The organism is Phyllobacterium sp. TAF24 (assembly GCF_052113785.1).
Classification (GTDB): domain Bacteria; phylum Pseudomonadota; class Alphaproteobacteria; order Rhizobiales; family Rhizobiaceae; genus Phyllobacterium.
On sequence record NZ_JBFRDN010000014.1, the window covers coordinates 55,671 to 112,247 of the forward strand.

The 56,577-nt window shown below is 55.5% G+C and carries 59 protein-coding genes (2 of these 59 running past the window's edge); 24 read left to right on the plus strand and 35 right to left on the minus strand.

The annotated features are described in order from the left end of the window. Positions 1-1,038, plus strand: the 3' portion of a protein-coding gene (locus AB4Y96_RS13770) for an RNA polymerase sigma factor (protein WP_441918067.1). 195 nt of this gene lie to the left of the window's left edge; the window shows 1,038 of its 1,233 coding nt (coding positions 196-1,233); its start codon lies off the left edge, out of view; the stop codon is at positions 1,036-1,038. Positions 1,039-1,155: 117 nt separating this feature from the next. Beyond that, the gene (locus tag AB4Y96_RS13775; protein WP_441918069.1) at positions 1,156-1,632 is read left to right on the plus strand and encodes a GFA family protein; all 477 of its coding nucleotides are present in this window, start codon (positions 1,156-1,158) and stop codon (positions 1,630-1,632) included. Positions 1,633-1,688: 56 nt separating this feature from the next. Here the strand turns inward: AB4Y96_RS13775 and AB4Y96_RS13780 are convergent, their stop codons facing one another. Then, complete coding sequence (locus AB4Y96_RS13780; RefSeq protein WP_139210414.1) at positions 1,689-2,471, minus strand: sulfotransferase; 783 nt, start codon at positions 2,469-2,471, stop codon at positions 1,689-1,691. 287 nt (positions 2,472-2,758) lie between these two features. Between AB4Y96_RS13780 and AB4Y96_RS13785 the strand changes: the two genes are divergently transcribed. From AB4Y96_RS13785 to AB4Y96_RS13805, 5 genes are all read left to right on the plus strand, one after another. Beyond that, a complete protein-coding gene (locus AB4Y96_RS13785) occupies positions 2,759-3,538 on the plus strand; it encodes an SDR family NAD(P)-dependent oxidoreductase (RefSeq protein WP_091879030.1) in 780 nt (259 codons plus the stop codon). A gap of 125 nt (positions 3,539-3,663) precedes the next feature. After that, complete coding sequence (locus tag AB4Y96_RS13790) at positions 3,664-4,104, plus strand: hypothetical protein (RefSeq protein ID WP_091879032.1); 441 nt, start codon at positions 3,664-3,666, stop codon at positions 4,102-4,104. After that, positions 4,082-5,014: a sterol desaturase family protein gene (locus AB4Y96_RS13795; protein WP_441918071.1), complete on the plus strand. Its 933-nt coding sequence runs from the start codon at positions 4,082-4,084 to the stop codon at positions 5,012-5,014. Before AB4Y96_RS13790 ends, AB4Y96_RS13795 begins: the two co-directional genes overlap by 23 nt. 28 nt (positions 5,015-5,042) lie before the next feature. After that, a complete protein-coding gene (locus AB4Y96_RS13800; protein WP_441918072.1) occupies positions 5,043-5,717 on the plus strand; it encodes a lysoplasmalogenase in 675 nt (224 codons plus the stop codon). 103 nt (positions 5,718-5,820) lie between these two features. Beyond that, positions 5,821-6,228, plus strand: coding sequence for an AprI/Inh family metalloprotease inhibitor (locus AB4Y96_RS13805; RefSeq protein ID WP_441918073.1), 408 nt, complete (start codon positions 5,821-5,823; stop codon positions 6,226-6,228). Positions 6,229-6,240: 12 nt separating this feature from the next. On the opposite strand, the gene AB4Y96_RS13810 is transcribed toward AB4Y96_RS13805, so the two are convergent. Beyond that, positions 6,241-6,660: a DUF4864 domain-containing protein gene (locus AB4Y96_RS13810; RefSeq protein ID WP_441918074.1), complete on the minus strand. Its 420-nt coding sequence runs from the start codon at positions 6,658-6,660 to the stop codon at positions 6,241-6,243. Positions 6,661-6,922: 262 nt separating this feature from the next. Between AB4Y96_RS13810 and AB4Y96_RS13815 the strand changes: the two genes are divergently transcribed. Next, entirely contained in the window at positions 6,923-8,191 is a 1,269-nt protein-coding gene (locus tag AB4Y96_RS13815) for a multidrug efflux MFS transporter (RefSeq protein WP_441918076.1), read from the plus strand. A gap of 9 nt (positions 8,192-8,200) precedes the next feature. On the opposite strand, the gene AB4Y96_RS13820 is transcribed toward AB4Y96_RS13815, so the two are convergent. From AB4Y96_RS13820 to argH, 5 genes are all read right to left on the minus strand, one after another. Beyond that, entirely contained in the window at positions 8,201-8,677 is a 477-nt protein-coding gene (locus AB4Y96_RS13820) for a GNAT family N-acetyltransferase (RefSeq protein WP_441918078.1), read from the minus strand. 77 nt (positions 8,678-8,754) lie between these two features. Next, positions 8,755-9,585 carry a transporter substrate-binding domain-containing protein gene (locus AB4Y96_RS13825; protein WP_441918079.1) on the minus strand — a complete coding sequence of 277 codons (831 nt, stop codon included), beginning with the start codon at positions 9,583-9,585 and terminating at the stop codon, positions 8,755-8,757. A 64-nt stretch (positions 9,586-9,649) separates the two neighbouring features. Next, a complete protein-coding gene (locus AB4Y96_RS13830) occupies positions 9,650-10,414 on the minus strand; it encodes an amino acid ABC transporter ATP-binding protein (RefSeq protein ID WP_091879044.1) in 765 nt (254 codons plus the stop codon). Between the two features lie 2 nt (positions 10,415-10,416). After that, the gene (locus tag AB4Y96_RS13835) at positions 10,417-11,316 is read right to left on the minus strand and encodes an amino acid ABC transporter permease (protein ID WP_091879045.1); all 900 of its coding nucleotides are present in this window, start codon (positions 11,314-11,316) and stop codon (positions 10,417-10,419) included. A 5-nt stretch (positions 11,317-11,321) separates the two neighbouring features. Further along, on the minus strand, positions 11,322-12,761 hold the full coding sequence (gene argH, locus AB4Y96_RS13840; RefSeq protein ID WP_441918082.1) for an argininosuccinate lyase: 1,440 nt from the start codon (positions 12,759-12,761) through the stop codon (positions 11,322-11,324). 130 nt (positions 12,762-12,891) lie between these two features. Here argH and AB4Y96_RS13845 point away from each other — a divergent pair, with 130 nt between their 5' ends. Then, a complete protein-coding gene (locus AB4Y96_RS13845; protein WP_441918083.1) occupies positions 12,892-13,800 on the plus strand; it encodes a LysR substrate-binding domain-containing protein in 909 nt (302 codons plus the stop codon). A gap of 157 nt (positions 13,801-13,957) precedes the next feature. Then, the gene (locus tag AB4Y96_RS13850; RefSeq protein ID WP_091879048.1) at positions 13,958-14,215 is read left to right on the plus strand and encodes a DUF982 domain-containing protein; all 258 of its coding nucleotides are present in this window, start codon (positions 13,958-13,960) and stop codon (positions 14,213-14,215) included. A gap of 55 nt (positions 14,216-14,270) precedes the next feature. Here AB4Y96_RS13850 and AB4Y96_RS13855 read toward each other — a convergent pair whose 3' ends face one another. The 12 genes from AB4Y96_RS13855 to AB4Y96_RS13910 form a co-directional block, all read right to left on the minus strand. Then, positions 14,271-15,950, minus strand: a complete 1,680-nt coding sequence (locus AB4Y96_RS13855) for a GMC family oxidoreductase (RefSeq protein ID WP_441918085.1) — start codon at positions 15,948-15,950, stop codon at positions 14,271-14,273. A 223-nt stretch (positions 15,951-16,173) separates the two neighbouring features. Beyond that, positions 16,174-16,953, minus strand: coding sequence for a 3-ketoacyl-ACP reductase (locus AB4Y96_RS13860; RefSeq protein WP_441918087.1), 780 nt, complete (start codon positions 16,951-16,953; stop codon positions 16,174-16,176). Further along, a complete protein-coding gene (locus AB4Y96_RS13865) occupies positions 16,953-18,476 on the minus strand; it encodes a GMC oxidoreductase (protein WP_441918089.1) in 1,524 nt (507 codons plus the stop codon). Before AB4Y96_RS13865 ends, AB4Y96_RS13860 begins: the two co-directional genes overlap by 1 nt. A gap of 13 nt (positions 18,477-18,489) precedes the next feature. After that, positions 18,490-19,608: an ABC transporter ATP-binding protein gene (locus tag AB4Y96_RS13870; protein ID WP_441918091.1), complete on the minus strand. Its 1,119-nt coding sequence runs from the start codon at positions 19,606-19,608 to the stop codon at positions 18,490-18,492. A 4-nt stretch (positions 19,609-19,612) separates the two neighbouring features. Continuing rightward, positions 19,613-20,494: a carbohydrate ABC transporter permease gene (locus tag AB4Y96_RS13875; protein WP_441918093.1), complete on the minus strand. Its 882-nt coding sequence runs from the start codon at positions 20,492-20,494 to the stop codon at positions 19,613-19,615. Beyond that, a complete protein-coding gene (locus tag AB4Y96_RS13880) occupies positions 20,491-21,369 on the minus strand; it encodes a carbohydrate ABC transporter permease (protein ID WP_441918095.1) in 879 nt (292 codons plus the stop codon). The genes AB4Y96_RS13875 and AB4Y96_RS13880 overlap by 4 nt, the downstream gene beginning before the upstream one ends. 97 nt (positions 21,370-21,466) lie before the next feature. Then, a complete protein-coding gene (locus AB4Y96_RS13885; protein ID WP_091879059.1) occupies positions 21,467-22,714 on the minus strand; it encodes an ABC transporter substrate-binding protein in 1,248 nt (415 codons plus the stop codon). Positions 22,715-22,821: 107 nt separating this feature from the next. After that, entirely contained in the window at positions 22,822-24,330 is a 1,509-nt protein-coding gene (locus AB4Y96_RS13890; RefSeq protein WP_441918097.1) for an aldehyde dehydrogenase family protein, read from the minus strand. Next, positions 24,330-25,109: an enoyl-CoA hydratase/isomerase family protein gene (locus AB4Y96_RS13895; protein WP_441918098.1), complete on the minus strand. Its 780-nt coding sequence runs from the start codon at positions 25,107-25,109 to the stop codon at positions 24,330-24,332. Before AB4Y96_RS13895 ends, AB4Y96_RS13890 begins: the two co-directional genes overlap by 1 nt. Beyond that, a complete protein-coding gene (locus AB4Y96_RS13900; RefSeq protein WP_441918099.1) occupies positions 25,102-26,703 on the minus strand; it encodes an acyl CoA:acetate/3-ketoacid CoA transferase in 1,602 nt (533 codons plus the stop codon). The genes AB4Y96_RS13895 and AB4Y96_RS13900 overlap by 8 nt, the downstream gene beginning before the upstream one ends. Positions 26,704-26,720: 17 nt before the next feature. Next, positions 26,721-27,722: a Gfo/Idh/MocA family protein gene (locus AB4Y96_RS13905; RefSeq protein ID WP_441918101.1), complete on the minus strand. Its 1,002-nt coding sequence runs from the start codon at positions 27,720-27,722 to the stop codon at positions 26,721-26,723. Then, the gene (locus AB4Y96_RS13910; RefSeq protein WP_441918103.1) at positions 27,719-28,762 is read right to left on the minus strand and encodes a LacI family DNA-binding transcriptional regulator; all 1,044 of its coding nucleotides are present in this window, start codon (positions 28,760-28,762) and stop codon (positions 27,719-27,721) included. Before AB4Y96_RS13910 ends, AB4Y96_RS13905 begins: the two co-directional genes overlap by 4 nt. Before the next feature lie 245 nt (positions 28,763-29,007). On the opposite strand from AB4Y96_RS13910, the gene AB4Y96_RS13915 reads away from it, so the two are divergent. Together AB4Y96_RS13915 and AB4Y96_RS13920 are read left to right on the plus strand one after the other, a co-directional pair. After that, the gene (locus AB4Y96_RS13915) at positions 29,008-30,171 is read left to right on the plus strand and encodes a dihydrodipicolinate synthase family protein (protein ID WP_441918149.1); all 1,164 of its coding nucleotides are present in this window, start codon (positions 29,008-29,010) and stop codon (positions 30,169-30,171) included. A 76-nt stretch (positions 30,172-30,247) separates the two neighbouring features. Continuing rightward, a complete protein-coding gene (locus AB4Y96_RS13920) occupies positions 30,248-30,865 on the plus strand; it encodes a glutathione S-transferase family protein (protein WP_441918105.1) in 618 nt (205 codons plus the stop codon). 11 nt (positions 30,866-30,876) lie between these two features. On the opposite strand, the gene AB4Y96_RS13925 is transcribed toward AB4Y96_RS13920, so the two are convergent. From AB4Y96_RS13925 to AB4Y96_RS13975, 11 genes are all read right to left on the minus strand, one after another. Further along, the gene (locus tag AB4Y96_RS13925; RefSeq protein ID WP_091879069.1) at positions 30,877-31,347 is read right to left on the minus strand and encodes an SRPBCC domain-containing protein; all 471 of its coding nucleotides are present in this window, start codon (positions 31,345-31,347) and stop codon (positions 30,877-30,879) included. Between the two features lie 116 nt (positions 31,348-31,463). Continuing rightward, positions 31,464-33,188, minus strand: coding sequence for an ABC transporter substrate-binding protein (locus tag AB4Y96_RS13930; RefSeq protein WP_441918107.1), 1,725 nt, complete (start codon positions 33,186-33,188; stop codon positions 31,464-31,466). Between the two features lie 112 nt (positions 33,189-33,300). Further along, positions 33,301-33,582 carry a DUF2160 domain-containing protein gene (locus AB4Y96_RS13935; protein WP_441918108.1) on the minus strand — a complete coding sequence of 94 codons (282 nt, stop codon included), beginning with the start codon at positions 33,580-33,582 and terminating at the stop codon, positions 33,301-33,303. Between the two features lie 271 nt (positions 33,583-33,853). Further along, positions 33,854-34,186: a hypothetical protein gene (locus tag AB4Y96_RS13940; RefSeq protein WP_441918109.1), complete on the minus strand. Its 333-nt coding sequence runs from the start codon at positions 34,184-34,186 to the stop codon at positions 33,854-33,856. 112 nt (positions 34,187-34,298) lie between these two features. Further along, the gene (locus AB4Y96_RS13945) at positions 34,299-34,640 is read right to left on the minus strand and encodes a hypothetical protein (RefSeq protein WP_441918110.1); all 342 of its coding nucleotides are present in this window, start codon (positions 34,638-34,640) and stop codon (positions 34,299-34,301) included. After that, a complete protein-coding gene (locus AB4Y96_RS13950) occupies positions 34,640-35,542 on the minus strand; it encodes a carbohydrate ABC transporter permease (RefSeq protein ID WP_441918112.1) in 903 nt (300 codons plus the stop codon). The genes AB4Y96_RS13945 and AB4Y96_RS13950 overlap by 1 nt, the downstream gene beginning before the upstream one ends. 1 nt (position 35,543) lies before the next feature. Further along, complete coding sequence (locus AB4Y96_RS13955) at positions 35,544-36,410, minus strand: carbohydrate ABC transporter permease (protein WP_441918114.1); 867 nt, start codon at positions 36,408-36,410, stop codon at positions 35,544-35,546. A 3-nt stretch (positions 36,411-36,413) separates the two neighbouring features. Further along, the gene (locus AB4Y96_RS13960) at positions 36,414-37,481 is read right to left on the minus strand and encodes an ABC transporter ATP-binding protein (RefSeq protein ID WP_091879079.1); all 1,068 of its coding nucleotides are present in this window, start codon (positions 37,479-37,481) and stop codon (positions 36,414-36,416) included. A gap of 8 nt (positions 37,482-37,489) precedes the next feature. Continuing rightward, complete coding sequence (locus AB4Y96_RS13965) at positions 37,490-38,572, minus strand: ABC transporter ATP-binding protein (RefSeq protein ID WP_091879080.1); 1,083 nt, start codon at positions 38,570-38,572, stop codon at positions 37,490-37,492. 86 nt (positions 38,573-38,658) lie between these two features. Beyond that, positions 38,659-40,188: a glycerol-3-phosphate dehydrogenase gene (glpD, locus tag AB4Y96_RS13970; protein WP_441918116.1), complete on the minus strand. Its 1,530-nt coding sequence runs from the start codon at positions 40,186-40,188 to the stop codon at positions 38,659-38,661. A gap of 128 nt (positions 40,189-40,316) precedes the next feature. Beyond that, positions 40,317-41,081: a DeoR/GlpR family DNA-binding transcription regulator gene (locus tag AB4Y96_RS13975; protein WP_091879083.1), complete on the minus strand. Its 765-nt coding sequence runs from the start codon at positions 41,079-41,081 to the stop codon at positions 40,317-40,319. Positions 41,082-41,360: 279 nt separating this feature from the next. On the opposite strand from AB4Y96_RS13975, the gene AB4Y96_RS13980 reads away from it, so the two are divergent. Then, on the plus strand, positions 41,361-41,783 hold the full coding sequence (locus AB4Y96_RS13980; protein WP_441918118.1) for a DoxX family protein: 423 nt from the start codon (positions 41,361-41,363) through the stop codon (positions 41,781-41,783). 49 nt (positions 41,784-41,832) lie between these two features. On the opposite strand, the gene AB4Y96_RS13985 is transcribed toward AB4Y96_RS13980, so the two are convergent. Then, positions 41,833-42,345 (minus strand): DUF992 domain-containing protein, encoded by a 513-nt coding sequence (locus tag AB4Y96_RS13985; RefSeq protein WP_441918120.1) that lies wholly within the window; start codon positions 42,343-42,345, stop codon positions 41,833-41,835. 91 nt (positions 42,346-42,436) lie between these two features. Continuing rightward, complete coding sequence (locus tag AB4Y96_RS13990) at positions 42,437-43,336, minus strand: LysR family transcriptional regulator (RefSeq protein WP_441918122.1); 900 nt, start codon at positions 43,334-43,336, stop codon at positions 42,437-42,439. A gap of 104 nt (positions 43,337-43,440) precedes the next feature. On the opposite strand from AB4Y96_RS13990, the gene AB4Y96_RS13995 reads away from it, so the two are divergent. Continuing rightward, positions 43,441-44,178: an SDR family oxidoreductase gene (locus tag AB4Y96_RS13995; protein WP_441918124.1), complete on the plus strand. Its 738-nt coding sequence runs from the start codon at positions 43,441-43,443 to the stop codon at positions 44,176-44,178. Between the two features lie 75 nt (positions 44,179-44,253). On the opposite strand, the gene AB4Y96_RS14000 is transcribed toward AB4Y96_RS13995, so the two are convergent. Continuing rightward, positions 44,254-45,324, minus strand: a complete 1,071-nt coding sequence (locus AB4Y96_RS14000) for an NAD(P)/FAD-dependent oxidoreductase (RefSeq protein WP_441918125.1) — start codon at positions 45,322-45,324, stop codon at positions 44,254-44,256. 130 nt (positions 45,325-45,454) lie between these two features. Here AB4Y96_RS14000 and AB4Y96_RS14005 point away from each other — a divergent pair, with 130 nt between their 5' ends. Beyond that, positions 45,455-46,267 carry an AraC family transcriptional regulator gene (locus AB4Y96_RS14005; RefSeq protein ID WP_441918126.1) on the plus strand — a complete coding sequence of 271 codons (813 nt, stop codon included), beginning with the start codon at positions 45,455-45,457 and terminating at the stop codon, positions 46,265-46,267. A gap of 86 nt (positions 46,268-46,353) precedes the next feature. After that, the gene (locus tag AB4Y96_RS14010; RefSeq protein WP_441918127.1) at positions 46,354-47,244 is read left to right on the plus strand and encodes a DMT family transporter; all 891 of its coding nucleotides are present in this window, start codon (positions 46,354-46,356) and stop codon (positions 47,242-47,244) included. On the opposite strand, the gene otnC is transcribed toward AB4Y96_RS14010, so the two are convergent. After that, positions 47,231-47,872, minus strand: a complete 642-nt coding sequence (otnC, locus tag AB4Y96_RS14015) for a 3-oxo-tetronate 4-phosphate decarboxylase (RefSeq protein ID WP_441918128.1) — start codon at positions 47,870-47,872, stop codon at positions 47,231-47,233. The two genes, AB4Y96_RS14010 and otnC, sit on opposite strands and share 14 nt — an antisense overlap. Beyond that, entirely contained in the window at positions 47,869-48,894 is a 1,026-nt protein-coding gene (locus AB4Y96_RS14020; protein WP_441918129.1) for a LacI family DNA-binding transcriptional regulator, read from the minus strand. Before AB4Y96_RS14020 ends, otnC begins: the two co-directional genes overlap by 4 nt. Before the next feature lie 147 nt (positions 48,895-49,041). On the opposite strand from AB4Y96_RS14020, the gene ltnD reads away from it, so the two are divergent. The 8 genes from ltnD to AB4Y96_RS14060 form a co-directional block, all read left to right on the plus strand. Next, a complete protein-coding gene (gene ltnD / locus AB4Y96_RS14025) occupies positions 49,042-49,974 on the plus strand; it encodes an L-threonate dehydrogenase (RefSeq protein ID WP_441918130.1) in 933 nt (310 codons plus the stop codon). Positions 49,975-50,017: 43 nt separating this feature from the next. After that, positions 50,018-51,001 carry a D-erythronate dehydrogenase gene (gene denD / locus AB4Y96_RS14030; RefSeq protein ID WP_091879099.1) on the plus strand — a complete coding sequence of 328 codons (984 nt, stop codon included), beginning with the start codon at positions 50,018-50,020 and terminating at the stop codon, positions 50,999-51,001. Continuing rightward, the gene (locus AB4Y96_RS14035) at positions 50,998-51,774 is read left to right on the plus strand and encodes an SDR family oxidoreductase (RefSeq protein WP_441918131.1); all 777 of its coding nucleotides are present in this window, start codon (positions 50,998-51,000) and stop codon (positions 51,772-51,774) included. The genes denD and AB4Y96_RS14035 overlap by 4 nt, the downstream gene beginning before the upstream one ends. A gap of 60 nt (positions 51,775-51,834) precedes the next feature. After that, positions 51,835-52,899: an ABC transporter ATP-binding protein gene (locus AB4Y96_RS14040; protein WP_091879102.1), complete on the plus strand. Its 1,065-nt coding sequence runs from the start codon at positions 51,835-51,837 to the stop codon at positions 52,897-52,899. A 120-nt stretch (positions 52,900-53,019) separates the two neighbouring features. Then, a complete protein-coding gene (locus AB4Y96_RS14045) occupies positions 53,020-54,333 on the plus strand; it encodes an ABC transporter substrate-binding protein (protein WP_441918132.1) in 1,314 nt (437 codons plus the stop codon). 227 nt (positions 54,334-54,560) lie between these two features. Next, complete coding sequence (locus AB4Y96_RS14050; RefSeq protein ID WP_441918133.1) at positions 54,561-55,487, plus strand: carbohydrate ABC transporter permease; 927 nt, start codon at positions 54,561-54,563, stop codon at positions 55,485-55,487. A gap of 16 nt (positions 55,488-55,503) precedes the next feature. Next, on the plus strand, positions 55,504-56,403 hold the full coding sequence (locus AB4Y96_RS14055; RefSeq protein WP_441918134.1) for a carbohydrate ABC transporter permease: 900 nt from the start codon (positions 55,504-55,506) through the stop codon (positions 56,401-56,403). 30 nt (positions 56,404-56,433) lie between these two features. Continuing rightward, on the plus strand, positions 56,434-56,577 hold the start of the coding sequence (locus AB4Y96_RS14060; protein WP_441918135.1) for an IlvD/Edd family dehydratase. It continues 1,659 nt past the right edge of the window; only the first 144 of its 1,803 coding nucleotides appear in the window; it begins with the start codon at positions 56,434-56,436; the stop codon falls past the right edge of the window.

Genomic DNA, 56,577 nt, shown 5'->3' on the forward strand with positions numbered 1-56,577 from the left:
GCGATAGATAAACTACGAAGACGCGCAAGGTTCGATGCCTCTTTGTCAGAACTTGCCCTGCGAACTGAATTGGATGAGAGCGAATGGCCTGATGATCATCAGGAAATAGAAGATGACAGGCTACGCCTGATTTTCATCAGCTGCCATCCTGTCCTGACGCCGGACATGCAGCTGGCACTGACACTGCGTGAGGTGTGCGGCCTTACAACGGAAGAAATCGCGCGGGCATTTCTGACTTCAGCACCAACGGTGGCGCAGCGTATTGTGCGGGCCAAAACCAGAATAAGAGAAGCAGGCATTCCTTATGAAATACCTGCGGTCGCTGATCTGCAGGACCGGACGGAGGTTGTGCTTCATGTTATCTATCTTATCTTCAACGAAGGCTATTCTTTCACTCCGGATTCCTTGTCCGAACGGCAGAATCTATGTGAAGAGGCCATCCGATTGGGACGCTTGCTGAATTTGCTGCTGCCTGATCCGGAGGCGGCAGGGCTTTTGGCATTGATGCTTTTGCAAAATTCCAGACGGGACGCCTATAGATCAACGGACAATGAAATCATTCTCCTTGATGAGCAGGATCGATCACTCTGGCGCGCGCAGGATATTGATGAGGGAACCGAACTGGTCAACAGGGTGATGGCCTCTGGTGTCATCGGGTTTTACACATTACAGGCGGCTATCGCAGCCGTTCACGCGAACGCACCAAGCACGACGAAAACGAATTGGAGCAGAATAATTGCTCTCTACGATCTCTTGCTGCAGACCGATCCCTCACCTGTGATCGAACTCAACCGGGCGGCAGCCGTCGCCATGCGAGATGGGCCGGATGCCGGGCTATCTCTGATTAAAGCTATTCTGGATCGCGGGGACCTTCGCAACTATTATCTGGCCCATGCGGCACGTGCTGACATGCTATGGCGATTGGGCAAATTTGCTGAAGCCAGGACAGCTTATGAGCGGGCATTCCAGTTAACAGTACCAAGCCCGGACCGGCGCTTCATCGAGCGAAAATTGGCCGAACTGAAAACGAAGCTTTAATTTCACCATCCAGAACATTCCCACCTTTTCAAAATGAACTCCGCATGTCGAAAAGCGGCACCTCCAATCGACTAGCATTGTTAGTCAAAGCGCAAGGGCGCATATGTGGAGAGTTCAATGAGCCACCCAGTTTCCGAACGCCTGCAAGGCGGATGTGCATGTGGTCACATACGATATCGGTTGGAGAGAAATCCGATCGTTGTACATTGTTGCCATTGCCATACCTGCCAGAGAATGAGCGGCTCGGCATTCAGTATCAACGCGATGATCGAAACCGATCAGGTCACATTGATCGGCGACGGTGTACCGACAACCTCCACTGATAATCCAATGATGCATCGATGCCCGAAATGCCTACTGCCTTTATGGGGCAATCACCCCATGTTCGGGAAAGATATGGCCTTTGTGCGCGTAGGAAACCTTGATAAGGCCGATCAACTGGCACCGGAGGTGCATTATTTTACCGCCAGTAAGCATCCCTGGGTCGCCATACCGCCGCATGTGCCAGCCTTCGAACAAGGTAATGAGGGAGATTCCGTATTGGGCAAAGAAGCCCAATCACGCTTGAATATTGTTCTGGAACACAAGCAATGATCGCCGATCGTCTTTATGTGTGAAATCAGTTTCTTGCGCTGCGGCCACTCCAGAACTCAGGCATACCCCAGCGAGGTCAACAGGCTTCTCGCGTGGGGTGGCACATCTTCATCGGAAAACAGTGAGCCATAAGAGCGCGTATGGGCGAATGGATCTTCGGATACATAGTCGTCATTCGACACTTCATCTGCACCGAGCAGCACATAGCGGGCATGCTCGGCACTCATCAGACGAATGCCGCAATATCGCGCAATGTAAGCTGAAACCTCGGCAGGATATCGCAACAGGTCTTCCTGTTTGACGGCAAGATGATCAACATCCTTTTCCCAGGACTTCCACGCCTCTATGGCGTTAACCCACTGTTCAAAGCCGTGATTCAGATTATCCGCCATCCCCTTTCGCAACATGCTCGCTACAACGTCACGTCCGTCCCTGTAAATGTAGATGATTTTGGCATTGGGAAAGTGCTCCTTGATTTCCTTCACATGGAACACGTAGTCGGGCCATTTATCGCCCCACTTCCAGCGTGGCTTATTGCCATAAATAGAGTGAAGTGCCGCAGGGAAACCGCGCTCGGCTTCGTTTCCCTTCAAGTTCATTCTATAATTCCAATGCTGCAGCCAGTCGTTGGTCTCAACTTCCACATGCTTGTTGTGAAGCCAATCAGACAAGGAATACTCGTGTTGCCACGCGCTCCATGCAAACAAAGCCCACTCATTTGAAATAGTGATACCGTTTTCGTTCAGTATTCGAACGAGCGCCGTTGTGCCGCTCCTCTTACAACCACAGATTATAATTGGACTAAATTTCGAATCGTCTCCCATATCATCCTGCTTCATCGACCCCGAATGAAAATATATTCTTTTATTTTGTTCTTTACTGTCAAGACAGATCGCGCAGCGCAAAGTAGAAAATACAAAATTCTCCGCTTACTTTCCCCGAAAGAAAATAATATTTTGGAGAAAATGGGTAATGCCAACGGATTTCTGATCATTTTCATATGGAAGAACCGGCACTCCAGGGGTAGGCTCTGCCTCGAGATTACCGTTCACTCCGCCGTTCAGGCCCATCAAAGACATCCACTCATCATTCAATCATTTGACGTTTCGCTGTCATGGAGAACCATATGTCCACACCATCCGTTACGATTTCCGACCTTGCCGGCAAAGCCGTGCTGATCACCGGCGCATCAACGGGCATTGGCGCGGCACTTGCCCGGGCCTTTGCTGCACAGGGCGCATCTGTTGGCCTGCACTACAACTCCAGTGTCGATGCAGCCGAACGACTGGCCGGAGACATCAGCGATTCGGGCGGCAAGGTAGCGCTGGTGAAGGGTGATGCGTCGCGCTCAGGCGAGATGGCCCGCGTGGTGGAAGAAACCGCTGCGGCCTTTGGCCAGTTGAATGGCCTCATCAACAATGCGGGCGGCATGGTTGCGCGGCTTGCCTATCAGGAAATGACCGACAATCACTATGATGCAGTGATGGACCTCAACGCGCGCTCGGTACTTTCGGCCTCTACAGCGGCCATACCACATCTGAAAGCGCAGGGTGGTTTCATCATCAACACCACATCCATCGCCGCGCGAAATGGTGCAGGCAATGGTGCCGGGCTCTATGGCTCATCCAAGGCATTCGTCTCCAACGTGACCCGCGGCATGGCCAAGGAGCTGATCCCGTTCGGCATTCGTGTCAATGCAGTCGCACCGGGAGTGATCGATACGCCGTTCCACGAACGTTACTCAACGCAAGCGCAACTCGATGCCATGCTGGCAACAATTCCTCAGGGCCGTTTGGGTACCGCTGAGGATTGCGTTGGCGCCTATCTCTTTCTCGCCTCAGCCGCCCTCTCCGGCTATCTGATCGGGCAGACCATTGAAGTGAATGGCGGGCAGCTTATGCCGTAGGCAAGTCGCCGCTGGTGTGATTGAGAATTGCACCACTCTGTGGAAAGGTGCCGCCGGGAGAACTAGAGAACCTGTCGATTCGGCGTATTCGCCCACCGGCAAGTCAAGGTTGAGGGAGGCGCGCATTGCTTGGTTTGCCAGCATTGATCGGCATGATCGTTGTCGGGATTTCCGTGGGCGTGTTTGCCGTGCATCTGGCTGGCGGCAGCAAACGCCCGGCGCTTGCGGATGACCAGCAAGCCCAATCCATCTTTCTTCTCGATTACCCCGAAAGCCGGATCGGAACGATTATTTACACCCAAAGCCGCCGCACGGCTTTCCTTGAGCTTCCCGCCCATCGCACCGGCATTGTTCACGGCATGGGCAACAAGTTTCTGACGCGGAATATTTCTCTCGATGATGTGCATTCCGCTGAACCCGCAGGGGTTCTGGACCTGAAACTGCGGCTTCATGACATGACATGGCCCCGCCAGACATTTTCCTTTGCCAACGAAACGGATAGAAATACTGTTCGGCGCTGGCTTTCCGCGGGAGGAATTACCAATGAACGCACCCATGTTCTTTGACGTCACAAAACTGGCGGTTCCTTTCTACATCATCGCCATCCTGATTGAACTGGTGGCCATCCGCTACTGGCAGCGCAAAGGTGATTTTGAAACCCGCGATACATTGACCAGTCTGCTGATGGGAACGGGAAATGTTGCCGCCGGTCTGCTGCTGGGCTTTGTGTCGCTAACCGCGTTGATGTGGGTCTGGCAGTTCCGCTTCTTCGATCTGGGACTGCATTGGTGGGTTTTTATTGTTGCCTTTGTCTTCGATGATTTGCGCTATTACTGCTACCATCGCATCGCGCACCGGGTGCGCTGGGTCTGGGCTGAACATGTCAACCACCACTCCAGTCAGCACTATAATTTGTCCACTGCCCTGCGCCAGTCATGGACGGGTCAGATAACCGGCATGTTCATTCTTCAGGTGCCGATGGTCCTGCTCGGCTTCCACCCGGCTGTTATCGCTTTTGTCTACGGTTTCAACCTTGTTTACCAGTTCTGGATTCACACGGAAGCGATTGGCAAGATGTGGCGGCCATTCGAATTCATCTTCAACACGCCGTCGCATCACCGGGTGCATCACGCAACCAATCCCCGTTATCTCGATGCCAATTATGCCGGCACGCTGATCATCTGGGACCGCATGTTCGGGACATTCGTGGCAGAGCTGGATGAGGATGTCCCGCGTTATGGCATCGTCAAGAATATTGGTACATTCAATCCCATACGTGTGGCCTTTCATGAATGGATGGGCATGTTGAAAGATACATTCTCGCCGGGCCTGACACTGCGCCATCGCCTGCTCTATCTGGTGGCGCCGCCGGGTTGGAGCCATGACGGCAGCCGGAAAACTTCGGCAGACCTGAAAGCCGATTACGTCAGGCTTCATCCTGATGAAGCTGGTAAAGCCGGACTGCCCAAGGCGTAATATTGTCCTGAAATTTAGTGGGGTCATCATGACAGACGGAGCAGGATCCAATATCCGCTCGGCATACAATGTGCTCTTTGCCATAGCCGCAATCGCGGCCATAGCCAGCGCATTGTTGGGTGAGAATGCGCGTTGGCTGCATTACATCAGCAAACCGCTTGCAACCGCATTGCTTCTGTTCATCGTTGTGCAAACCGTCACACCGGTTTCAAAGCGCTATCAATGGGCGGTCGCGGTTGGTCTCGTCTTTTCGCTGTGCGGCGACATTTTTCTGATGCTGCCACAGGATATGTTCGTCGCCGGGCTGATCTGTTTCCTGATCACCCATTGCGCCTATATCATCGCGCTTACCAGCAATGTCCGCCTCGCTGCGATACCGGCCACTTTTGTAGCCTGCACCCTATTGGCTGTCGCGATTGTCTGGGGCCTCTGGTCAAGCCTGCCTGCAGAACTCACGCTGCCCGTAACCGTCTATGCTCTGGTTCTGGCGCTGATGGGCGCACAGGCCATCAGCCGGGCACAGCACCTTGCAACACATTCTGCAAAGCTGGCCGCAATTGGCGGCGCGCTTTTTCTTGCCAGTGATACGCTGCTTGCCTATGGGAAATTCCGCTTCACCATACCGTTTGGCCCACTCTGGGTGCTTGGAACCTATTACGCCGCCCAATGGTTTATTGCCCGGTCCGTGGCCCAATCTAAATAGCAAGCCGCGACCATTTCACCCTCTCGTGCATTAGGCGTTTGCGGGGTGGAGAATTACAGGTAGATTTCCTGACTCACCGGGAGCTGTGACAGGTCTGATCAATATGCGGAATATGATAGCCTCACTCGTTCTTATCGCCGTCTTGCCGGTCACTGCTGCATTTGCCGATGAACTCAAGCCGATGGATCTGAATTCCGTCGACCCTGATCTGCTCGAAAGCTTTTTTGGCCCATGGCAAATCCGCGATGAGGGTGGCGACAGGGTGTGCAAGGTAACACTGAAGCGGGAAGAGACGATCGGTGGTTCGCAGATCGATATTGATCCCGAATGCGTCAAAGCCTTTCCCGTCATGGGGGACATTACCGCATGGCGCTTGAAAGAAAACTGGACCATTGAGCTTGTGGATGGGCTTCGCCACACGCGCGTGACCTTCGAAACGCCTGACGACAACTACGTCGCGGAACCACAAACCGATGGCATTTACACCATCGAACAACTTGCGGGCGATTGACGGGTAGCCGCTTCAGATTTCGGGACCGGGCGCCGCCTGCATCACCCGCACAGCGTTGATCTTCCAGCTACCATCGGGCTGTTTTGTCAGTTGGTACAGGGCAGTCCAGTCCTTGCCGTCAGGACCACTGATCACCACTTCCTGCATGATCTCGCTGTCCGATACTTTATTGCGGCCAAAGGCAAAATTGCCCGGCCGGTAAACCGGCTGATAGGCTCGCTTCACCATATCGAAGAACACATCCTTATTGATAAACTTGCCCTGAATGCCAGGGGACGCAAAGGAATAGGCGGTCGTTGCATCATCGCTCAGAAATGCGGTGATCTGCTTTTTAATGATCGATTGTCCCGTGTCGAGCGGTTCATCGGCCGCCGCTGGAGCGGCAACCAGCAGCAGACTGACAATAACAGCAATTGGAAATGCTCTCGCCATGCCGTCTCCTTCCTTTACCCAGCGGAAAACCGGCCAGTGGGATAGACCTCTTGCCGGTGAGGTCCATCGCCGGATTGTCTCTTGTAGATACGCAGTGCCCGTCTCATTGGATCACTTTGCTGCGAGGCCGCCCGGGAATTGCGACTCGTTGCCACTACAGAGTGGTTGAGCGATTGCTATTGAACGGGTCTGGTGAAACAGTGAGGACAGTTGATACCTGCAAGTGGCACGGCAAATTCCCCTGCCGCGGAAATATGTTCCCATGAATATAACTGATAAACATGATGGCACGGACGATACATCCGTGACCGATGCTCCGGTTATCGCAGCAGAACCCGCAATTGAATCCCGCTATTGGCGCCAAAATCTTGTTGTCTGCCTTCTCGGTTCCTTCACCACGATTGTGGCCATGACGCTGCTTCTGCCCTTCCTGCCGCTTTATGTCGAACAGCTGGGCGTGAAGGACCATGCGGCAATCGTGCAATGGTCAGGCGTTGCCTATGGCGCAACCTTTTTCACCGCCGCACTGGTCGCGCCACTCTGGGGACGTCTTGCCGATCTCTATGGCCGCAAGCTGATGCTGATCCGTGCCAGTCTTGGGATGGCTGTCGCCATGTCATTGATCGGCATGGCAACCGATGTCTGGCAATTGGTGGCCCTGCGCCTTGTCGCGGGGCTGCTCGGCGGCTATGCCTCCGGCTCGACCGTATTGGTGGCAACCCAAACGCCGAAAGCCCGCACCGGCTGGGCGCTCGGCACGCTTTCATCGGGAATCATGGCGGGCAACCTTGTTGGTCCGCTGATCGGTGGCGGCTTGCCACCCCTCATCGGTATTCGCCAGACATTCTGGCTGGCTGGAGGCGTGATCTTTCTCACCTTTATTGCCACAAGCCTGTTCATCAAGGAAGAAAAGCGACCGCCGAAAAACAAAACCGCGAAAGCAAGCGGCGGATGGTCAGCCATTCCAGACAAGCGCCCGATCATTGCCATGCTGGCAACGGGCATGCTGCTGATGCTCGCCAATATGTCGATTGAACCGATTATCACAGTCTATGTGGCGCAGTTGGTCAACGACGTGAGCAAAGTTACCATCGTCTCCGGTATTGTCATGTCGGCAGCTGCACTCGGCAGCATCCTTTCCGCATCAAGGCTCGGCAAACTCGCTGATCGCATTGGCCATTGGAACGTAATTATCGCCGCCTTGGCCATATCATCGCTGCTGCTGATACCGCAGGCATTTGTCACGCAGGGCTGGCAGTTGATCGGGTTGCGATTCCTGATGGGGCTGTCGCTTGGCGGGCTCTTACCCTGCATTACCAGCGTCATCCGGCACAATGTTCCCGATCATATCGCGGGCGGCATTCTTGGCTATTCGACATCCTCGCAATATGCCGGACAGGTGGTGGGGCCATTGGCGGGCGGGTTCATTGGCGGGCATTTCGGCATGCGCGCCGTGTTTCTGGCAACCTGCGTGCTTATGGCCTGCGGCGCAGCCTATTGCTGGCTTGTGCGGCCACAGCGGTTTCTATGACCCCAGACTTTAAGAGTTGCCGGCTTTCGCAGCCGCCGCGGCTAGCGCTTCGCCGTCCATACGATAGAAAAGCTTGTCGGGTATGGGCGACGCATTGAAGCCGTCATAAAAGGCCAGAACTTTCGGATTGTTGCGATCAGCTGTCCAGTCAACGCGCTTGTATCCACGTTCAAGGGCCAGCTTGGCAAGTGCCTGCATCAAGCTGGTTCCCGCTCCGCTGCTGCGATAAGCCTTTGACACAAAAAGCTCCTTGAGAAACAGGCCAGACTGCAAGCCGGGTCCGGGATAGACGGAGGAAAACGCTGCAAACCCAACCAGTTCATCGGTACCAGCGACGAGAATTTCTGTCCCGTCAGGCATATCGCGTAATCCCCGCAATATCTCCTCGCGAGGTGGGCAAAGTACCTCGTAATGCGCCTGCATCTCTTCAAACAGAGCCGCAAGCTGCAGATAATCCGACGGATTGGACAAACTGACCTTGATCAATCCCGCATTCCTTTCCATGCAAAGGCGGCTCTGATGCGCACCAGAACCGCCTCCCTTTGTCTCTCCAGCCTTACGCTTTATTCGCCTGCATTGATGGTTACCGGCGTCAGCTTGTTGGCCTTCAGACCGTATTTTTCCAAAAGCGCATCATAGGTACCATTCGCCTGCAGTTTTTCAAGCGCCACTTTGACCGCATCACGCAGTTGAGTCTCGCTTTTCAGGACAGGAATACCCGCCAGAGACTGGCTGAATGCCTCGCCCAGCGTAACGTAAGTGTCAGGTTCAAGTTTCTGGTTGTAGGGCAAGGTTTCATTGCCTTGCGCGGCGGCCTGCAGACGTTGGCTCTTGATCTGCGTGCGGGCATCAGCCGATCCCTCTGTGCCCATGACGGTGATCGCCGGCTTGCCCTTGGCGACACAGTTGGCCTCGCTCCAGGCGGTGATCTGCGCTGGCCAATCGGTTGAACGGCTGGCGCCTACCGACTTACCACAGAGATCTTCGACCGACTTGATTTCACCGGCCATGGTTTTGGACGTGTAAAACTGCGCGCCGGATTTCATGTAATCGACGAAATCAGCGGTTTCCTGACGGGCCTTCTTGTCACTCATACCGGCCATGGCAAGATCAACACGACCTGTTTGCAGGGACGGAAGCATCTGGGCAAAGGCAATTTCCTGCCACTCAACCTTTACACCGAGTTCCTTGCCGATGGCTTCGCCAAGCTCGATGTCAAAACCTTGCAACTCATTGGTGGCGGGGTCCTTGTAAGTAATCGGCGGATAGTTCGGCATGGTCGCGATAACCAGTTTCCCAGCATCTTTGATGCGGGCTGGAAGTTCCTGCGCGGTGGCGGAAAAGCTGAAAGCAAGCGCGCCGCCGAGAATTGCAAGCCGGGTTATGGTTTTCATTGTCTGGTTCCTCATATCTGTTCCCCTTTGGCCGGTTCTCCCGGCCTGTTCATCTGATCTTTGATCAGGACAAGACCGCTGCGATAAAGTCCTGAGTACGTTTTTCTTTCGGGCTCGTCAGCACTTCATGCGGTGTTCCCGTTTCGACAATACGGCCGCGATCCATGAACACGACCCGGTGTGCGACCTCACGGGCAAAACCAAGTTCGTGGGTGACAACGATCATGGTCATGCCGCTGGTGGCAAGATCACGCATGACGCTCAGCACTTCGCTGACCAGTTCGGGATCCAGCGCCGATGTCGGTTCGTCGAACAGCATCAGTTTGGGCTTCATGGCGAGCGCGCGTGCAATGGCAATCCGCTGTTGCTGACCGCCGGAAAGTTCACTCGGATAGGCGTCTTTCTTATCGGCAAGGCCAACGCGCTCAAGCAATATCATTGCTTCCGGGATGACGCTGCTTTTCGCGCGTTTCTGGACGATAACCGGCCCTTCGATGATATTCTCCAGAACGGTCATGTGAGCAAAGAGGTTGAACCTCTGGAACACCATGCCGCTTGCCAGACGCTGGCGCGAAATCTCAGCATCGGTCAATTCATAGAGCTTGTTGCCGTCCTGACGAAAACCGATGAGTTCATCATCAATCCAGATGGCGCCGGAATCAATCCGCTCCAGTTGATTGATGCAACGCAGGAGCGTGCTTTTGCCGGAACCGGAAGGACCGATAATGCACAGGACTTCACCGTGATTGATTTCAAGCGAGACCTTCTGCAACGCCTGAAATGGCCCAAAATACTTATTGACGTCTACCGCTGCGACCATGACTGACATGTTCAGGCTCCTTCCACTGCGGCGGGTTCGGTGCGTTTGCCGGTCCGGCGTCCGAGGCTCTTCGAATAATGCTTCTCAAGCAGATGCTGACCAATGGAGAGAACAGTAACAACGACGAGATACCAGATGGCCGAGACGATCAGCAATTCCATGACCCGGTTGTTGGCGTAATAAACAGCTTGGGCATTGCGCAGGATTTCCGCATATTGGATGACGCTGGCAACCGAAGTCAGCTTGACCATGCTGATAACTTCATTGCCCACAGGCGGGATGATTACACGCATGGCTTGCGGCAGCACGATGCGGCGCAGCATGGTAAGCCGCGTCATACCGATGACCTTTGCTGCTTCAATCTGACCATTATCGACGGAAAGGATACCGCCCCGCACGACCTCTGCCGTATAGGCGCCCTGATTGATACCGAGGCCCAAAAGCGTGGCCATGAACGGCGTCATGAAATCGACAGTGCGCATTTCGAAGAGGCCCGGAATGCCGAGCGTTGGGAAGATCAGAGCAAGGTTGAACCAGAGCAGCAATTGCAAGAGCAGCGGCGTGCCCCGGAAAAACCAGATGTAGAAAACAGCCACATATTTCAGCACCGGATTGGGTGACATGATCATGATGGCGAAGATAACGCCCAGCGCCAATCCGAGTGCCATCGCGCAGATTGTCATCAGGATGGTGTTCCAGAGACCCGCAAGGATAGCTGGCGCGGTGAAGAACTGGCCGACAACAGGCCAGGCTATCTGGCCTTGCGCAAAGGCTTTGACGATCAGCGCCAATGCCAGAATGATCAAGGCAGCGGCGAGCCAGCGGCCATAGTGGCGGCGCGGCTGATGCTTCAGATGCGCGATGGAATATTTGGCGGGCGGGATGGAAATCGTGTTTTCGATATTTGCCATTGTCCTCATCCTTTCAAGGCCGCTACAGGGCCCGAATAGGAGGATAGCCACTCCGTTTGCGATTCCAACACAGTTTTGAGCCGGGCAATCTGTTCACGCACGCGGTCAGGCGCCGTTCCGCCATAGCCCTTGCGGGCTTCCACCGCCGCTTGCGGCGACAGGCTTGATTTGATCGATGGCAGCAATCTGGCATCGACTGCGGCAAGATCATCATCACCCAAATCCTCAAGGCCGATATTCTTGTCCTCACAATAGCGCACCAAAGCGCCGGTGATTTCATGCGCCTCGGAAAATGGAACCCCGGTCTTTGCCAGCCAGTCGGCAACTTCGGTGGCCAAAGTAAAACCGTCAACCGACTGCTTACGCATGACATCGACATTGACCCGCATGGTGCGGATCAGCCCGGCCATGGCGGGTACAACCAGCGTCAGGGCGTCGATCGTATCGAAGGCAGCATGTTTGTCCTCGGCAAGATCGCGGTTATAGGCAAAGGGCAATCCTTTGAGCGCTACAAGCATGGTCGTCAGGCTGCCGATCAGCCGTGAAGCACGACCGCGCGTCAGTTCGGCAATATCGCAATTCTTCTTCTGCGGCATGATCGAGGAACCGGTGGCATAGCTGTCATCCATCTCGATCCAACGAAACTGCCGCGACGACCAGAGGAACAGTTCCTCGGCCAAGCGTGACAGATGCACGCCAAACATGGCGGTGACAAAAAGAAACTCGGCGACATGATCACGGCTGCCCACCGCATCGATGGAATTTTCGCAGGGCGCGTCATAGCCAAGTTCACGCGCTGAAAGCTCCGGTTGTACGGCGATGCTTGAGCCCGCCATGGCCGCTGCTCCCAGCGGCGAGCGCGCTGCGCGCTTGTCCCAGTCACGCAACCGATCCAGATCGCGGGTAAAGGTCTGCGCATGAGCAAGCAGTTGATGGGCAAAGCTAATGGGCTGCGCGGGCTGCAAATGAGTGAAGCCTGATGTGAGCGTTGCCACATGAGCCTCCGCTTGACCCACAAGTGCCTGCTGCAGGAGAAGAATATCCGAACCGATACCCCGCGCCATATCGCGCAGATAGAGCTTCAGATCATTGGCCGCCTGATCATTGCGCGAACGCCCGGCCCGCAGCTTTCCACCCAGAACCCCGATACGTTCACCGAGAACCCGTTCCAGAAATGTATGAATGTCTTCATCATCCGGCGTTGGCTCGATCTTGCCAGCGGCATAATCAGCGCCAATCCCCTTGATGGCAGCGAAAACCTTTTCGGCTTCGGCTTCCCTCAGAATCCCGGCACGCACCAATTCGCGTGCATGGGACAGCGAAGATGTCAGATCATACGGGACAAGGCGGAAATAGCTGCTCTCCGAACGGGAAAGCGCTGTCAGCTCGGGCGATGGACTCGTCCTGAAACGAGCCCCCCACAGACGGACGGACTGCTCGGTCATTTCTTTCATTCCCCTTTTTCTTGTTATCTGAAGCTTATGGTTGCGTTTTGGAGAGGACAAACGAAATGAATTCCCATATCTATTCCAAAATGGAATACCCTCTGTTGTAAAAACCGGTGAGGCAAAAACGATGGTATCCGGCCGGATATACCCATCTACACGTGGATTGCAGGTCATTGCGGCAATTGCCGAACATGGCAGCACCACGGCATGTGCCAAGGCGCTGAACATGACGCAGAGCGCCGTGAGTAAGCAATTGCTTGCATTGGAGGCACTGGCTGGCGTTCCACTTTTTGTCCGCACGCCGTACGGGCTTTCAACCACAGAGGCAGGCAGGATTTATGTGGCCGAAGCGCGGATTGCGCTGGGTGCCATGGAGAATGCGGCGCTACGGGTTGCGGCGCTGGGATCAGCGCCCAATGCGATCAAGCTACATATTCTGCCCATCATGGGCGACCGTTGGCTGATCCCGCGCTTTGCCAGCTTTGCTGAAGCGCGCCCCGACATTGATGTGGAACTGTCCACCTTCGCCAACAATGATCTGATCAATCAGGCGGATGCGGCCTTCCGGTTTGGAGAGGGCGATTGGCCTGATCAAGACAACCACTACCTGTTCGGCCGGGAAGTTGCGCTGGTGGGCGCCCCGCAGTTTGTCGCACGGCTCGGCGGTGTGACAAGACCCGGTGATATCAGCAAATTTCCGCTGCTCGACCACAAGTTCACACCGCTGCGCTGGGAAGAGTTTGCCGAGGCACATCACATTGCCGATTTCGCTCCGGAACGCATCACGCATTTTGGCTTTTATGCGCTGGTAATCCGCGCGGCGATTGCCGGACAGGGCCTTGCTTTGGTACCACGCGGTTTGATCGCCGATGAACTTGCCAGCGGCAAACTTGTCAATCCGCACGGCTTTGGTTTTGTCAGTCGCCATGCCTATTGGCTGACGTGCCCGCAGGACCGTCCGCAACGTCCTGCCATGCGCATATTCCTTGACTGGCTGCTCGAGGAAGTCAGCTCCATGCCCGCGAATATGCGTTGATCCAACCGTTCAAACCTTCGTGTTTTCGGGGCCTATTTCGTTCAAAAATATTTATTCAATTTGTCATGGAACCATACGGACTCCCGACGCATTTTTCCCGTTAGTCTGGCAATGCCCAACAGCATGCCATGCTCATCAGATACTCATGGAGGAAGTGATGAACGACAAGCGTTTTCCCATACCGGTTATGGTCAAACTGGGAGCTGCAGGTCAGTTGGCCATCAGCAGCGTCTGGGAAGCGATGGAATGCCTGCAGCGCTATTGGCCATCAAAAACAGGCCGAAGTTACCGCCGCGCGTTGCAAGCCTGTCTTGATGTTCTGGATGGTTGGAAACCTGCCCATAAGGCACGCCACGCCTTTGTCAGCGCTGCGCGTGATGCGGGGATCTTTCTTGACACAAGACTGCATCAGTAATCAGAAGCGAGCGGCGCTGAGACAATATATATCTCGCGCCGCTCGCATTTTATCATCAGCGAATATCCGCCCGCGCCCGCGGGCGTTTTTCATTCATTTCATGGCTGAAGACGGTAGGCGGCAGCGGAGCCAGCTTGCGAATGATATCCGCTCCCTTTTCCCCCATCATGATTGTCGGCGCATTGGTGTTGCACGAGGGAACGCGCGGCATCACGGAACTGTCGCAGACGCGTAAGCCGTCCAGCCCATGTACCTTCAAATCCAGACCAACAACCGCCATAGAGCCGGTTCCCATCTTGCAAGTGCCAACCGGGTGATGATCGGTCTTGGCATTGGCGCAACCATACGCGAACAATTCCTCGTCGGAGTTGTATTTCGGCCCCGGCAATCGTTCCGCCATGACGAATGGTTTCAGCGCTGCCTGACTCATGATCTCGCGGGCAAGCTTCAATCCTTCGATCGACATTTTCCGGTCGTGCGGATCGCTCCAGTAATTGGGATCGATCAGCGGCGCAGCCGTGGGATCAGAGGATTGCAGGCGCACAGTCCCACGTGAACGCGGGTGCAGATAAGCCGAGTTCAAGGTGACACCCGCATTTTTCAGCCGCTCGACACCCGCTTCAATGCCTGAACCCAGACCAAGGTGGAACTGAATATCCGGTGAGCGTGCATTGGCATCGGCATACCAGAAACCACCGGTTTCAAACAGGCTCGACGCCACAGGCCCAGACCGGAACATCACATATTGCAGACCAGCCCACAGGGTGCGGTGCAGCTTGGCAATCCCATCATAGGTGTGATCGCCGGTGCATTCGGAAATTACGAACAGATCCAGATGATCCTGCATGTTTTCGCCAACACCGGGCAGATTGTGTATGACGGGAACACCAATTTTGCGAAGATGATCCGATGGGCCAATCCCCGACTGCAGCAACAGTTTCGGCGAGCCAATCGCCCCGGAACTGACGAGTACTTCCCTCTCGGCACGAATGATCTCGCGGGCGTTGCCCTTGATCACCTCGACACCAACGGCCCGGCCGTTCTCAACCACAATCCGGGTGACCTGCGCGCCCATGCGCACGGTAAGGTTCCTGCGGTTCTTCACGGGAGCGAGATAGGCCATGGACGCTGATGAACGGCGGTGATCGCGCTGGGTCAGTTGATAAAACCCGACCCCCGCCTGCTGCCTGCCGTTGAAATCGTGGTTGTAGGGAATGCCAAGCTCCTGCCCCGCCCGGATATAGGCATCGCAGATTGGCAAGGTCGCGGCGGGCATGGAGACACCCAGCGGACCACCATAGGAATGATAATCATCAGCAAAGCGCTGATTGTCTTCCGCGCGTTTGAAATAGGGCAGCACGTCGCGATAGCTCCAACCAGAACAGCCATCTTCTGACGCCCACAAGTCGTAGTCGGTTGCATTACCACGCGTATAAAGCTGCGCATTGATGCTGGAACCGCCGCCGATGACCTTCGCCTGCGTGTAACGCAGGACACGGTTGTTCATGTGTTTCTGCGGGACGGTCGACCAGCCCCAGCTGGCAACCCCCTTGGTCATTTTGGCAAAGCCCGCGGGCATGTGGAACAGTGGGTTCCAGTCACTGCCACCAGCCTCAAGCAGCAGGACTTTTACATCGGCGTCCTCGCTCAGGCGATTGGCAAGGACACAGCCCGCAGGGCCAGCACCGGTGATGATATAGTCGTATGAAGACGATCTCTTCGAAAGGTTTTGCATAGTTTAGACACCCCCCTCTGTCCTGTCGGACATCTCCCCCACAAGGGGGGAGATCACATTGGCATCCACGCCTTTGCACAACAGGTAAGGTTTCAGATTGCGCAAAGACGATATTGTAGGCTGATCTCCCCTCTTGTAGGGGGTCCGAAGGACGGGCGAGACCCGTGGCTCGCCCCGGAGGGAGACAGGACAGAGGGGGGTTAAGGTCATTTTCAGCAACCTGCTAAAGCCTGTTAATGGAAAGAGCACCGTCAGCATTGATGATCGAGCCCGTGGCAAAACTGAAATCGCCGCTGGCAAGTGCAGCAACGATGCGACCAAGATCCTCCGGCTCGCCCCAGCGCTTCATCGGCACAAGACCGTCAGTAATACGCTTGTCATATTTGGCGGCAGCAACCGCCGTCATATCCGACCGGATGATACCGGGCCGCACGTCAAAAACACTGACCCCCGCATCTGCAAGCAGCACCGCCAGGCCCTGCGTAAACGAAGCAAGCGCCGCTTTGGTCATGCAGTAATCAAGGCGCTCGGGCGAGGTCATCTCAGCGGAAACCGAGGTAATGTTAACAATTGTGCGCGGCGTTCCGGTATCAGCCTGTTTGAGCAGGGCTTTCAATACGGTCTGCGTGAAGAACACTGTTCCCCGCACATTGATGTCAAAAATCGCATTATAATTTGCCGGATCAAGATCGAGGAAATCACCCCGCACTTTCGAACCGATCCCGGCATTGTTGACCAGGCAATCGATCCGGTCAAACGTCGTCATGATTGCGCTGACCGTTTGTTCGTGAGTGGAAAGCTCGGCCAGATCAGCCTCGATAAACTGTACCTTGGCACCAAGCGCCTCCAGCGCAGAAATAGCAGCCTCGTCCCGCACCAAATCGGTGAGTGCGAGATCAAAACCCTTGGCGGCCAGTGCCTTGGCAATTCCAAGCCCAATGCCGCGACGCGCACCGGTGATGATAGCAAGGGGTTTCGCCAAATGTGCTGGTTGTTGTGTCATCACGCAAGATCCTTCGCAATGATATGATCCGCGACGCGCAAGGCCTGTGCGGCGATCGTCAGCGCGGGATTGACCGCAGCAGATGTCGGTAGGAATGCTGCATCAACGACGAACAGATTGGGATGATCGAAGGCGCGGCAATAAACATCGAGAGGTGCGTGCGCCGGGTCGCTTCCCATCCGAACAGTGCCACATTGATGCGAGGGCGTCTTGCGATCAAAAGCCTTGGAGAGAACCAGCGGAAATCCGGCGGCGCGCAAGACGGATTTGATCTGCGCGACCAGTTTCTGATGCGCAGGCCAGTTGCTGCGCACCCATTGCAGAATGATCCTGTCGCCATCGACGCGAACGCGACTTTCGGGCTTCGGCACATCCTCGCTCATGGCAAGAAAATCCACCGTATGATTACAGAACTGATTGAGCAGCCATTCAGGAACAAGTTTGAGGTCCGATTTCAGCACAGGCCCGCTGATGCGCCCGAGCAACTGAACATTGCCAAGCGGCGCACCGCCCTGCCCGTCGGACAGGTAAAAATCGTTGAAGCCAAAGGTTTTTTGATAGATCGAATCGTTGCGAAAGCGCGGATCAAACCCGATCACTGCCGACAGATTATGATTCATGAAATTTCGGCCAACCTGATCAGACCGGTTGGCAAGGCCAGCCGGATTATTACTGTTGGCAGAGCGCAAGAGAAGTACCGCCGACTGAACCGCCCCGGCAGAGAGGATCACCAGTTTCGGTTTGATGACAGTGGTCTTGCCGTCCCTCACGTAATGTACGCCGACAATCGATTTCCCATCGGTCGCCGTCTCCAGGCGCGTCACTCGCGAATTGGTTTGCAGGCGGATGTTGCCATGCTGCAAAGCTTCGGCAAGGGCGGTGGTTTCCGCATCCATCTTGCCGTTGAAACTGTTTGGATGCGCATCCCAAGGCGTCTTGCCATGCGACATCCATTTATCGATATCAACGCCGAGTGGCAGCGAAAACGGATGGACGCCTGCGCCATGCAATCGCTTGCGCAAGGCAGCAATCGGCTCCTCGTCGGGCACGGGTGGAAAGCCATAGGGTGTGGAATGATGTGGTTCCGTCGGGTCTTCGCCTGAGGTTCCGCGCACCTGATAGAGCGCTTCCGCCTTGCCGTACCAGGGCTCCAGCTCTTCATAGGCAAAGGGCCAGGCAGGCGACACACCTTCCAGATGTTGCATCTCGGCAAAATCCTCGGCGCGGTAGCGTGTCAGCACGGCACCATAGAACTTCGAATTGCCGCCTACGTTGTAGTAATTGCCGGGGTTGAACGCCTTACCATCAGCATCATACCAGCTTTCATCGGGGCGAAAGAAACCACGCTGGAAGATCGCCCGCGGATCGCGGTTCTCAGGGCGATCGGGCAGATGATCCCCGGCCTCCAAAATCAGGATTTGCGCTCCTGAACTGGCCAGACCGGCGGCAATAGTCGACCCGCCAATCCCCGAACCGATGATAACAATATCGGGTGATTGGCTTTGTGGCGATGCAACGTTCATGGCATGGTGATCGTCAGGCGCCGATGCGCAGTTGCGATTGCGGATCGAAGAACACGGCCTTGTCGAGATTGAATGCCAGCTGCGTCTTCTGCCCCGGCAGGATGTGAGCGTCGGCACGCAACCGTGCGACCACTTCTTTGCTGCCAAGTCTTGTCACCGCAAACGTATCGGAACCAGCAGGTTCAACCACGTCGATCAGGCATTCGCCTTCCACGAGCGAGATAGCATTACGATCCGCACCATCCGGATCGGTCAAGGCTTCCGGACGAATGCCGAAAATAACGTCCTTACCGGAATGGCCGACCAGCGCGCTGTTGGTTTTCTTGATCGGCAACCGCAGCGGCGATGAATCGGGGCGGTCGAGCACAACACTCAAATCCGACGCATTGCCTTCGATCTTTGCCTTGAGCAGGTTCATCGCGGGTGATCCCATGAAATCGGCAACAAACAGGTTGGTCGGGTTGTTGTAAATCTCAGCCGGGGTGCCGAACTGCTGCAAGATACCGTCCTTGAGCACGGCGATTTTGGTCGCGAGCGTCATGGCCTCGATCTGATCATGGGTCACATAGACAATAGTCGTTTTCATGCGCTGATGCAGGCGCTTGATTTCCGTGCGCATATCCACACGCAACTTGGCATCGAGATTGGACAAAGGTTCGTCGAACAGGAACACCTGAGGGTTGCGCACAAGGGCGCGCCCCATGGCAACACGCTGGCGCTGACCGCCGGAAAGCTGGCTTGGCTTGCGGTCGAGCAGATGGCCGATTTGCAGCATGTCAGCGACCTGCTTGATGGCCTTTTCGCGCTCGTCTTTTGGTACGCCGCGAATTTCCATGCCGAAGGCGATGTTTCCGCCAACAGTCATGTTGGGATAGAGCGCGTAGGACTGGAACACCATGGCGATATCACGCTTGGATGGATGCAATCCGCTTATTGATTTTCCCTTGATGGAAATATCGCCGGAACTGATCGGCTCCAACCCAGCAATGGTGTTGAGCAAAGTGGACTTGCCGCAGCCGGAAGGTCCGACGAGAACGAGAAAACCGCCTTCATCGATCTCAATATTGATGTCCTTCAAAATCGGGACATTGCCATAGGATTTATGCAGGTTCTTGATCTGTAGAAATGACATTTGATTATCCCTTCACGGCGCCGGACATAAGTCCACGGACGAAGTAGCGCCCGGAAACGATGTAGACGATAAGAGTTGGCAGTGCGGCGAGGATCGCGCCGGCGAAATGCACGTTATATTCCTTCACGCCTGTCGATGAGTTCACAAGATTGTTGAGCGCAACCGTCATTGGCGTGCTGCTGAATCCTGAGAAAGACGCACCGAAGAGAAAGTCGTTCCAGATATTGGTGAACTGCCAGATGACAGATACAACAATGATCGGCCCCGATGAGGGAAGAAGAATACGCCAGAAAATCTGGAAGAAGCTCGCACCGTCAATCTGTGCAGCGCGAACGAGTTCGGTCGGGAACGCTTCATAGTAGTTGCGGAAATAGAGCGTGGTGAAGCCAAGGCCATAGATCACATGGACAAATATCAGGCCTTGAATAGTGCCCGCCATACCAAGCATGCCGAGTACCCGCGCCATCGGAATAAGAACGATCTGGAACGGAATGAAACAACCAAGCAGCAACATGCCGAACATGACGTTCGAGCCGCGAAATTTCCATTTGGTCAGGACATAACCATTCAACGCACCCATAACGGTTGAAATGGCAACGGCTGGAATGACCATGATAATCGAATTGAAGAAATAGGGTTTCAATCCGGTTGGCTGCACGCCAATCTGCGCCGTCGACCATGCGGCCAACCATGGCTCGATGGTCCATTCATGCGGTGGTGACAGCATCCCACCCTGACGTATCTCATCAAGGGTTTTCAGCGAATTCACCACCATAACGTAGAGTGGCAGCAGGTAGTAAAAGGCAAAGACCAGCAGCGCAATATAGATCAGGACGCGGGTCAGCTTGCCGCTGGAAATCGCATTATCGGGGCTCTGGGCGCTCATTTGGTGCCTCCCCTTACTTCGGAATAGAGATAGGGAATGATGATCGCGAAAATCGTGATCAGCATGATGATGGCCGAGGACGCACCGATGCCCATGGAATTGCGCGTGAATGTATAGGAATACATAAATGTCGCGGGCAATTCAGTTGCCTGTCCGGGGCCGCCGCCTGTCAATGCGATCACAAGATCATAGGCCTTGATGGCGAGGTGGGCGAGAACAACGAAGGCAGACAGAAACACCGGGCGCATCAGCGGAATGATAATACGGCGATAGATCATCGTGGTGGACGCCCCGTCGATCTGGGCCGCCTTGATGATCTCGTTATCGACGCCGCGCAGACCCGCAAGGAACATCGCCATGACAAAACCTGAGGATTGCCAGACGGCGGCAATCACCACCGTATAGATCGCCATCTTGGAATCCTTGATCCAGTTGAAGGCGAAGCTGGTCCAGCCCCATTGGTGCATGGTGTTTTCGAGGCCGATACCCGGATCGAGAAACCATTTCCATGCAACGCCGGTCACGATGAATGAAAGCGCCATGGGGTAGAGGTAGATCGGGCGCAGGAAGCCTTCAATGCGAATCTTCTGATCCAGCAGAATGGCAAGGCCTAGACCGATAACCGTGCAGATAATGATATAGAGCGAGGCAAAAATACCCAGATTGCTAATGGCACGCCACCAATGCGGCAGAGCCCACAGCTTGCGGTAGTTCTCCAGTCCGACAAAACCAAATGACGGCAGCATCTTGCTGTCGGTGAACGACAGGACGCCCGTATAAATGATAAAGCCATAGACGAAGATCAGGACAATCAGAAAGCTTGGTGCCAACACCAGTTTGGGTATCAAGTCCTGTATGCGGCTGCGGGTATCCATAGCCTCACCCCTTCAACTTTTTAAATTCTTGTCATTGCCGTGCATATTCACGGGAAACCTGTCCGGGGCGGTAACACCCCGGACAGAATGGGAGCGCTTACTTGGCAGCGTCCACGGCGGAAACGAGTTCCTTGACAGCCGCGTCGGATGTCAATTCACCGTTGAATTCGCGGGTAACAACGTCATAGATCGCGTTCTTGATGGCTGCAGGAACAGCATAACCATGGGCCATGGAACCATAGAGTGTTCCGGCCTTGTTGGCTTCAGCCAGATCCTTGATTGCCTTCTTGCCGCAAGCATCAAAAGCCGCATCGGAAACGTCGGTACGAGCCGGAGCCGAACCCTTCACAACGTTGAAAGCTGACTGGAATGTCGGGCTTTCAATGGATGATGCCATAACGAGCTGCGACTTGTGTTCTGCTTCGCTCTTCTTGAAGAACAGGAACTGGTCGGAGTTGAAGGTTACAGAACCCTGAGTGCCCGGGAAGCGCATGCAAACGAAATCCTTGCCTGGCTCCTTCTTGGCCTTGACGAATTCGCCCTTGGCCCAGTCACCCATGAACTGCACGCCAGCCTTGCCTTCGATAACCATGGTGGAAGCAAGGTTCCAGTCGCGGCCGGAGAAATTGTCATCCACATAGGAACGCAGCTTGGTCATGCGGTCGAAAGCTTCCTTCATCTTCGCGCCGCCCAAAGCCTTGGGGTCGAGATCGATGAAAGCCGCCTTGTAGAAGTCATTGCCGAGCGAGAGCACAACCGCATCAAAAATGGTTGCGTCCTGCCATGGCTGACCGCCGTGGGCGATCGGTGTGATGCCCTGCTTCTTGAAATTATCGAGAAGAGCAATCAGTTCGTCCCAGTTCTTGGGTTCCTTGCCGCCAGCCTTGTCGAGAGCCGCCTTGTTGATCCACATCCAGTTGGTGGAGTGAACGTTGACAGGTGCAGCAATCCAATGACCGTCATATTTCGAGAAATTCTGCAACGCGCCAGGAATGACGTCAGCCCACTTTTCCTTCGTTGCAACGTCATCAAGGTTGGCAAGAACGCCCTGCTTTGCCCAGTCGGTGATGTCGAAGCCGAGTGCCTGTACGGCTGTCGGAGGATTGCCACCGGTTACACGAGCACGCAGAACGGTCATGGCTTCCGTACCGCCACCGCCGGCCACAGGCATATCCGACCAGGTGATGCCCTTCTTTTCCAGATCCTTTTTCAGGACTTCCAGCGCTGTCGCTTCACCGCCGGATGTCCACCAATGCAGAACTTCGACGTTTTCAGCGGCGCGGGCCATTGTTGCCGTGCCGAGCAGCATGGCTGTCGCGGCAACCGTATTCATCAGCTTGTTCATTTCATTCCTCCCAAGGAAAAAAGATAAAACTTCCCACTACCCTAGACTGCAGATATCCCTCAGCCTGATGCATTCATACAATAAGCGGAACGGCGAATACAATCGATTTAATTCGACGCCCAAAGTAAAGTCCGACGTCCCATATGCATGTTCAGAGTCTTGGTCTCCGTATAATCCTCAACCGCATGACGTCCCAATTCGCGACCCAATCCCGACTGACGATAACCGCCGAACGGCAGTTCCGAAGCGCCATCCATAAACGTATTCATCCAGATGGTTCCGGCACGCACCCGGCGGCCAACGGTGAGACATGTATCGAAGTCGCGACTCCACACACCTGCCGACAGGCCGTAATCGATGGAGTTGGCAATCCGGATCGCGTCTTCCATGGTTTCAAATGTTAGCACGGAAAGCACAGGACCAAACACTTCTTCACGGGCAACAGCCATGTCGGGTTGCACGGCGGACAAAATGGTCGGGCTCATATACTGACCCAGCCCCAGATCAAGCGGCGTGCCACCATGGGAAATGGCAGCACCAGCGGACGCAGCATTGCGCACATACGTATCGATCTTGGTCAAATGCTCCGGTGTGATGATCGCGCCGACCTTGGTTAGCGGATCAAGCGGGTCACCAACCCTAACCTTGGCCGAGAGGGCCGCAACACGTTGCGTCACTTCATCGGCAATATCGCGGTGAACGATCAGGCGCGAACCGGCATTGCAGCATTCACCCGCGTTGAAATAAGCACCGAAAACAGCCGCATCGATGAAATCATCCAGATTGGCATCCGGAAAAACGATCTGCGGGTTCTTGCCGCCCAGTTCCAGCGAGACTTTCTTCAAGGTCTGGGCCGCATTGGCCATTGTCAGTTTGCCAATAAGGGTCGAACCGGTGAAGGAAACCATGTCGACATCCGGATGGGTGGTCATCGGCGCGCCGACTTCTGCACCGGTTCCGGCGAGGATATTGACGACACCAGCGGGAACACCAGCCTCCATCAGGATTTCACCGAGAACCAGAGTGGAGCCCGATGTCAGCTCGGACGGTTTGACAACGGCGGTACAGCCGGCAGCCAAGGCAAAAGGCAGCTTCTGGCTGACGATCAGGAATGGGAAATTCCACGGGGTAATAATGGATATGACGCCGATTGCCTCGCGCAAGACGACACCGAGTGTGCCATCGCCCAACGTATTGTAGCTTTCGCCATGCAGATCGCGGCCAAGTGCGGCAGCATAACGCCAGATATCGACGGCACCACCGAGTTCGCCTTTGGCCTGTGAAATTGGTTTGCCGGATTCGATGCAATCGAGATAGGCCAGTTCGTCAGAACGCGCTGCAATCAGGTCTGCCGCTTTCAACAGGATATTCGAGCGTTCGGCACCGGTCATGCGCGACCATGGGCCATTATCGAAGGCATTGCGCGCAGCGCGGATTGCCCGCTCCGCGTCGGCCTTTGTGCCTGCCTGATAGCGCGAGACAACAACACCATGGCCGGGACTCTTGCGTTCAATCACGCCGCCTTCCGCGCCATTGGTCCATTTGCCATCGATCAGCATCTGGAATTCGCGGACTTTGAAATTGTCGAGCGCTTGTGGCCGCATCAGAACCGTCATTACCATTCTCCCTTGAACACGGGCTCGCGCTTTTCGGCAAAGGCCGAAACACCTTCTTTCAGGTCCGCTGTTTTTGCGACGAGGATCGAGCCAAGAGCTTCAACCGCCGTGCCATTGTCTTCGCCGTTTGCCGACGCAATCATCAATTTTGCCACTTCCACAGCGGCAGGTCCGCGCTTGGCGATCCGTTCCGCATAGGCCTGCGCTGCAGTGACCGCTGCTCCGGTTTCCACCACATGATCCACGATCCCAAGGGCAGCGGCTTCGGTAGCACTGAAAATCTCACCCCCCAGCGCCATGCGCCTGATCACCTGCGCACCGAACCGGCGAACAAGGCGCTGTGTTCCTGACCAGCCCGGCACCATGCCCAAACCGGTTTCCGGAAGGCCGATACGAATATGAGTCTCGGCAATACGGATATCGGCAGCGGCAGCAAGCTCCAGCCCGCCACCCAGTGCATGGCCATTGAGGGCAGCAATCAGCGGCACGCGCAATGTCGCCAAACGTTCGAATACACGGTGCCCGAAACGCACCCAGGCATGGCCGAATTCATTCGGGGTCATGGCAGCCCAGGCCTTGATATCGCCACCCGCCGAGAAGGCTTTGCCAGCGCCGGTTAGAATGGCCACACGAATATCGGCATTGGCTTCCAGCTCATCGCAGACAGCCGAAAGCTCTTTCAGCATGCCTATATCAAATGCATTGAGTTTTTCCGGACGCGACACGGTGATCGTCGCAACAGGCCCATCGAAACTGACAGTAATGCGAGGCTCAGCCATGGAGCGTCCTTTCCGGTTTCTGCGGCAGCTTCAAACCGAAAGGGCCTTCGGCAAAAAGTTCTGCTGCCATCAACTTCAGGTCACGGGCAACGATGAGCGGGAATTCCGATTGGTCGAGGATTTGGGTCTGAAGGTCGACGCCCGGTGCAATCTCCGTGAGGATAATACCTTCAGGACGCAGAACCATCACGCAGCGCTCAGTCACATAGGTGATATCCTGCCCCTGCTCAACGGCGCGGCGGCCGGAGAATGTGACGTGCTCCACTTCATTGACCAGCTTCTTCAGCTTGCCCTCCTTCTCGATGACAAGCTTGCCATCGGCCACATGAACCTTGGCACCCGCATTGAACATGCCGGAGAAGACGATCTTGCGAGCGCGGGCGGTGATATCGACAAACCCACCTGCGCCTGCGGTGACATGCGGGCGGAAGCTGAGTTTTGAAACGTTCACCGAACCTGTTTTGTCGATCTCGAGGAAGGACAGCAGCGATGCGTCAAAACCCGCACCCTGAAAATAAGTGAACTGGTGCGGAGACGGCACAAAGGCTTCCGCGTTGGAGGCACAGCCAAAGGCAAAATCCAGCAACGGAATACCGCCGACCGGCCCCTGCTCGATCACCCATGTCACGGCGCCATGCAATCCTTCTTCAAGCAGGATGCGCGGTACATTAGCCGAGATGCCAAAGCCGAGATTGACGGCGCTGCCTGCCTCCAGCTCTGTTGCCACACGGCGGGCGATGACCTTCTGGATATTGAAATCCGGCAAAGCAAAATCCTCCAGAGGATGGAAGATTTCGCCTGATATAGCCGGGTCATAGACCGTCTGTGTCGTCTGCTTCTGATCGGGATCAACAACCACATAATCAACAAGGATACCGGGCACGCGGACATCATGCGGTTTCAGCGAGCCGCTCTTGGTGATGCGTTTGACCTGCGCAATGACGATGCCGCCATTGTTGCGCACAGCCAGCGCTTGATCGAAGCCGCCGAGATAGGCACCTTCGTGTTCATAAGTCAGGTTGCCGCGTTCATCCGCCGTCGTCGCACGGATGATGGCGACTTGCGGGATAACGGGTTTGAAGAACAGCCATTCCTCGCCCTCGAATTCGATCTTGCGGACAACAGGCTCCCTTGCGGCTGACGCGTTCATCGCGCAGCCCTGACGATCCGGATCGACGAATGTATCAAGCCCGACTTTGGTCAACACACCCGGCCGTTTGGCCGCCGCCTCGCGGTGCATGTCGAACAGGATACCCGATGGAATATTGTAGGCAGCGACTTCGTCATTGCCGATCATCTGCCAGATCAGCGGCGGTTCAGCCGTTGATGGACCTGAAGGGTAGGAACCACCTAGAATACGTTTCAGCAGCCCTTTTTTTGCGATGTAATCGATACCCTTGATCCCGCTCATATCACCAGCTGCGATAGGGTGCAGCGTCGTCAGATCACGCGGATGTCCTGTCGCATCAAACCGCGCGCCGATGGCTTTCAGCATCAGATCGGGACAGCCAAGACCGCTCGACGAGGAGACCGAGACGATCGCCGCATCAGGGATGAGGTTTGCGGCCTCTTCAGGGGTTATGTGCTTGCTCATTCTGGAATGTCGTTCTCTTAAAGACCTGAGTTGATTTTCTGGACGGTGCCTGTGCTGGCCGCCTCCACCACTGCGAGACCGGTGGCCAACGACCAAACGCCATCTTCACCTGTTGCGGGTGGCTGCCCCTTGCCGAGGATGGCCGCATGAAATTTCGCAATACCTGTCTCATAGAGGTTCTTGTGATTGAGCTTTAGCTCAGTCTCACCATCAGCATTGCGCAGGGTGACTGTGCCAACTGGCTTCTGGCTCATGACGTTGCGACCAACAAGGGAACCTTCAGTACCATGCACCTCAAACCCCGTTTCCGCGTATTTGGTGGTAAAACCATCATGGAACTGCGCAATGAGACCCGATTTGAAACGCATGACGCCCATGACACCATCAGCGAGGCCAGCCTTGCCAAGACCGCCCTGCTGGGAGGCAGCGACAACTTCCGCGGGATCATCGCCCAGCACATAGCGCAGCGTATCCGTGTCGTGCACGGTGATATCAAGGATCACACCGCCACCAGCTTCCGGCTTGTCGAGCCGCCAGCCCTGCAGATGCGGCGGAAGATACACGGCGTGAAAGACCCGGGCGGCCAGCGGCTTGCCGATCTTGCCCACAGCGATTGCATCGCGCATGGCCGTATGGCTCGCGGCATTGCGCAGGTGATGGTTTGTGCCCAGCACAACGCCCGCCGCGCGGCAGGCGTCAACCATCGCCTTCGCATCGCCAAGGCTCATCGCCAGCGGCTTTTCGCATAGCACATGCTTTCCGGCAGCGGCAGCGGCGAGCACCTGATCCTTGTGCAGTTCATTTGTCGTCGAGATATAAACGGCATCGACATCCTGATCATTGACCAGTGCATCGACGGAGGTAACAGATTTGGCAATGCCATGATCGGCAGCATATTTTTGACCACGCTCAGAACTGGTGCTCATCACGGAGACGATTTCGCCGCCCTCGGCGCGGATCGCATCGATAACCCACTCATGCGCAATCGTGCTTGCTCCGATCAAACCCCAACGTGTCATGCCATTTTCTCCAGATGATTGTTCTTCACCGGCGCACCGCAACTCTGCCGCACCACAAGACGCACCGATGTCACCAGTGATTCCTGTTCGCTTCCACCCGCATTGATCTGCTTGAGCAAAAGCTGCGCGGCGCGCTGCCCCATGCCCTGCGGGTCGACCGAAACCGTTGTCAGAGCCGGGACAGCAGTCTTTGCCTCGATCACATCGTCAAAACCGATGACGCCGAACCCCTTGCCGGGCTCAATGCCAACCGACCGCAAACCGTCGCAGACACCGAAGGCCACGGCATCGTTCAGGCACAGCGCAGCCGTTGCCCTATCGGCAACGAGCATCATGCGCTCCACAGCCGCAACACCGCCAGCACGGGATGGTGCAGAATGAATGATGAGCGCCTCATCAACAGCAAGACCTGCCTCCTGCAAGGCATCGCGGTAGCCGCGAAGCCGCTCGGCAAAAACCGCTGTATCAAGAAAGCCGCCCATGAAGCCGATACGGCTATGCCCGAGCGAAATCAGATGACGCACAGCTGCCTTGGCGCCCGTATAATTATCGGACAGTAGCGTTGAGACTTTGGCGCCGGGCAGATTGCGAACGACGATCACGACGGGAATGCCGCTATCAATCAATGGCTTGAGGTCGGCAGCCTCCGTACCGCGTGCCGGCGACAGGATCAATCCGGCAATACCGTTTTCGCGCATGGATGCGATGACTTCGCGCTGACGGTCGACGCTTTCACCACTATGGGCGAGAAATTGCACATAGCCTGCGGATTGGACAACCATATCCATCCCCACAGCAAGCTCAGCGAAGAAACTGTTGGTGAGGTCATTGACCACGATGCCGACGATTTTTGAGCGTGACTGCCGCAGATTGGCGGCACCGCGGTTGTAGACATAACCCAGATCGGCAATGACACTATTGACCTTTTCGCGGGTCTTTTCATTGACCAATGGGCTGCCTTGCAGAACCAGCGACACGGTGGATTTCGACACGCCAGCGGCGTGCGCAATATCCACAACGGTTGTCCGGCTTCGGTTCACTGGCATCCTCCACAATCAGAATATCGATATAATTGGAACGTTCCAAATTTGTCAAGCAAGAATACTAAGAGATATAATCGCGCCAAACAGCGCATTTTTCGTGGGTAATAGTGCATTCTCCAATGATACCACGTGAAGTACGTACAATTTCAACGAAAATAGCCGTCCAATCGGCCGATTTTTCCTACTTGTTTTTTGGAACGTTCCAAATTACAAAGCTCATCGTGTTGAATGGGAGCGATATGATGACCCTTGTTCTGGACCTGCCCACTGCAGATGGTAAGCTTTCAGCCTATCGCCTTTCAGGTGAGCCCACCGCCCGGCCAGCCTCCCCACCAGTCTTCAATCGTATCGCCTATGCAGCCGCCCATGTGGTATCCGATCCGCTAAAGGACAGGACACCATGGGGCTCTCCGGCCATAGATTGGGATGCGACCATGGCGTTTCGCCACCATCTCTGGTCCCTCGGATTCAAGATCGCCGAAGCGATGGACACAGCCCAGCGTGGCATGGGGCTGGACTGGGCTGGCGCGCAGGAACTGATACGTCGTTCGCTTACCGAAGCACACAGTGTTTCGGGTGCCGATCTTGCTTGTGGTGCTGGAACCGATCAACTGCTACCCGAAAATACCAGCACCCTTGGGGATGTTATTTCTGCTTATGAAACGCAGATCGGTTTTGTTGAAGCGCATGGTGGCCGCGCTGTCATGATGGCAAGCAGGGCTCTCGCCAAAGTGGCAAAATCCGGGGACGATTACCGAAACGTCTATGGCGAAATCCTGCGCCAGACACAGAATAAGGTCGTGCTGCATTGGCTCGGCGATATGTTTGACGCACGGCTTTCGGGTTATTGGGGCTCCCATGCCTTTGAGGAAGCGCTGGAAACGGTGCTCGCCATAATCACCGACAACAAAGACAAGGTTGAGGGCATCAAGATTTCCCTGCTCGACAACGAAAGAGAGATTGCTTTACGCAAGCGTCTGCCCGAGGGCGTTCTGTGTTTCACTGGCGATGATTTCAACTATGCGGAACTGATTGAGGGGGACGGCGGGAAATATAGCCATGCTCTGCTTGGCATTTTCGATGCAGTCGCGCCGCAGGCATCCAAAGCATTGGCTCATTTGGCCGATGGACAAACTCAAGTGTTCCGCGATGTGATCGAGCCCACCGTGCCACTGTCGCGCAAAATCTTCGAAGCACCCACCCAATATTACAAGGCGGGTGTGGTTTTCCTTGCTTGGCTCAACGGTCACCAGAACCATTTCACCATGCCCGCAGGCATGCAGTCAGCGCGCGGTATCATGCATTACGCTGATATTTTCCGGCTGGCTGATCAGGCCAATGTTCTGGACAGTCCAGAGCTTGCGACAGGCCGTATGAAGAGCTTGCTGCAAATCTACGGACTTTAAGTTTTCGGAACACTTGATCGAAAAAGCCTGCCGGGCGATTGTCTGCGCCGACTCATCCGATCAGGCAGGATTTCCCATGAAGCTTCTTTATCAGACGCACTCGCCCTATGCGCGTAAAGTGCTGGTTGCCATTCATGAGATCGGCCTCGCGGATAGTGTTGAGGTGATCCACCATGAAACCAGCCCGACCCGGCGCAATGAAGGCGTCTATGCGCTCAACCCATTGGGCAAGGTCCCGGTGCTCATTGACAATGACGGTCTTGCGCTCTTTGACTCAGTCGTTATCGCTGATTATCTCAGCACGCTGCCCGGTGGAAACGCACTCATCCCCGCAACAGGCAAAGCGCGCTGGGATACTTTGCGGCTGCAGGCAGCGGCGCAGGGTATTGCCGATTCCGGGATTGTGGTGCGATGGGAGACCGAGCGGCGGCCGGAACCCGTACGCTGGGCAACCATGCGCGATGCTCAACTGCAAAAAATTATCGCGGCCTGCGACTTTGCCGAAAAGGAAGCAGCGCTTGAGGGTCTGCCGCTTATTGGTGAGATCGCGTTGGCAACGACTTTGAACTGGGTCGAATTCCGCGGCATTTATCCGTTCATCGAAAAACGTCCACGCCTTGCCGCATGGTATGCGGAATTCTGCCAGCGACCATCCATGCAGGCGACATCTTTCTCCGGCGAAACCCACGACTGATAGAAAAGCGGTCAGCCACCAAGAAAGGAAGCAAGCTTGTTCAACGTGGAACGGCACCCGGTTTCGTTGTCTTCGGGCCGGATACCCCGCGGAATATCGTTACACGCTATGGTAATCTGCGAGCCACCGTCCGTCGGCTCCATCGTCGTTGTCATCAGCATTTCGCCCGCATAGGCCGGATCATCCGATTCAAACCGGACCGCCCATACGATCTTGCTGGCAGGTACCAGAGCCACAAAGCGGACGTCAAAAGTATCAATATTGTCCAACGTCTTGCCCCGTGGCAGACCCTCATCCTCGGGGTAAACGAGTGACATACGTAGAGACCCGCCTTCGCGCCCATCAAAATCATGGACAATGCCATGCATGGAGCCGGGCGGAAGCCATACGGCAAGGGCGTCAGGGTCTGTGAAAGCACCGTAAACGGCCTCACAGGACGCCTTCATTGCCTTGGATACAACTGTGCTCGAAGTATCGCTCATGTCCCCATCATAGCCGATTGGCGGTAAAATTCCAATCTGGCTCTATCGATGCGGTTGCTCAAAGAAAAAGGGGATGGCGCGCGAGCACCATCCCCTTTTTCATCGGATAGCAAAGCTTACTTGTTCCAGCTCTTGACCAGCTCATCATAATTGATGGTCTGGGGCTTTTCCTTTTCATTGGCGATCTTCAGCTGAGGTGCCAGATGACCGTTCTTGACGGCATCGGCATTCCAGTAGGCAAGATCATGCTCTTCGGCCAGTTTCGGACCGATATCGCCCTGCACGCCCGACTTTTCGATGCGGCCCATGACCTTTTCCTGCTCGGCGCAGAGAGAGTCCATGGCGGCCTGCGCCGTCTTGGCACCGGATGATGCATCGCCAACAGCCTGCCACCAGAGCTGTGCCAGCTTCGGATAATCAGGAACATTGGTACCCGTGGGTGACCACTGAACACGGGCTGGCGAGCGATAGAACTCGATCAGACCGCCGAGCTGCGGCGCACGCTTGGTGAAGCTCTTGTCCTTGATGGTCGATTCACGAATGAAGGTGAGGCCGATCTGGCTCTTCTTCACGTCAACCGTCTTCGAAGTGACGAACTGTGCGTAGAGCCAGGCGGCCTTGGCACGGTCTGTTGGTGTCGACTTCATCAGGGTCCATGAACCCACGTCCTGATAGCCGAGCTTCATGCCGTCTTTCCAGTAGACGCCATGTGGTGAAGGAGCCATGCGCCATTTCGGCGTGCCGTCGTCGTTCATGACAGGCAGACCCGGCTTGACCATGTCGGCGGTGAAAGCGGTGTACCAGAAAATCTGCTGCGCGACATTGCCCTGCGCCGGTACGGGACCGGATTCAGAGAAGGTCATGCCCTGTGCTTCCGGCGGTGCATAGGCCTTCAACCAGTCGAGATATTTCTGGATTGAGTAAACCGCTGCTGGTCCGTTGGTATCGCCGCCACGGGCCACGCAGGAACCGACTGGCTGGGACTTCTCGTTGACCTTGATGCCCCATTCATCCACAGGCAGACCGTTTGGCAGGCCCTTATCGCCATTGCCGGCCATGGAGAGCCAAGCATCAGTAAAGCGCCAGCCGAGTGACGGGTCTTTTTTGCCATAGTCCATATGGCCGTAGACCTTTTTGCCGCCCACATCGCGACCAGTGAAGAACTCGGCAATATCCTCGTAGGCAGACCAGTTGACCGGAACACCGAGTTCGTAGCCATACTTAGCCTTGAAGTCGGCCTTATTCTTCGCATCGTTGAACCAGTCGTAGCGGAACCAGTAAAGGTTGGCGAACTGCTGGTCGGGAAGCTGGTAGAGCTTCTTGTCCGGCGCTGTTGTGAATTTGGTGCCAATGAAGTCATCGATGTCGAGACCGGGATTGGTCACGTCCTTACCTTCGCCCGCCATGAAATCGGTCAGGTTGCGGACCTGCTGATAGCGCCAGTGGGTGCCGATCAGATCGCTATCGTTGACCCAGCCGTCATAAAGGTTCTGGCCGGTCTGCATCTGCGTCTGGATCTTTTCAACAACGTCACCTTCCTGAATCACGTCATGCGTGACCTTGATGCCGGTGATGGCAGTGAATGCCGGTGCAAGCACCTGCGATTCATACTGGTGCGTGGTTAGCGATTCCGAGACGACCTTGATTTCCATGCCTGCAAAAGGCTTGGCAGCGTCGATGAACCACTGCATTTCCTTTTCCTGACCAGCGCGGTCAAGCGTGGAAACATCGCCAATTTCCTTGTCGAGGAATTTCTTGGCGTCATCGATCCCGGCATAGGCAGAGCCTGCACCGAGCAACAGCGCCAGTGCTGTTGTTGTCGTTAGTATTCGCGTTCGCATTGAAGTCCTCCCAGAGTTGCGATTGCCGGAACAACCGGATGATACCGGCTGTCCTGTTTCAACATGGCGTTTTGCCCGGAATTGTCCTTCGATTCCGGCGCCATATCATTTCCTAAACGAAGCGGAATACGCCGACGGCGTAGACCACGGAGAGAGCCAAAGCCCACCACAGGTTGGGACCGATCAACCCCAGCCAAGCGAGATGAATGAATGCGCTACCGAGTAACGACACAAACAGGCGGTCGCCGCGCGTGGTTTCAAAGCGCAGGATGCCAACACGCGGATTGCCACCGGGAGAGACATATTCCCACACGGCCATACCGATCAGCAGCGCCAGAATTGTCAGGAAGAACAGCGCCGTCGGCAGCGTCCATGCCATCCACGAGAAGTTCATGATGGCACCCGTCCCAACTGTAAATCGCTCTGTTTCCACCCCTCCGTCATCCTCGGGCTTGACCCGAGGACCCATAGCAAAGAGGCACCTAGCCTTCGGTTTGCTCGGAGCGATCCAGCGGAACGAGCCTCAAGCGGGAGTTCGCCATTGAGATCGACGCCAAGCTGGAATGCACCGTGGGATGTCAAAGGGGTGTGCTCCCTAACCGTGGGTCCTCGGGTCAAGCCCGAGGATGACGGAGAGACAGCTGCCAAAAAGCTTATGCCAACGGTCATGATATTTTCCTTGAAGCCGGAGCGACAAGCGCTCCGCGCAAATCTGCATAGGCCACGGTTTTCATCAATCCTGCCAGATGGTGAAAGGCATGCCAGTGGGCAATGCCGGAGGGGTCATTGAGTTCGGCTTTCAAATCGTCCCAATCCTCTCCCACATTGGATTGAACTGGATTGGGCTTCTCATCGTTAAAGACATCATGGAAATACACCCGCCAATACTGTTCCTTCTCAAGCGGTATTTCCGAAACACCCTGCGCGATAAGCGAAGCGAACAGCTTCGCGGTCGCTTCCTGCAATTCGACGATTGGAATACTCTTGAGTTCTGCCATTACACGCTCTCCCGGGCGGAACACTTCGCCTTGATCTTGCGCAGGGCATATTGCTGCATAGTCGTGCTAAGCAGCAACGTCGTCAGAAATATGTAAATCGTCCAGAAAGGGTTCATGACAAGTCCCTCGAAGCCGCGATGAAACTACCTTGCAGATCAGCGTAAGCCACCGCCTTCATCAATCCGGATAGATGATCAAAAGCATGCCAAAAAATGGTTGTTGTCTCTGGTATTTGACCCGCAACCTCTGAACGCAGGTCCTCCCAATCATCCCACACGTCACCCATCGTGGGGCTTGGTGGGCCATCAAGGGCAAACGCGTCCGCAGCAAAAACGGACCAATACTGATTCTGTGTCACAGGAATCCGCTCAATACGAGCTTGCTCGAGAAGGTCGAACAATCTGTTGGTCAACCCCTTCAATTCACTCAACTCGATCGAGTTTCCAGCGTTCATCACACCCTCCCCAGAGCAAAGCCCTTGGCGATATAATTGCGCACGAAATAGATAACGATAGCGCCGGGGATCAGGGTCAATACACCTGCCGCCGCCAGAAGACCCCAATCCATGCCCGATGCGGAAACAGTGCGGGTCATGGTTGCTGCAATCGGCTTGGCATCTGTTGTGGTCAGCGTCCGTGCAATCAGCAGTTCCACCCATGAGAACATGAAGCAGAAGAAGGCTGCCACACCGATACCGCTCGCGATCATCGGGATAAAAATCTTCACGAAAAAGCGTGGGAAGGAATAGCCGTCAATATAGGCTGTTTCATCGATCTCTTTTGGTACACCCGACATGAACCCTTCCAGAATCCAGACGGCGAGCGGCACGTTGAACAGGCAATGGGCCAGTGCAACGGCGATGTGTGTGTCGATCAATCCGAAGGCGGAATAGAGCTGGAAGAATGGCAGGGCAAACACCGCTGGCGGTGCCATGCGATTGGTGAGCAGCCAGAAGAACAGATGCTTGTCGCCAAGGAAACGATAGCGTGAAAAGGCATAGGCCGCAGGAAGCGCCACCAGCACTGAAATCACCATGTTCATCACCACGTAGATGATGGAATTGATATAGCCGCGATACCATGCCGGATCGGTGAAGATGATGGCGTAATTGTTCAGTGTCGGGTTCTGCGGCCACAGGGTGAAACTATTGAGAATCTCCTGATTGGTCTTGAAGCTCATATTGACGAGCCAATAGATCGGCAGCAGCAGGAATATGATATAAAGCGTCGGTATCAGCCACCAGAATTTGGATTCATCGCCGCGCTTGCGCATCTTGCGCGCCAATGCCTTGTCGAGTTTTGTCTGCTCGGGGCTGACCGTTGCCGTGCGGGCGAGTGTTTCATTTTGCACACTCATATCAGCGCTCCGCATCATAGTTGGTCATGATCGTATAGAAGACCCATGACAGAAGAAGAATGATCAGGAAGTAGACAATAGACATGGCCGCTGCCGGTCCAAGATCGAACTGGCCAATAGCAATTTTCACAAGATCGATTGACAGGAACGTGGTGGAGTTGCCCGGACCGCCGCCTGTTACCACGAATGGCTCGGTATAGATCATGAAGCTGTCCATAAAGCGCAGAAGCACGGCGATCAGCAGAACGCGGTTCATCTTTGGCAGCTGGATGTAACGGAACACGGCCCAGCGTGATGCGCCATCAATCTTCGCAGCTTGATAAAAAGCATCGGGGATCGAGACAAGACCGGCATAGCAAAGCAGCACGACAAGGCTTGTCCAGTGCCAGACATCCATCAGGATGACCGTGAACCACGCATGCAGCGGGTTTTGCACGTAGTTGTAGTTGATCCCGAGGCTTTCAAGCGTATGACCGAGAAGACCAATATCAACGCGGCCAAACACCTGCCAGATTGTGCCAACCACATTCCACGGAATGAGCAACGGCAGCGCCATCAGCACGAGACATACCGGAACACCAAGACCCTTGCGCGGCATATTCAGCGCAATGATGATGCCAAGCGGAATCTCAATGGCGAGAATAATAAATGAGAATACCAGATTGCGGATAAGCGCCGAGTGAAAGCGCTCCGACTGCAGAATTTCCGTGAACCATTCCGTACCGGCCCAGAAAAACTGGTTATTGCCGAACGTATCCTGCACCGAATAGTTGACCACGGTCATCAGCGGGATGACGGCTGAAAAAGCCACAAGCAGAAGCATGGGCAGAACCATGAACCAGGCTTTGTTGTTCCATGTTTTTTCCACGGTTCAGTTCCCCCCGACGCGCCAGGAATCGGCGTAGATGTTGATGCCCTTCGGATCGAATGCAATATGCGGATCGGCAGGAATGGATTCGCCCTCAGCAACGATGACCGCGATGTCCTGATTTTCCAGCTTGGTACGCACGATCTTGTGGCGACCAATATCCTCGACCTTGGCGATGGTGACAGGCATGCCCTCGCGGCCGAGCCTGATATATTCAGGGCGGATACCGAGTTCGATCTTCTTGGCGTCCGCAGGCATAGCCGGTGATGGCAATGCAATCTTGTGGCTACCCACCTGCGCGGTATCACCGGCCAGTTGAACCGGCATGACATTCATGCCGGGCGAGCCGATGAAATAGCCGACGAATGTATGTTTTGGCCGCTCAAACAGCTCTTCCGGTGTGCCGATCTGCACGATTTCACCGTCATACATGACGACAACCTTCTGGGCGAAGGTGAGCGCCTCGGTCTGATCGTGAGTAACGTAAACCATGGTGTAGCCAAAACGCTGATGCAACTGCTTCAATTGCGATCGCAACACCCATTTCATATGCGGGTCGATAACTGTCAAAGGTTCGTCAAACAGAATGGCATTGACGTCGGAGCGCACAAGACCGCGCCCAAGCGAAATCTTCTGTTTCTGATCAGCCGTGAGGCCACGCGCCTTCTTGTTGGTCCAGCTGGCGAGATCGATCATCTCCAGCGTCTCGCGCACCTTGCGGTCAATCTCGGCCTCCGGCACGCCGCGATTGCGCAGCGGAAAGGCCAGATTGTCGTAAACCGTCATGGTGTCGTAAATAACAGGGAACTGGAAGACCTGCGCAATATTGCGTTCCTGCGTCGACAGGTTGGTCACATCCTGCCCGTTGAACAGCAATTGGCCGTGCGATGGATGGATCAGGCCGGAAATGATGTTGAGCAGTGTGGTCTTGCCACAGCCTGAAGGGCCGAGCAGCGCATAGGCACCGCCATCCTCCCAGGAATGATGCACCTCACGCAAGGCATAGTCCTTATCCGACTTCGGATTGGGACCATAGGCGTGGCGAATGTGGTTGAGATCAATGCGCGCCATGATATTCCCTATGCCGCGAGCTTCTGGCGACGGGTAACGGATTGCCCACTCGCGTCGAAGATCATCAGGTTGCGCGGATCGATGAAGATATCGATGACTTCATCGGGTGTGTAGATGTGGATGCCGTGGGTCAGCATGGTCCAGCGTGCATCGGCAAAGGACAGGTGCACAAAGCTTTCAGAACCGGTGATCTCCGTAGCGGTGACGATGGCCTTGAGCGCGATTTCATCGGCATTGCGCCGACTTGTCCCCACATGGTGCGGCTGGAACCCAACCGTATAGGTGCCATCGGCAATCTCGCCGAGATTGGACGGAACCGGCATGGCCACACCGCCTTCCAGCTGGAATGCCTTGCCGATCTTGGCAAGTGCAATGGTATTGAGCGGCGGATCGGCAAAAGTCTGTGCGGTGATCAGATCATCCGGTTTACGGAATACATCGATGGTCGGGCCAAACTGAGTGATACGGCCTTCTGAGAGCGTCGCCGTGTTGCCGCCGAGAAGCAGCGCCTCGTGCGGTTCCGTGGTCGCATAGACAAAGATCGTACCGGCTTCGGCAAAAATCTTCGGCAATTCCTGCCGCAACTCTTCGCGCAGCTTGTAATCGAGATTGGCAAGCGGCTCATCAAGCAGCACAAGCTTGGCATTTTTAACGATGGCACGAGCCAATGCGGTGCGCTGCTGCTGCCCACCGGAAAGACTAAGCGGCGTGCGATCGAGATAGGGTGTCAGCTTGAGAAGTTCGGCGGCCTTGCGCACTTCCCGGTCAATCGTTGCCTTGTCGACACCGGCAACGCGCATGGGTGAGGCAATGTTCTCATAGACGGTGAAGGCCGGATAATTGATGAACTGCTGATAGACCATGGCGACCGAGCGCTTTTGCACGGGAACGCCGGTGACATCCTTGCCATCGAACCAGATGGAGCCTGAGGTTGGAACATCAAGACCCGCCATGATGCGCATGAGACTGGTTTTCCCTGATAGGGTCGGTCCCAGCAGAACATTCAGCGTGGCGTGTTGAAGCTCAAGCGAAATATTGTCGAGATGGGTTTTACCACCCACCACCTTGGACACATTCCGCAATTCCAGCATCTCAGTCCTCCCTGGGACAAAAGGCCTCCAGCCTCTTTGTCCCGCCTTCCCAATCACTTCATTACCCTGCCGGAGCAGTGCAATGCCTATTCAGCCGCCACCTTGCCCCGCCGATCAACCGCGCCGTCCATGAAACGGTCGAGCGCAGCAGCTTCGTCGGCGGAAAGATGCAACCCCATTTTCGTCCGGCGCCAGAGCACATCCTGTGCATTGACCGCCCACTCATGCGCGATCTGGTAGCGGACTTCGGCCTCGTACAGATCCGCACCGAAAAGCTGGCCAAGATCAGCCATTGACGTCGCTTTGCCCAACAGAATACGTGCCTTGGTGCCATAAAGCCGGAACAGGCGACGAGCATGGCGCGCATCAAGGAACGGATAATCCGCCTTCAGCTTTTGCAATTCGGCGTCGAATGCAGTTGCCGGGAAGTCACCGCCCGGAAGCGTTCCGGTGGCCGTCCAGGGCTTACCCTTCTTGCCGAGCTGTTCTTCGATCTTTTCCAGCATGTGTTCGGACAACCGGCGATATGTGGTGATCTTGCCGCCGAATATATTGAGAAGCGGCGCCTTGCCATCTGGCGCATCCGTTTTCAAAACGTAATCGCGGGTGGCTTCCTGTGCCTTCGATGCGCCGTCATCATAGAGGGGACGCACGCCGGAATAGGTCCAGACCACATCGTCGCGCTTCACCGGCTCTACGAAATATTCGCTGGCGGCAGCGCAGAGATAATCAATCTCGGCATCAGTGATTTTCACCTCGGCCGGATTGCCGTGATAATCCTGATCCGTCGTGCCGATGAGCGTGAAATCCTGCTCATAGGGAATGGCAAAGATGATACGGCCATCGGTATTCTGGAAGAAATAGGCGCGGGGATCGTCAAACTTCTTGCGCACAACGATATGGCTGCCCTGAACAAGGCGCACATTATGGGCATCATTAATGCCCACGACTCCAGTCAGAACTTCATCAACCCAAGGACCAGCGGCATTGACAACAAGGCGCGAGCGAACCTCTTCGGTGGCGCCTGTCAGCATATCCTGAACTGTCAGCGTCCAGCTATCAGCGTCACGGTGGGCGCTTGTCACCTTCGACCGTGTACGAACGACGGCACCGCGATCGGCGGCATCACGGGCATTCAGCGCAACGAAGCGCGCATCATTGACCCAGCAATCGGAATATTCGAAAGCCTTGGTATAGAGTGACTTCAGCGGCTTGGCTGCCGGGTCGCGGGTCATATCAAGGGTGCGGGTTGCAGGCAGTTTCTTGCGGCCGCCAATGTGATCATAAAGAAACAGACCGAGGCGAAGCAGCCAGGCCGGTCGCAGCCCCGCATGGTGCGGCAGAACAAAGCGCATCGGCCAGATAATGTGCGGCGCAGCAGCCCACAGCACCTCGCGCTCCATCAGCGATTCACGCACCAGACGGAACTCGTAATATTCAAGATAGCGCAGACCGCCATGAATAAGCTTGGTGGAACCGGATGACGTGCCACTGGCCAGATCATTCATCTCTGCAAGGAAAACGGAATAGCCACGGCCAACCGCATCCCGGGCAATACCGCATCCATTGATGCCGCCGCCGATCACGAAGACGTCGTAGATCTTGTCCGTTGCCAATGCCCATGCTCCCCATTTCGCAACGCACCATTTCCTCGCAATTGCGAAAGAGATATGGATTAATTACGAAAGCAATACGAAACTAAAAGGAACTATAACGCGCATCACCCGACGACACAAGAGGCAGATCAGACCGAAGTTTCGATCAGCCTGACGTCCGCTTCAGCACAAATAGCGCGGATGGCCTCGCTTTCGCATCGGTCTGTGATGAAGGTGTTGACCTGCGATAGATGCCCCATACGCACCGGCGCTGTCCGCTCAAATTTGGTGGAATCAGAAACCAGAATCACATGCCGGGCATTGGCCATAATCGCCTGCGCCACCTTGACCTCGCGGAAATCGAAATCGAGCAGCGCCCCGTCATGATCGATTGCGGACGTACCGATGACAGCGAAATCCACTTTAAACTGGCGGATGAAATCCACTGCAGCCTCACCGACAATACCGCCGTCTGACCCACGCACAACCCCGCCCGCGATGACCACCTCAATATCGGGGTAAACACGTAACCGATTGGCAACATTGATATTATTCGTAATAACCATCAAGCCTTTGCGATCCAGCAACGCCTGCCCCACCGCCTCGGTCGTCGTCCCGATATTAACGAACAGCGAGGCATTATCAGGGATAAGGGCAGCGGCGGCGCGGCCAATGGCTTCCTTCTCGCTAGCTGCAATCAGACGTCGTGCCTCATATTCAAGATTCTGGATGCCCGAAGGAAACAGCGCACCCCCATGGATGCGGCTCAGAAGCCGCTGATCACACAGATCATTCAGATCCTTACGGATGGTCTGGGGCGTAACGTTGAAATGAACGGCAAGATCATCCACCAGCACGCGGCCATGTTCTTTGGCCATTTCCAGAATTTCGGCGTGTCTGGGCGGCAGGAACATGGACGTAGCTTTCATTTTCGTTTTTCTGCACGCTATACGAAAACGAAAATGAACATAAGTCAATCGGGGATGAAACGAAGCTGGCTTAAATACCAGATAATGAACGGTCTTGGCCGGTCATCCGCGTCGGCAATTTCTGCGCTTTGTGGGGGCTTGATTCTGAACGTGCAAACGACAGGCAGAAAATTTTCTGACAACGATGTCGGTATCGGCGATTCCGGTTCGTCCTAGAAACAATCATCAGGCACAAGGGGTGCCGGACTTACAAGGGACATGATTATGGAAGCGACCGGACAGGCAACAGTGATCTCGAACAAGGCATTATGGGCAGGCTGGATTCTCAGTGGCCTTGTTATCGCATTTCTGATTTTCGACTTTGGCATCAAGCTGGTACCGCTCGATATCGTGCTCAAATCTTTGGCGGAACTGGGCTATCCCGACACAGCAGCCATGGGACGCGGGCTGGGTATTCTGCTGATGATCTGCACAGTGCTTTACGCCATTCCGCGCACCTCAATTCTCGGTGCCATTTTGCTGACTGGTTATCTTGGGGGAGCCATTGCCACCCAGCTTCGGGTTGGTAATCCGCTGTTCAGCCATTTGCTGTTCGGCGTGTATCTCGGCCTCATGGTCTGGGGCGGGCTCTATCTGCGCGATCCGCGCGTTCGCGCCCTCATTCCGTTCCGCGCATCGGATGATTAAACAAATACAGTGATCTGACCGCCGGAAACCGGCGGTCAGAAAGCCGTTACTAGCGGGTAGAACGCAGCGACAACTGCGTTGCACCGGCAGCAACGTTAAGGCCCTGGGTCGCTTCGGCGCTGAAAGGTTGCAGGCCAAAATTCTTCGACGTTCCGCCAACAAGTGCATTAGCGCCCAATCCAACGCCGATGGAGGCACCAGCCGTCACACCAACGTAATTGCCCGCAAGGGCACCGTCGCCTGCCCGGTTACCGGCGGCTGTGTAAACAATCCACTGCAGGTAGGATTTCTTGGTGATGCCGATATCCACCCCCAGCTTGCCGATACGCCCGGTATATTTATCAACAGAGCCATTGGTCCGCGTGAACTTGCATTGCACCGCCTTACTTGAACCAATGAGCATTCCGACGCCGCCATCAACCGCGCAGGACAGAGTACCGAGACGCGTCTTGGGGCCGCTCGCGGTGTGAGCCTGCTGTTTGGTCTTGTGATGAGGCGCTGCGTAAGCAGTTGCGCCAAAAGCCATCGAAATGGCAGCGGCCATCAGAATCAGTTTTTTCATGATATGTCCTTGTTTCGTTACGGCCCGGCTCTTTGAAATTGCCGTCGAAGCCTGCAAAGAAACGTGTGCCGACTTGAATGGTTCCGGAAAGTCAATTCATAGGGCGGTCGGCTACGAAATCCAGAAAGGCCCGCAGAGCAGGAGCCATCTGACGGCGGCTTGGATAATAAAGATAGAATCCGGGGAATGTTGGCGTCCACTCCTGCAACAGTTGGACCAGTTTGCCGCTGGCGACCAGATCCCTGATATCATGAGCGAAGAGATAGCCAATACCCACCCCGTCGGCGACAATGCGAGGTGTCATTCCGGGCTCGTTCACCATCAACGGGCCATTGACGGCAATCTGTAATTTCTCATCGCCGCGCTCGAACTCCCAGCGATACAGGCTGCCATCCGTGGGCCAGCGATAATTCAGACACCGGTGCTGCAAGAGATCGCGCGGCGTCAGCGGCGTTCCGAACCGCTCCAGATACTCAGGCGTTGCTACAACCATCATTTCCAGATCAGCGCTCAATCTAACCGCTATCATGTCCATCTCCAGTTTCTCGCCGAGCCTGACGCCCGCATCAAAACCTTCTGCAACGATATCCACCAGACGTTCATCAACCACAATATCCATGACAATGCCGGGAAATGCCTCAAGGAACGGGCCAACCAACGGCGCAAGATAGTGGATGGCGGCCAGACGCATTGTGTTGATCCGCAATGTACCTGAGGGAACATCTTTTGCAGCCACCAGTTCCGCAACGGCTGTATCGAGCGCTGTCAGTGCAGGAAGAAGTCGTATCAAGAATTTCTCGCCGGCTTCACTCGGCCGGACGCTGCGCGTTGTTCTATGCAGCAAACGGATGCCGAGACGTTCCTCCATGTTGCGGATTGTCTGGCTGAGGGCAGAGGCCGATACACCAAGATGGGCAGCGGCGCGCGCAAAACTGCCGTGCTCGACGATGGCTGCGAACGCCCGCAATTCAGCATGCTCATTTCCACGCATTATACCACCTTTCCTAAACAACCCCTTCAGAAATTACCGCATTCTACGTTTCATTACGAAGTGAGATTGTACAATCTAGCTCTTCAATCTTTAAAAGGTGGATCATGGGTCGATTTTCGGGAAAGCGAATTCTCATCACGGGCGGCACCAGCGGCATGGGACTTGCCGGTGCCAGGCGCATTGTAGCGGAAGGCGGTCAGGTGATTGTCACCGGCATGAGCAAGGAACATCTCGACGAAACAAAGCAGGCGCTGCCGGGGGCGCTGATTTTGCGCAATGACGCCGGTGACCCTGTTGCTGCCGATGCGCTTGCTGAAAAGGTGCGTGAATTGGGAAGCCTCGACGGGCTTTGGCTCAATGCAGGTTATGCCGCAGTGGCAGCAATCGAGGACATTGACGCTGCGTTCTTCGATCGCATGATGAATGCCAATGTGCGCGGTCCGGTGCTTCAGCTTGCCAAACTTTCCAGTTATTTGAACAAAGGCGCCTCTGTTGTTCTGACCTCGTCAACTGCGACTTATGAGGCCGCGCCAATTGCCAGCACTTACGCGGCCACCAAGGGGGCGATGATTGCCATGGCGCGCTCCTGGGCTTCTGCCCTTGGCGAAAGACAGATACGCGTTAATGTGCTTGTTCCCGGACCGATCGAAACCAATTTCCGCAATTTCATGCCTGATGATTTCCGCAGGAAATTTGAGGCGGATGTGGTCGGACATCTGGCGCTTGCCCGTGTCGGAACAGCCGAAGAAGCCGCTGCGGTCGCGCTGTTTCTGTTGTCAGACGATGCATCCTATGTGACCGGCAGCCAATATGCCGTTGATGGCGGTCTGATCATGCAATGAGCGACGATTGAAGCTCTGGCTGTTGGATACGTAAGGCACCAATGAAAGCGACTTATAAGCCGTTATCACACCTTGTCAGCCAAATCTTGAAAGTCGGAACGGCGCGAGCCTTTCCTCGGGCTTGTCTGACAGGATTTCTCGGGACAGGAGCAAGCCAACGGCGGGAGCAAGTGTAACGCCAGAATGCATGACGGCAACAGAAAGCCCTTCATGGGGTTCAGCCTTGCCGATGATTGGAAACCCGTCTTTTGGGGTTGGCCGATAGCCGACCGTAAAAAAATCCAGCGCCAGATCATCAACGCCCTTCAGCATTGTTCTCAGTTTGGTAAAGAGCCGGTCCGCCGCTGCCTGCTGGTCTTCGCCGGGGTCACGTCCACCGAAATCGGCACCCGCAATGATCCGGCCTTCCGCCGTCTGCCGCATATGCAGTTCCGGCGCGAGGACGAGGCCATTCAGCCGTTTTTCCGTGGGTCTGGAATGCACGATCAGCCCCGGCGGCGTCTCGATGGGGAGCGTAACGCCCGCTGTTTTTGCCAGCACAGCCGCCCCTGCTCCCGCTGCAAGCACCACATGATCGGCTTGCAATGCGCCAAATGTTGTGGCGACCCCGGTAATTCTGTTGCCTTCCTGTAGTAGCCCTTGGGCATTTGCTCCATAAAGCAATCGCGCTCCACGCGCCTGCGCGCCCGCCAACATGCGTTGAGCAGCCGCGACAGGTTCGACCACCCCTTCTTCAGCAATGCGCAGCGCAATGTCGGGCACCTGAGAAAGATAAGGCTCCAGTGCTGCAACATCGTCGCGATTGATGCGCCTGATACCATACCCCCAACGTCCATACTGCGTCGTATAGGTTTCCATGTCCTCGAGCGACATATCCCAGCAAATACTGCCGCACCAATTGACCCCAATATCAGGCAATTCTTTTGCCAGACGTTGCCATCCCTCCATCGCATAACGACGAAAACGGAAATAGAATTCAGGATTACCCCAGCTGGCATTGATCCACGCGAATGAAGCAGGCGTGGCCACACCGCCACTTTTCTCAGCGACAACTGTTACGGCGACACCCTGCCGCGCCAGATGCCAAGCAATGGAGGCGCCGATAATTCCAGCACCGACCACAACTACATTCTTTGGTTTTGCCACGCGTTTGCTTCTTTCACTAAGACCGGGAATCTGCCTGCGCCTTGTTGGACGACGCTATCATTTCCGGATGATGCCACTGAAGACTCACAGAAATTTGTGACCAGACTAATCCGGTGGTAGATGTAACACCATGCTGAAAGGACAGTTCAAGATATTGCGGTGTGAAGTTGCAGGCGTTGATGCCGTTGCGGCTATAACGAAGCATAGTTTTCCGCGCCACACGCATGAGCAGTATGGCATTGGTGTCATCCATCAGGGTGCGCAGAAATCCCATAGCGGCCGCGGCATGGTGGAGGCCAGTTCTGGCGATGTAATCACCGTCAATCCCGGTGAGGTGCATGATGGAGCACCCATAGGTGATGCCGGACGCGCATGGAAGATGCTCTACTTCGACCCGCATGTGATTAACAATGCGGCTAAGGAGATGAACGAGGCTCGCGTGAAACCGGACGAATTCCCCCGACCAGTCATCGGCAACACTTACCTTGCAATTGCATTCGAACGGCTTTTTGCTGCCATGACCAATGAACATCCCATCGCATCCGCCCTGCTGCGCGAAGAACTCCTGCTGAATTTATTGGCTGGCGTATTTCGCGAAGCGGATAATCCAGTCCAGCAGCAGACAATACCCAAAGCCATTCGCCGTGCCCGGAATATGATCGATGATCAGCCTGATCTCGCGTTGACTTTGGCCGACCTGGCCAAAGAAGCTGGTTTAAGCCGCTTTCAGGTGCTGCGTGGCTTTACCCGCGCTACCGGCCTCACGCCCCACGCTTATCTGATGCAGCGCCGGATTGATCTTGCCCGCCGGATGATTGCAGGGGGATCGACGCTCGCGCAAGCCGCCATTGCCAGCGGCTTTGCCGACCAGAGCCATATGACGCGAACTTTCGTGCGCAAATACGGTATATCGCCCGGTGCCTATGCCGCGGCGATGATCTGATCTATTTCGCAATCTGCAATTTCGTTCAATACGAACCACACCCAATCGGATTTTGTGCGCCTTCCCGCTATGGAGAAGGACGGCACATGTCAAAGCAGGTTCAAGGTTATGTTTTTCTGACACTGGCTATGGTGCTGGTCGGGAGCACAGTGATTGCCAGCAAGATCATCGCGGTGGGATTACCACCATTCACAGCGACAGCGCTTCGGTTTGCGATTGCCTTTCCCGTGTTCCTGATACTCATGCGAGTAACCAGAACGGGTTGGCCGAAACTTGACCGGAGGGCCTGGATACTTCTTGTACTGCAGGCAGGTGCGGGCAGCGTTGGCTACACAACCCTCTTGATATCAGGGCTGAAACTGACATCGGCAACGGATGCCGGTGTGATTATCGGGACATTGCCCGTTGTATCAGCCGCCATTGCCATTCTCATTCTGGGTGAACGGCCACATCGCTTTACCCTCATAGCCATTGTACTGGCCACGGCGGGTGTGGTTTCCATCGCCTTTCGACCGGGAGAAAACGGAATGCATTCGCTTGTTGGTAATGCCCTGATCTTTGCCGCCGTTATCTGCGAGGGTCTGTTTATCCTGCTCAACAAACGCCTCAGGACACCCATTCCACCATTGGCCCTCTCGACCCTGATGACCGGTCTTGGACTGGCTGTGGCCGTCGTGCCAGCTGTCTTCGAGACGCCGTTGGCGGGCGGGATGAGCACTGCTTCATTTTGGGCGGTGATCTATTATGCCATCGTCCCGACGGTGGGCGGCTTTCTTCTCTGGTATGCAGGCGCCGCGCGGGTCAGCGGTGCCGAAGCCTCGCTCTTTACCGCCGTGGCACCTGTCTCGGCTGTACTTTTCGCCGTTATATTGCTCGCAGAGCCCGTCAGCCGAAACCAGATCATCGGTATTGCCTGCGTGCTTCTGGCGGTTATGGGCCTCGGCCTGCAATCCTTGAAAGCCGTCAAATCCGTTTGAGCGCGGCGACCTGATCTGATGTGAGTGGACGGATTCGATGGCCATGCAGAAGCAGGAAAAGCTTGGCCGTCTCTTCCAGTTCCTCAATAGCATATTGCGCATCCTGTAGCGTCTTTCCCGCTACAACCGGTCCGTGGTTGGCGAGAAGAACCGCATGGTGCTTTTTGGCTCGTTCGCTTACGGCAAGGGCCAATGCCTCATCGCCGGGTGGATAGTAGGGAACAAGAGGCAGGGCACCCACACGCATGACGTAATAGGCAGTCAGGGGTGGCAATACGTCGTTCGGATTAAGGTGAGCAAGGATGCTGACCGCCACCGAATGGGTGGAGTGAAGATGCACCACCGCATTGGCCTGTGCCTGTTCGCAATACATGCAACGATGCAGGAAGGCTTCCTTCGTTGGCTTATCACCATCGACATGCACGCCTGCGGCGGTGAAGCGGGAGAGCCGCGCGGGATCAAGTATGCCCAGCGAAACATTGGTGGGTGTCATCAGCAATTCGCCGTTCGAAAGCCGAGCACTGATATTGCCTGTTGAACCCGATGTAAGACCACGATTGAACAGAGACGCACCAACCGAAACGATCTCATCGCGCAGTCTGGTCTGTTCTGACAGGATCGCGGTCATGCGGTCGCTCCTTCTATGATGTCATAGCCGGTATTGATAATGGTCTTTTCCGCCGGACGTTCGCGGCTTTCCAGAAGTTTCTCCGCTGCAGTTTTGCCGATCAGAAAGCGCTTGGAAAGGATCGTCGACAACGGCATCGGCATGGCTTGCCCGATATCCAGGCCGTTGAAGCCGAAAATGCCCAGTTGCTCCTTCGGCGTGATACCCGCATGGATGCAATGGAAGATGCCGCCCATCGCCATGTCGTCATTTGGAAACACAACCACATCAAGACCGGCTGCCTTGCGCAGAATTGTTTCCAGCAGATGACGGCCAGCCATGGTCGAGCTTGGTCCAAGAACACGCTCTTCGGCAATTAACAATAGACCGGCGTCTTTCAGCGCTGCTCGCAGGCCGTCGTAACGGGCGCGGGCGCGGTCATCCCCGGCAATGGTGTGACCCACATAGCCAAAGCGCCTGTAACCACGTTGTACCAGATGCTTTCCGGTGTCATAGCCTGCCTGCCAATGCGACATGCCCACGGCAATATCGACCGGATCGCCGTCGATATCCATAAGTTCGGCTACACGGAAACGTCCATGCTCCAGATGCCGCCGCGCTGTCGCGGTGTGGTGCAGACCCGCAAGGATCACCGCCGCCGGTTGCCACGCCAGAAAGGAAAGAAGAATGCGCTCTTCGATCATCGGGTCATAATCGGTAACACCAATGACCGGCTGAAATGCCGTCTCGGTCAGAGCCGTGTGAATGCCGCGCAGCACATCGGGAAACACAATGTTGGACAGCGAAGGCAGTAGCACACTCATCAGAGTGGATGCTGACGAGGCAAGGCTGCCTGCAGCGCGGTTCGGGATATAGCCAAGTTCGGCAATGGCAGCGAGAACCCTGGCTCGGGTTGCATCGGCGATAGGCCCCTTGCTGCGCACCACCCGCGAGGCGGTGATGTCGCTGACACCTGCAAGTCGCGCCACATCCGCCAATGTCGGTGTGTCGGGGTTCCGGTGCGCGTTGCGTTTGCGTGGCATATCATGATCCCGGTGGGATTGTGCAGAATAATGATAGCGCTACCATAAATCACTTGATGAACGCTAGTGAGTGTGCAAAAGTTTATGTTAGCGCTGTCATAAGCCCATCAAAGGGGCAGGCGAATGAACCTATCGGGAGGATAGTTCTTGAGTTCAGCAGCAAGGATTGCAGTGATAGGTCTTGGCTCGATGGGCCTTGGCATGGCGCGCTCGGCGCTGCGTGCCGGACATATTGTTGTCGGTTGCGATGTCAATCCGGCTTCCTTGCAGACGCTTGCCGCCGCTGGCGGTAAAATCGCCGCAACACCCGCACTTGCAGCAGTGGATGCCCATATTGTTGCGGTGGTTGTCGTCAATGCAGAGCAGACAAAAACTGTCCTGTTCGGAGAAAACGGCGCAATCCATGCGTTGAAACCGGGCAGCGTCATCATATCATCCGCAACGCTTTCCCCCACGGACGCCAAGGATTTTGCTGCCCGCGCAGCCGAACATCAGGTGCTTTATCTCGACGCGCCCATCAGCGGCGGTGCGGCAAAGGCCGGTGATGGTCGTCTGACTGTCATGGCCTCAGGTTCTGCTGATGCGTTCCAGGCCGCCCGCCCTGCCCTCGACGCCATGGCCGAGACTGTCTACGAACTTGGCAATGAGGCCGGGATTGGCTCTTCCTTCAAGATCGTCAACCAGTTGCTTGCCGGTGTGCATATTGCGGCTGCCTGCGAGGCGATTACCTTTGCCAAGCGGCTCGATCTCGACATCAGCAAGGTGTTCGAGGTGATCTCGAAATCCGCAGGAAATTCCTGGATGTTCGAGAACCGCATTCCGCATGTGCTCGCCGGTGATTATTCACCAAAAAGCGCTGTCGATATTTTCACCAAGGATTTGGGTATTGTCTCGGATATCGGCCGCCAGCAAAAGTTTCCCCTGCCGGTGGCAAGCGCGGCTCTCCAATTATTCCTGATGACTTCGGCGTCGGGTATGGGGCGGGATGATGATGCATCTGTGGCACGGCTTTATGCCAACATTACCGGACTGGAGCTTCCGGCTCCAGCACCCGAACAGACTGAAGTCACTGCTGTTTGAACAATGAGGGCTGAAGCCCGCACGACAAAGAGGTTGATTGCATATGCATGTACTGGTCATTGGCGCTGCTGGCATGGTGGGCCGCAAACTGCTTGATAGAATTGCGGCTGAAGATGGCATCCTTGGCGGTGGTATTGACAAGCTGACACTCGTCGATGTGATCGAACCGGCAGCACCCGCCGTACTGGCAGGTATTTCCACATCCAGAGCCGCTGACCTTTCTGATCCGGGTGTCGCGGAACAGCTGATCGCCAGCCGTCCTGATCTGATCTTCCACCTTGCCGCTATTGTTTCCGGCGAAGCGGAAGCGGATTTCGAAAAGGGCTACAAGGTCAATCTGGATGGCACGCGCTCACTATTCGAGGCAATCCGGCTGGAGAGCGCCAAGGCAACCTATCGTCCGCGTGTGATTTTTGCCTCGTCGATCGCCGTGTTTGGCACGCCGTTTCCCGATAAGATCGGCGATGAATTCTTCACCACGCCGCTCACTAGCTATGGCACGCAGAAGGCGATTTCCGAACTGCTCCTGTCGGATTACAGCCGCCGCGGCTTTTTCGATGGTATCGGCATCCGCCTGCCTACCATCTGTATTCGCCCCGGCAAGCCCAACAAGGCCGCCTCCGGTTTCTTCTCCAACATTCTGCGCGAGCCACTGGCGGGACAAGAGGCAATTCTGCCCGTAGACGAGAACGTGCGGCACTGGTTCGCCAGCCCGCGCTCGGCTGTCGGTTTCTTTGTGCATGCGGCGACGCTCGATCTGGAAAAGGTCGGGCCGCGCCGCAACCTTTCCATGCCCGGCCTTTCGGCTCTCGTCGGTGAAGAGATTGCTGCCCTAAAGCGTGTGGCAGGCGAAAAGGCTGTCAAACTGATCCGGCACGAACCTGATCCCACGATCCAGAAGATTGTTGCGGGGTGGGCGACAGATTTCGACACACGGCGCGCGGCAGCACTCGGCTTCAAGGCAGAGACAGTTTTTGACGACATCATCAAGGCGCATATTGAAGACGAACTGGGCGGAAACATATGACCAATTATCAGGAATCGGGCAAAGGCAAGATCGCGCTCGTCACCGGAGGCGGTACGGGCGTTGGCAAGGCGATTTCAACAGCGCTGCTCGCTGTTGGCTGGACCGTTGTCATTACCGGTCGGCGCAAAGAGGTGCTTGATGAGGCGGCAAAGACGCTGACAAGCGAAACCAAGGGCGCGGTTAAAACCATCGCCGCCGATGTCAGCGACCCCAATTCCGTGGCTGCGCTGTTCGACGCTATCAAGACCGATTTTGGACGGCTAGATCTGCTGATTAACAATGCTGGTATCAATGTGCCGAATGTTGCCATGGAAGAGGTGACGTTCGAACAGTGGAACGCCATTCTGGGCGCCAATCTGACAGGCGCGTTCCTGTGTACACAACAGGCATTGAAACTGATGAAGGCGCAGACACCGCGCGGCGGGCGCATCATCAATAATGGTTCGATTTCCGCGACGACACCACGCCCGAATTCAGCACCCTACACAGCAACGAAGCACGCCATAACCGGCCTGACCAAATCCACAGCACTGGATGGGCGACCCTTCGACATTGCCTGCGGCCAGATCGACATCGGCAATGCCACCACCGAAATGACATCGCGAATGGCCGGCGGTGTTATGCAGGCCAATGGCGAAACCGCGAGCGAACCGACGATACCTGCGCATTATATCGGCGATGCTGTTGTCTACATGGCAGGTCTGCCGCTGGAAGCCAACGTGCTGTCGCTAACGGTCATGGCAACAAAAATGCCGCTGGTCGGGCGTGGATAGCAATTCAAGGCGGCGTTTTGGGAGAAGCACCGTTCGATAAAACAATAGGGAGGAACTGGCATGGCATCAGTCGAATTCGCCAATGTAAGAAAATCATTCGGGACGCATCCGGTTATCAAGGGCGTTGATATCGAGATCGCCGATGGCGAGTTCGTCATTCTGGTTGGGCCATCGGGCTGCGGCAAGTCCACGCTTCTGCGCATGCTGGCGGGGCTTGAGAACATTTCCGCCGGTGAAATCCGTATCGGCGGCCAGGTGGTCAATGGTCTTGCACCGAAAGAGCGTGACATTGCCATGGTGTTCCAGAATTATGCGCTCTATCCGCACATGACCGTTGCCGACAATATGGCCTTCTCGTTGACACTAAAGGGTGCTTCCAAAGCCGAGATCGACAAGCGTGTAAAACCGGCGGCGGAGATACTGGGACTTACTCATCTGCTCGACCGCTTCCCCCGGCAGTTATCCGGCGGTCAGCGCCAGCGCGTTGCCATGGGCCGCGCCATTGTGCGCGATCCGCAAGTGTTCCTGTTTGACGAACCGCTCTCCAACCTCGATGCGAAATTGCGTGTCGCCATGCGGGCTGAGATCAAGGAACTGCACCAGCGGCTAAAAACCACCACTGTGTATGTGACTCACGATCAGATCGAAGCCATGACCATGGCTGACAAGATCGTCGTCATGCATGACGGGATTGTCGAACAGATCGGCGCACCGCTGGAACTCTATGACCAGCCGGCCAATCTGTTTGTCGCCAGCTTCATCGGCTCGCCCGCCATGAACATGATCAAGGGTACGCTCGATCAGGACAGTAATTTGAAGTTCAAAACCAATAATGGCATCGAGCTACCCGTTGCAAAGGCGCCGGAGAGCGCGAAAGGGCGTGCGCTGATCTATGGCCTGCGGCCCGAGCACATGACAATTGCTGCTGGCGGCATTCCGGCCGAAGTTGTGGTCATTGAGCCGACGGGTTCTGAAACGCAAATGATCATGCGGGTTGGCGGCGATCTGGTTACCGGTGTGTTCCACCAGCGCATCAATGCCAAGCCCGGTGAAACCGTCGGCCTGTCGATCCATGCGGAGGCCACATATCTTTTCGACGCAGAGACCGGCAAGCGGCTGGTCTGAAGTTTACCAAACGGCACCTGCCAATCGGGGAGCAGTGCCAGTCATAAAGCCCCCGAAAAGCATGAGCCGGAAGCGGGAGACGTTCCGGACATGCCTGTGAAACCCAAAGGAGGAGCATCCATGACCATCAACAGACGACATCTTCTCGGCGCTTCTGCCGGACTAGTGGCCGCAGCCGGATTGAACCGGTTCGGTCTTACCCCTGCCTTTGCGCAGGCTGCTCCCACTTACAAACCCGAAGCCGGTGCTAAACTGCGTCTGCTCCGCTGGGTACCGTTTGTACCTGCCGAAGAAGCTGCCTGGCTTGCCAATACCAAGAAATTTTCCGACGCCACCGGCGTTGAGGTGCGCATCGATAAGGAAAGCTGGGAGGACGTACGGCCGAAAGCGGCTGTTGCTGCCAATGTCGGCTCCGGCCCTGATATGGTGATGAGCTGGTTCGACGACCCGCATCAATATCCAGATAAGCTTGTCGATGTGACCGAACTTGGCACCTATCTCGGCGGCGCGCATGGCGGCTGGTATCCCGGCCTTGAGGGCTATGCCAAGCGCGACGGCAAATTCATTGCCCTGCCGCTTTGCGCTATCGGCAATGCCATCGTCTATCGCGATAGCCACATGAAGGCAGCTGGCTTCAGCGAATTCCCCAAGGATACGGCAGGCTTCCTTGAGCTATGCAAGGCTTTGCATGCCAAGGGTACACCGGCAGGTTTCCCGCACGGCAAGGCTGTGGGTGATGGCAACAATTATGCGCATTGGCTGCTCTGGAGCCATGGCGGCAAGATGGTCGACGAGAGTGGCAAGGTTGTCATCAACAGCCCTGAAACGCTCGCTTCGGTCAAATATGCACAGGAACTCTACAAGACGTTCATTCCCGGCACGGAAAGCTGGCAGGACGTCAACAACAACCGCGCTTTCCTCGCCGGTCAGGTCTCGCTGACCGCTAATGGCGTGTCTGTCTATTATGCGGCGAAGAAAGATCCATCAATGGCGGCGATTGCCGAGGATATGCGCTCGGTTAACCTGCCCATCGGACCTATCGGCCAATCGGTCGAGCTGCATCAGGCGTCGACGCTCTCCATCTTCAAACACACGAAGTTCCCGGAAGCGGCCAAGGCCTATCTGCAGTTCATGTATCAGGCTGACAATATGAATGCGTGGATCGAGGGTGCCAGCGCCTATTGCTGCCAGCCGTTGAAGGAATTTGCTGCCAATCCCGTCTGGAAATCCAACCCCATCCATGAAGCCTACGCCAAGGCTTCGGGAAGCCTGCGGCCAAACGGCTATGCCGGACCGCTCGGAACAGCCTCAGCAGGTGTGATGGCCGACTATGTACTTGTTGACATGTATGCCACCGCCGTGACGGCTCAGATGACGCCTGAGGACGCCATCGCACAAGCCGAGAAACGTGCCAACCGTTACTACAACGTTTAGCTAGAGGTGGAGACCGGCAGGATGATGATCACAGGATTTAACGTGAAGGGGGGAGTTTCTCACCCCCCTCTGCCCTGTCGGGCATCTCCCCCACAAGGGGGGAGATCACATTGGCATAAACGCCTTTGCACAACCGCAAACCTTTCAAGTTTCGCAAAGGCGATACTGAAGGCTGATCTCCCCCCTTGTGGGGGAGATGTCCGACAGGACAGAGGGAGGTGCTCTTCATGACGGCGACAACCAAACCACCTTCGGCGCTTGTCGCCCTTACCCGGAACAATACCTTTCTTGGTTTCATGTTCCTCCTGCCGGCTGCCGTCTTCCTGTTGTGCTTTTTGACCTACCCACTCGGGCTTGGTGTCTGGCTTGGTTTCACCGATGCCAAGATCGGGCGGGACGGCGTCTTCATCGGCCTTGAAAACTATCAGGCATTGGCCAGCGATTCCGTTTTCTGGATGGCAGTCTATAACACTGTTCTCTACACCTTCATCGCCTCGGTCTTGAAATTTGGGCTGGGCTTATGGCTGGCGCTGATCCTCAATGAGAACCTGCCATTCAAATCATTCTTTCGTGCCATTATTCTTCTGCCCTGGGTTGTTCCGACCGTGCTATCGGCGCTCGCCTTCTGGTGGATCTACGATGCGCAGTTTTCGATCCTTTCCTGGTCGCTGATCAAACTCGGCCTGATCGACACGCCCATCAATTTCCTCGGTGATCCCAACAATGCACGTGCCTCGGTGATTGCCGCCAATGTCTGGCGCGGCATCCCCTTCGTCGCCATCTCGCTGCTTGCGGGCCTTCAGACCATACCGCAATCATTGCATGAGGCCGCCTCGCTTGATGGTGCAACCGGCTGGCAGCGTTTCCGCTTCATCACCTTGCCGATGCTCACCCCGATTATCGCCGTGGTGATGACTTTCTCGGTGCTCTTTACCTTCACCGATTTCCAGCTGATCTATGTGCTGACCAAGGGTGGGCCTGTTAATGCGACCCATCTCATGGCTACGCTTTCATTCCAGCGTGGTATTCCCGGCGGGCAGCTCGGCGAAGGCGCGGCAATTGCCGTTGCCATGATCCCGTTCCTCCTTGCCTCGATCCTGTTCTCGTTCTTCGGCCTTCAACGCCGGAAATGGCAACAGGGCGGACAGGATTGACAGGGGGAGAATGATCATGAGCATTTCCGAACAGACCAACACACAGACCCTGACCGATGATGCGCAGGGGATGAGTTATCTCAACCGGTTGCCGCGGCGCATTGTCGTGCTTTATTTGCCGCTGGCCGTCTTCATCATTGTCCTGCTCTTCCCATTCTATTGGATGGCAATTACGGCAGTGAAGCCGAATTCACAGCTGACCGACTATAACAATTACAGCCCATTCTGGGTGGTGGGTCCAACGCTCGACCATATCAAATATCTATTGTTCGAGACCTCCTATCCCGGCTGGCTGTGGAACACGCTGGTGGTGTCCGTCTGTGCCACTGCACTGTCGCTCGCAGCCTCGGTCTTTGCCGCCTATGCCATCGAGCGCATCCGTTTCAAGGGTTCGCGTTCCGTTGGACTTCTGATCTTCCTTGCCTATCTCGTGCCGCCTTCGATCCTATTCATTCCGCTCGCTGTGATCGTGTTCAAATTCGGTATCTATGACAGCAAGTTGGCGCTGATCTTTACCTACCCGACATTCCTCATTCCGTTCTGCACATGGCTGCTGATGGGGTACTTCCGTTCAATCCCGTTCGAACTGGAAGAAAGCGCGCTCGTCGATGGTGCATCGCGCTGGCAAATCCTCGTCAGGGTCATATTGCCGCTGGCAGTGCCTGGGCTGATCTCTGCGGGTATTTTCGCCTTCACTTTATCGTGGAATGAGTTCATCTATGCGCTGACCTTTATCCAGTCCTCGGAGAACAAGACTGTCCCGGTCGGTGTCCTGACGGAACTGGTACGAGGAGACGTTTTCGAGTGGGGTTCGCTGATGGCAGGTGCGCTGTTTGGCTCGCTGCCCGTCGTGATTCTCTACTCATTCTTTGTCGATTATTACGTGTCCTCAATGACCGGAGCGGTCAAAGAGTAGCTGGGGCTAAAGCCCTTCCAGGAGTATACTATGACGACCACCAAAACCCCGAAAAAGCTTCGCTCGCAGGAATGGTTCGACAATCCTGACAATCCGGGGATGACAGCGCTCTATCTTGAGCGCTATCTCAATTACGGCTTGACCCGCGAAGAATTGCAATCGGGCAAACCGATC

What these genes read in the sequence shown, in the direction of transcription:
- denD (WP_091879099.1), top strand. Translation starts at nt 50,018, where the DNA reads ATGCATGTACTGGTCATTGGCGCTGCTGGCATGGTGGGCCGCAAACTG.
- AB4Y96_RS13880 (WP_441918095.1), bottom strand. Translation starts at nt 21,369, where the DNA reads ATGGATACCCGCAGCCGCATACAGGACTTGATACCCAAACTGGTGTTG.
- AB4Y96_RS14010 (WP_441918127.1), top strand. Translation starts at nt 46,354, where the DNA reads ATGTCAAAGCAGGTTCAAGGTTATGTTTTTCTGACACTGGCTATGGTG.
- AB4Y96_RS13960 (WP_091879079.1), bottom strand. Translation starts at nt 37,481, where the DNA reads ATGGCGCGCATTGATCTCAACCACATTCGCCACGCCTATGGTCCCAAT.
- AB4Y96_RS14050 (WP_441918133.1), top strand. Translation starts at nt 54,561, where the DNA reads ATGACGGCGACAACCAAACCACCTTCGGCGCTTGTCGCCCTTACCCGG.
- AB4Y96_RS13925 (WP_091879069.1), bottom strand. Translation starts at nt 31,347, where the DNA reads ATGAGCGATACTTCGAGCACAGTTGTATCCAAGGCAATGAAGGCGTCC.
- AB4Y96_RS13855 (WP_441918085.1), bottom strand. Translation starts at nt 15,950, where the DNA reads ATGCAAAACCTTTCGAAGAGATCGTCTTCATACGACTATATCATCACC.
- AB4Y96_RS13825 (WP_441918079.1), bottom strand. Translation starts at nt 9,585, where the DNA reads ATGAAAACCATAACCCGGCTTGCAATTCTCGGCGGCGCGCTTGCTTTC.
- AB4Y96_RS14035 (WP_441918131.1), top strand. Translation starts at nt 50,998, where the DNA reads ATGACCAATTATCAGGAATCGGGCAAAGGCAAGATCGCGCTCGTCACC.
- AB4Y96_RS13815 (WP_441918076.1), top strand. Translation starts at nt 6,923, where the DNA reads ATGAATATAACTGATAAACATGATGGCACGGACGATACATCCGTGACC.
- AB4Y96_RS13875 (WP_441918093.1), bottom strand. Translation starts at nt 20,494, where the DNA reads ATGAGCGCCCAGAGCCCCGATAATGCGATTTCCAGCGGCAAGCTGACC.
- AB4Y96_RS13965 (WP_091879080.1), bottom strand. Translation starts at nt 38,572, where the DNA reads ATGCTGGAATTGCGGAATGTGTCCAAGGTGGTGGGTGGTAAAACCCAT.
- AB4Y96_RS13895 (WP_441918098.1), bottom strand. Translation starts at nt 25,109, where the DNA reads ATGGCTGAGCCTCGCATTACTGTCAGTTTCGATGGGCCTGTTGCGACG.
- AB4Y96_RS13950 (WP_441918112.1), bottom strand. Translation starts at nt 35,542, where the DNA reads ATGAGTGTGCAAAATGAAACACTCGCCCGCACGGCAACGGTCAGCCCC.
- AB4Y96_RS13845 (WP_441918083.1), top strand. Translation starts at nt 12,892, where the DNA reads ATGGTATCCGGCCGGATATACCCATCTACACGTGGATTGCAGGTCATT.
- AB4Y96_RS13930 (WP_441918107.1), bottom strand. Translation starts at nt 33,188, where the DNA reads ATGCGAACGCGAATACTAACGACAACAACAGCACTGGCGCTGTTGCTC.
- AB4Y96_RS14045 (WP_441918132.1), top strand. Translation starts at nt 53,020, where the DNA reads ATGACCATCAACAGACGACATCTTCTCGGCGCTTCTGCCGGACTAGTG.
- AB4Y96_RS13860 (WP_441918087.1), bottom strand. Translation starts at nt 16,953, where the DNA reads ATGACACAACAACCAGCACATTTGGCGAAACCCCTTGCTATCATCACC.
- argH (WP_441918082.1), bottom strand. Translation starts at nt 12,761, where the DNA reads ATGACCGAGCAGTCCGTCCGTCTGTGGGGGGCTCGTTTCAGGACGAGT.
- otnC (WP_441918128.1), bottom strand. Translation starts at nt 47,872, where the DNA reads ATGACCGCGATCCTGTCAGAACAGACCAGACTGCGCGATGAGATCGTT.
- AB4Y96_RS13975 (WP_091879083.1), bottom strand. Translation starts at nt 41,081, where the DNA reads ATGTTCCTGCCGCCCAGACACGCCGAAATTCTGGAAATGGCCAAAGAA.
- AB4Y96_RS13890 (WP_441918097.1), bottom strand. Translation starts at nt 24,330, where the DNA reads ATGACGGTTCTGATGCGGCCACAAGCGCTCGACAATTTCAAAGTCCGC.
- AB4Y96_RS14020 (WP_441918129.1), bottom strand. Translation starts at nt 48,894, where the DNA reads ATGCCACGCAAACGCAACGCGCACCGGAACCCCGACACACCGACATTG.
- AB4Y96_RS14055 (WP_441918134.1), top strand. Translation starts at nt 55,504, where the DNA reads ATGAGCATTTCCGAACAGACCAACACACAGACCCTGACCGATGATGCG.
- AB4Y96_RS13865 (WP_441918089.1), bottom strand. Translation starts at nt 18,476, where the DNA reads ATGAACGTTGCATCGCCACAAAGCCAATCACCCGATATTGTTATCATC.
- AB4Y96_RS13780 (WP_139210414.1), bottom strand. Translation starts at nt 2,471, where the DNA reads ATGAAGCAGGATGATATGGGAGACGATTCGAAATTTAGTCCAATTATA.
- AB4Y96_RS13900 (WP_441918099.1), bottom strand. Translation starts at nt 26,703, where the DNA reads ATGAGCAAGCACATAACCCCTGAAGAGGCCGCAAACCTCATCCCTGAT.
- AB4Y96_RS13995 (WP_441918124.1), top strand. Translation starts at nt 43,441, where the DNA reads ATGGGTCGATTTTCGGGAAAGCGAATTCTCATCACGGGCGGCACCAGC.
- AB4Y96_RS13795 (WP_441918071.1), top strand. Translation starts at nt 4,082, where the DNA reads ATGAACGCACCCATGTTCTTTGACGTCACAAAACTGGCGGTTCCTTTC.
- AB4Y96_RS13915 (WP_441918149.1), top strand. Translation starts at nt 29,008, where the DNA reads ATGACCCTTGTTCTGGACCTGCCCACTGCAGATGGTAAGCTTTCAGCC.
- AB4Y96_RS13850 (WP_091879048.1), top strand. Translation starts at nt 13,958, where the DNA reads ATGAACGACAAGCGTTTTCCCATACCGGTTATGGTCAAACTGGGAGCT.
- AB4Y96_RS13980 (WP_441918118.1), top strand. Translation starts at nt 41,361, where the DNA reads ATGGAAGCGACCGGACAGGCAACAGTGATCTCGAACAAGGCATTATGG.
- AB4Y96_RS13800 (WP_441918072.1), top strand. Translation starts at nt 5,043, where the DNA reads ATGACAGACGGAGCAGGATCCAATATCCGCTCGGCATACAATGTGCTC.
- AB4Y96_RS13785 (WP_091879030.1), top strand. Translation starts at nt 2,759, where the DNA reads ATGTCCACACCATCCGTTACGATTTCCGACCTTGCCGGCAAAGCCGTG.
- AB4Y96_RS13835 (WP_091879045.1), bottom strand. Translation starts at nt 11,316, where the DNA reads ATGGCAAATATCGAAAACACGATTTCCATCCCGCCCGCCAAATATTCC.
- AB4Y96_RS14005 (WP_441918126.1), top strand. Translation starts at nt 45,455, where the DNA reads ATGCTGAAAGGACAGTTCAAGATATTGCGGTGTGAAGTTGCAGGCGTT.
- AB4Y96_RS13885 (WP_091879059.1), bottom strand. Translation starts at nt 22,714, where the DNA reads ATGAACAAGCTGATGAATACGGTTGCCGCGACAGCCATGCTGCTCGGC.
- AB4Y96_RS13805 (WP_441918073.1), top strand. Translation starts at nt 5,821, where the DNA reads ATGCGGAATATGATAGCCTCACTCGTTCTTATCGCCGTCTTGCCGGTC.
- AB4Y96_RS13985 (WP_441918120.1), bottom strand. Translation starts at nt 42,345, where the DNA reads ATGAAAAAACTGATTCTGATGGCCGCTGCCATTTCGATGGCTTTTGGC.
- AB4Y96_RS13990 (WP_441918122.1), bottom strand. Translation starts at nt 43,336, where the DNA reads ATGCGTGGAAATGAGCATGCTGAATTGCGGGCGTTCGCAGCCATCGTC.
- AB4Y96_RS13870 (WP_441918091.1), bottom strand. Translation starts at nt 19,608, where the DNA reads ATGTCATTTCTACAGATCAAGAACCTGCATAAATCCTATGGCAATGTC.
- AB4Y96_RS13940 (WP_441918109.1), bottom strand. Translation starts at nt 34,186, where the DNA reads ATGGCAGAACTCAAGAGTATTCCAATCGTCGAATTGCAGGAAGCGACC.
- AB4Y96_RS13945 (WP_441918110.1), bottom strand. Translation starts at nt 34,640, where the DNA reads ATGAACGCTGGAAACTCGATCGAGTTGAGTGAATTGAAGGGGTTGACC.
- AB4Y96_RS13935 (WP_441918108.1), bottom strand. Translation starts at nt 33,582, where the DNA reads ATGAACTTCTCGTGGATGGCATGGACGCTGCCGACGGCGCTGTTCTTC.
- AB4Y96_RS13775 (WP_441918069.1), top strand. Translation starts at nt 1,156, where the DNA reads ATGAGCCACCCAGTTTCCGAACGCCTGCAAGGCGGATGTGCATGTGGT.
- AB4Y96_RS13810 (WP_441918074.1), bottom strand. Translation starts at nt 6,660, where the DNA reads ATGGCGAGAGCATTTCCAATTGCTGTTATTGTCAGTCTGCTGCTGGTT.
- AB4Y96_RS13905 (WP_441918101.1), bottom strand. Translation starts at nt 27,722, where the DNA reads ATGACACGTTGGGGTTTGATCGGAGCAAGCACGATTGCGCATGAGTGG.
- AB4Y96_RS13830 (WP_091879044.1), bottom strand. Translation starts at nt 10,414, where the DNA reads ATGTCAGTCATGGTCGCAGCGGTAGACGTCAATAAGTATTTTGGGCCA.
- AB4Y96_RS14040 (WP_091879102.1), top strand. Translation starts at nt 51,835, where the DNA reads ATGGCATCAGTCGAATTCGCCAATGTAAGAAAATCATTCGGGACGCAT.
- AB4Y96_RS13920 (WP_441918105.1), top strand. Translation starts at nt 30,248, where the DNA reads ATGAAGCTTCTTTATCAGACGCACTCGCCCTATGCGCGTAAAGTGCTG.